The sequence below is a fragment of the Pseudomonas sp. GM30 genome (genome assembly GCF_000282275.2).
In the GTDB taxonomy this organism is placed as follows: domain Bacteria; phylum Pseudomonadota; class Gammaproteobacteria; order Pseudomonadales; family Pseudomonadaceae; genus Aquipseudomonas.
The window spans coordinates 55,728-113,398 of record NZ_AKJP02000006.1 but is presented as its reverse complement, the minus strand read 5'-3'; the positions used below and the strand labels follow the sequence as shown (position 1 = coordinate 113,398).

General features: G+C 62.0%; 49 protein-coding genes and 1 pseudogene (2 of these 50 cut by a window edge). 27 read left to right on the top strand and 23 right to left on the bottom strand.

The features are described from left to right. On the bottom strand, positions 1 to 1,560 hold the 5' portion of the coding sequence (locus tag PMI25_RS05160; protein ID WP_007968141.1) for a sigma-54-dependent Fis family transcriptional regulator. The gene continues 354 nt to the left of window position 1, outside the view; only the first 1,560 of its 1,914 coding nucleotides appear in the window; it begins with the start codon at positions 1,558 to 1,560; its stop codon lies off the left edge, out of view. Between the two features lie 441 nt (positions 1,561 to 2,001). On the opposite strand from PMI25_RS05160, the gene exaC reads away from it, so the two are divergent. The 11 genes from exaC to PMI25_RS05105 all read left to right on the top strand — a co-directional run bounded on the left by exaC (position 2,002) and on the right by PMI25_RS05105 (position 13,153). Beyond that, positions 2,002 to 3,522 carry an acetaldehyde dehydrogenase ExaC gene (gene exaC / locus PMI25_RS05155; protein ID WP_007968143.1) on the top strand — a complete coding sequence of 507 codons (1,521 nt, stop codon included), beginning with the start codon at positions 2,002 to 2,004 and terminating at the stop codon, positions 3,520 to 3,522. Between the two features lie 302 nt (positions 3,523 to 3,824). Beyond that, positions 3,825 to 5,195, top strand: a complete 1,371-nt coding sequence (gene eat, locus PMI25_RS05150; protein ID WP_007968145.1) for an ethanolamine permease — start codon at positions 3,825 to 3,827, stop codon at positions 5,193 to 5,195. Between the two features lie 206 nt (positions 5,196 to 5,401). Next, positions 5,402 to 6,796 carry an ethanolamine ammonia-lyase subunit EutB gene (locus tag PMI25_RS05145; protein ID WP_007968146.1) on the top strand — a complete coding sequence of 465 codons (1,395 nt, stop codon included), beginning with the start codon at positions 5,402 to 5,404 and terminating at the stop codon, positions 6,794 to 6,796. Between the two features lie 5 nt (positions 6,797 to 6,801). After that, on the top strand, positions 6,802 to 7,626 hold the full coding sequence (gene eutC / locus PMI25_RS05140) for an ethanolamine ammonia-lyase subunit EutC (protein ID WP_045121991.1): 825 nt from the start codon (positions 6,802 to 6,804) through the stop codon (positions 7,624 to 7,626). A 114-nt stretch (positions 7,627 to 7,740) separates the two neighbouring features. Continuing rightward, positions 7,741 to 8,202, top strand: coding sequence for a GNAT family N-acetyltransferase (locus tag PMI25_RS05135; protein ID WP_007968150.1), 462 nt, complete (start codon positions 7,741 to 7,743; stop codon positions 8,200 to 8,202). 344 nt (positions 8,203 to 8,546) lie between these two features. Further along, a complete protein-coding gene (locus PMI25_RS05130) occupies positions 8,547 to 9,197 on the top strand; it encodes a DedA family protein (RefSeq protein ID WP_007968152.1) in 651 nt (216 codons plus the stop codon). A 4-nt stretch (positions 9,198 to 9,201) separates the two neighbouring features. Then, positions 9,202 to 10,014 carry a zinc-dependent peptidase gene (locus PMI25_RS05125; RefSeq protein WP_007968154.1) on the top strand — a complete coding sequence of 271 codons (813 nt, stop codon included), beginning with the start codon at positions 9,202 to 9,204 and terminating at the stop codon, positions 10,012 to 10,014. Positions 10,015 to 10,126: 112 nt separating this feature from the next. Next, a complete protein-coding gene (gene ppa / locus PMI25_RS05120) occupies positions 10,127 to 10,654 on the top strand; it encodes an inorganic diphosphatase (RefSeq protein WP_003205933.1) in 528 nt (175 codons plus the stop codon). A 223-nt stretch (positions 10,655 to 10,877) separates the two neighbouring features. After that, entirely contained in the window at positions 10,878 to 11,624 is a 747-nt protein-coding gene (locus PMI25_RS05115; RefSeq protein WP_007968157.1) for a S24 family peptidase, read from the top strand. 518 nt (positions 11,625 to 12,142) lie between these two features. Next, positions 12,143 to 12,703 carry a hypothetical protein gene (locus PMI25_RS05110; RefSeq protein WP_007968159.1) on the top strand — a complete coding sequence of 187 codons (561 nt, stop codon included), beginning with the start codon at positions 12,143 to 12,145 and terminating at the stop codon, positions 12,701 to 12,703. Positions 12,704 to 12,718: 15 nt separating this feature from the next. Beyond that, complete coding sequence (locus PMI25_RS05105; protein WP_007968160.1) at positions 12,719 to 13,153, top strand: hypothetical protein; 435 nt, start codon at positions 12,719 to 12,721, stop codon at positions 13,151 to 13,153. 23 nt (positions 13,154 to 13,176) lie between these two features. Here PMI25_RS05105 and PMI25_RS05100 read toward each other — a convergent pair whose 3' ends face one another. Genes PMI25_RS05100 through PMI25_RS05075 form a run of 6 tightly spaced genes read right to left on the bottom strand, consistent with a single transcriptional unit; the run spans position 13,177 to position 23,362 of the window. Then, positions 13,177 to 13,989, bottom strand: coding sequence for a YfaP family protein (locus PMI25_RS05100; protein WP_007968161.1), 813 nt, complete (start codon positions 13,987 to 13,989; stop codon positions 13,177 to 13,179). Between the two features lie 3 nt (positions 13,990 to 13,992). Then, complete coding sequence (locus PMI25_RS05095; RefSeq protein WP_007968162.1) at positions 13,993 to 15,612, bottom strand: DUF2300 domain-containing protein; 1,620 nt, start codon at positions 15,610 to 15,612, stop codon at positions 13,993 to 13,995. Position 15,613: 1 nt separating this feature from the next. Beyond that, positions 15,614 to 20,188, bottom strand: coding sequence for an alpha-2-macroglobulin family protein (locus tag PMI25_RS05090; RefSeq protein ID WP_007968163.1), 4,575 nt, complete (start codon positions 20,186 to 20,188; stop codon positions 15,614 to 15,616). Continuing rightward, complete coding sequence (locus PMI25_RS05085) at positions 20,185 to 20,850, bottom strand: DUF1175 domain-containing protein (protein WP_045121987.1); 666 nt, start codon at positions 20,848 to 20,850, stop codon at positions 20,185 to 20,187. The genes PMI25_RS05090 and PMI25_RS05085 overlap by 4 nt, the downstream gene beginning before the upstream one ends. Then, positions 20,820 to 22,532, bottom strand: coding sequence for a DUF2138 domain-containing protein (locus PMI25_RS05080; RefSeq protein WP_007968165.1), 1,713 nt, complete (start codon positions 22,530 to 22,532; stop codon positions 20,820 to 20,822). Before PMI25_RS05080 ends, PMI25_RS05085 begins: the two co-directional genes overlap by 31 nt. A 38-nt stretch (positions 22,533 to 22,570) precedes the next feature. After that, entirely contained in the window at positions 22,571 to 23,362 is a 792-nt protein-coding gene (locus PMI25_RS05075) for a YfaP family protein (RefSeq protein ID WP_007968166.1), read from the bottom strand. 280 nt (positions 23,363 to 23,642) lie between these two features. On the opposite strand from PMI25_RS05075, the gene PMI25_RS05070 reads away from it, so the two are divergent. The 5 genes from PMI25_RS05070 (at position 23,643) to PMI25_RS05050 (ending at position 30,048) form a co-directional block, all read left to right on the top strand. Beyond that, positions 23,643 to 24,788 (top strand): Fic family protein, encoded by a 1,146-nt coding sequence (locus PMI25_RS05070; protein WP_007968167.1) that lies wholly within the window; start codon positions 23,643 to 23,645, stop codon positions 24,786 to 24,788. Positions 24,789 to 24,893: 105 nt separating this feature from the next. Further along, positions 24,894 to 25,136 carry an exodeoxyribonuclease VII small subunit gene (locus PMI25_RS05065; RefSeq protein ID WP_003228627.1) on the top strand — a complete coding sequence of 81 codons (243 nt, stop codon included), beginning with the start codon at positions 24,894 to 24,896 and terminating at the stop codon, positions 25,134 to 25,136. Further along, positions 25,133 to 26,020 (top strand): (2E,6E)-farnesyl diphosphate synthase, encoded by an 888-nt coding sequence (gene ispA / locus PMI25_RS05060; protein ID WP_007968168.1) that lies wholly within the window; start codon positions 25,133 to 25,135, stop codon positions 26,018 to 26,020. The genes PMI25_RS05065 and ispA overlap by 4 nt, the downstream gene beginning before the upstream one ends. A gap of 91 nt (positions 26,021 to 26,111) precedes the next feature. After that, positions 26,112 to 28,010, top strand: coding sequence for a 1-deoxy-D-xylulose-5-phosphate synthase (gene dxs / locus PMI25_RS05055; protein ID WP_007968169.1), 1,899 nt, complete (start codon positions 26,112 to 26,114; stop codon positions 28,008 to 28,010). Between the two features lie 154 nt (positions 28,011 to 28,164). Next, complete coding sequence (locus PMI25_RS05050) at positions 28,165 to 30,048, top strand: TonB-dependent receptor domain-containing protein (protein ID WP_007968170.1); 1,884 nt, start codon at positions 28,165 to 28,167, stop codon at positions 30,046 to 30,048. Positions 30,049 to 30,199: 151 nt separating this feature from the next. Here the strand turns inward: PMI25_RS05050 and PMI25_RS05045 are convergent, their stop codons facing one another. The 12 genes from PMI25_RS05045 to nrdR form a co-directional block, all read right to left on the bottom strand. Then, entirely contained in the window at positions 30,200 to 31,000 is an 801-nt protein-coding gene (locus PMI25_RS05045; protein ID WP_007968173.1) for a cobalamin-binding protein, read from the bottom strand. Next, positions 31,000 to 31,419 carry a hypothetical protein gene (locus PMI25_RS05040; protein ID WP_007968175.1) on the bottom strand — a complete coding sequence of 140 codons (420 nt, stop codon included), beginning with the start codon at positions 31,417 to 31,419 and terminating at the stop codon, positions 31,000 to 31,002. Before PMI25_RS05040 ends, PMI25_RS05045 begins: the two co-directional genes overlap by 1 nt. Beyond that, positions 31,416 to 32,033 (bottom strand): GTP cyclohydrolase II, encoded by a 618-nt coding sequence (ribA, locus tag PMI25_RS05035; RefSeq protein ID WP_007968177.1) that lies wholly within the window; start codon positions 32,031 to 32,033, stop codon positions 31,416 to 31,418. Before ribA ends, PMI25_RS05040 begins: the two co-directional genes overlap by 4 nt. A gap of 255 nt (positions 32,034 to 32,288) precedes the next feature. Beyond that, positions 32,289 to 33,026 (bottom strand): substrate-binding periplasmic protein, encoded by a 738-nt coding sequence (locus PMI25_RS05030; protein WP_024164426.1) that lies wholly within the window; start codon positions 33,024 to 33,026, stop codon positions 32,289 to 32,291. A gap of 34 nt (positions 33,027 to 33,060) precedes the next feature. Further along, a complete protein-coding gene (locus PMI25_RS05025) occupies positions 33,061 to 33,564 on the bottom strand; it encodes a phosphatidylglycerophosphatase A family protein (protein WP_007910933.1) in 504 nt (167 codons plus the stop codon). Continuing rightward, entirely contained in the window at positions 33,561 to 34,526 is a 966-nt protein-coding gene (gene thiL, locus PMI25_RS05020) for a thiamine-phosphate kinase (protein WP_007966100.1), read from the bottom strand. The genes PMI25_RS05025 and thiL overlap by 4 nt, the downstream gene beginning before the upstream one ends. A gap of 18 nt (positions 34,527 to 34,544) precedes the next feature. Then, positions 34,545 to 35,045 carry a transcription antitermination factor NusB gene (gene nusB, locus PMI25_RS05015; RefSeq protein WP_007966101.1) on the bottom strand — a complete coding sequence of 167 codons (501 nt, stop codon included), beginning with the start codon at positions 35,043 to 35,045 and terminating at the stop codon, positions 34,545 to 34,547. Continuing rightward, a complete protein-coding gene (gene ribH / locus PMI25_RS05010) occupies positions 35,042 to 35,518 on the bottom strand; it encodes a 6,7-dimethyl-8-ribityllumazine synthase (protein ID WP_003228649.1) in 477 nt (158 codons plus the stop codon). Before ribH ends, nusB begins: the two co-directional genes overlap by 4 nt. A 247-nt stretch (positions 35,519 to 35,765) precedes the next feature. Beyond that, entirely contained in the window at positions 35,766 to 36,857 is a 1,092-nt protein-coding gene (gene ribBA, locus PMI25_RS05005) for a bifunctional 3,4-dihydroxy-2-butanone-4-phosphate synthase/GTP cyclohydrolase II (protein WP_007966103.1), read from the bottom strand. Between the two features lie 16 nt (positions 36,858 to 36,873). After that, the gene (locus PMI25_RS05000; RefSeq protein ID WP_007966105.1) at positions 36,874 to 37,539 is read right to left on the bottom strand and encodes a riboflavin synthase; all 666 of its coding nucleotides are present in this window, start codon (positions 37,537 to 37,539) and stop codon (positions 36,874 to 36,876) included. Positions 37,540 to 37,586: 47 nt separating this feature from the next. Continuing rightward, positions 37,587 to 38,720 (bottom strand): bifunctional diaminohydroxyphosphoribosylaminopyrimidine deaminase/5-amino-6-(5-phosphoribosylamino)uracil reductase RibD, encoded by a 1,134-nt coding sequence (gene ribD, locus PMI25_RS04995; protein ID WP_007966106.1) that lies wholly within the window; start codon positions 38,718 to 38,720, stop codon positions 37,587 to 37,589. Beyond that, entirely contained in the window at positions 38,717 to 39,181 is a 465-nt protein-coding gene (gene nrdR, locus PMI25_RS04990) for a transcriptional regulator NrdR (RefSeq protein WP_003228656.1), read from the bottom strand. Before nrdR ends, ribD begins: the two co-directional genes overlap by 4 nt. Before the next feature lie 127 nt (positions 39,182 to 39,308). Here nrdR and PMI25_RS04985 point away from each other — a divergent pair, with 127 nt between their 5' ends. The 3 genes from PMI25_RS04985 to trxA all read left to right on the top strand — a co-directional run bounded on the left by PMI25_RS04985 (position 39,309) and on the right by trxA (position 41,478). Then, positions 39,309 to 39,773, top strand: coding sequence for a YbaY family lipoprotein (locus tag PMI25_RS04985; RefSeq protein ID WP_007966108.1), 465 nt, complete (start codon positions 39,309 to 39,311; stop codon positions 39,771 to 39,773). After that, entirely contained in the window at positions 39,770 to 40,426 is a 657-nt protein-coding gene (locus PMI25_RS04980) for a class I SAM-dependent methyltransferase (protein WP_007966110.1), read from the top strand. Before PMI25_RS04985 ends, PMI25_RS04980 begins: the two co-directional genes overlap by 4 nt. 179 nt (positions 40,427 to 40,605) lie before the next feature. Next, positions 40,606 to 41,478 (top strand): thioredoxin, encoded by an 873-nt coding sequence (trxA, locus tag PMI25_RS04975; protein ID WP_007966113.1) that lies wholly within the window; start codon positions 40,606 to 40,608, stop codon positions 41,476 to 41,478. Positions 41,479 to 41,588: 110 nt separating this feature from the next. On the opposite strand, the gene PMI25_RS04970 is transcribed toward trxA, so the two are convergent. After that, positions 41,589 to 41,948, bottom strand: coding sequence for a hypothetical protein (locus PMI25_RS04970; protein WP_007966115.1), 360 nt, complete (start codon positions 41,946 to 41,948; stop codon positions 41,589 to 41,591). 135 nt (positions 41,949 to 42,083) lie between these two features. On the opposite strand from PMI25_RS04970, the gene PMI25_RS04965 reads away from it, so the two are divergent. From PMI25_RS04965 to PMI25_RS04945, 5 genes are all read left to right on the top strand, one after another. Further along, positions 42,084 to 42,686 carry a DUF2796 domain-containing protein gene (locus PMI25_RS04965; protein WP_007966118.1) on the top strand — a complete coding sequence of 201 codons (603 nt, stop codon included), beginning with the start codon at positions 42,084 to 42,086 and terminating at the stop codon, positions 42,684 to 42,686. A gap of 138 nt (positions 42,687 to 42,824) precedes the next feature. Then, on the top strand, positions 42,825 to 43,535 hold the full coding sequence (locus PMI25_RS04960; protein ID WP_007966120.1) for an ABC transporter ATP-binding protein: 711 nt from the start codon (positions 42,825 to 42,827) through the stop codon (positions 43,533 to 43,535). A 1-nt stretch (position 43,536) separates the two neighbouring features. Further along, the gene (locus PMI25_RS04955) at positions 43,537 to 44,802 is read left to right on the top strand and encodes an ABC transporter permease (RefSeq protein WP_007966122.1); all 1,266 of its coding nucleotides are present in this window, start codon (positions 43,537 to 43,539) and stop codon (positions 44,800 to 44,802) included. Between the two features lie 11 nt (positions 44,803 to 44,813). Continuing rightward, positions 44,814 to 45,332, top strand: coding sequence for a DUF3299 domain-containing protein (locus PMI25_RS04950; protein WP_007966123.1), 519 nt, complete (start codon positions 44,814 to 44,816; stop codon positions 45,330 to 45,332). 222 nt (positions 45,333 to 45,554) lie between these two features. Then, positions 45,555 to 46,253: an OmpW/AlkL family protein gene (locus PMI25_RS04945; protein ID WP_007966125.1), complete on the top strand. Its 699-nt coding sequence runs from the start codon at positions 45,555 to 45,557 to the stop codon at positions 46,251 to 46,253. Between the two features lie 266 nt (positions 46,254 to 46,519). On the opposite strand, the gene PMI25_RS04940 is transcribed toward PMI25_RS04945, so the two are convergent. Both PMI25_RS04940 and PMI25_RS04935 read right to left on the bottom strand, forming a co-directional pair. Further along, positions 46,520 to 47,449 carry an NAD-dependent epimerase/dehydratase family protein gene (locus PMI25_RS04940; RefSeq protein WP_007966127.1) on the bottom strand — a complete coding sequence of 310 codons (930 nt, stop codon included), beginning with the start codon at positions 47,447 to 47,449 and terminating at the stop codon, positions 46,520 to 46,522. Next, entirely contained in the window at positions 47,442 to 48,326 is an 885-nt protein-coding gene (locus PMI25_RS04935) for a sugar nucleotide-binding protein (RefSeq protein WP_027612945.1), read from the bottom strand. The genes PMI25_RS04940 and PMI25_RS04935 overlap by 8 nt, the downstream gene beginning before the upstream one ends. Before the next feature lie 325 nt (positions 48,327 to 48,651). On the opposite strand from PMI25_RS04935, the pseudogene PMI25_RS04930 reads away from it, so the two are divergent. Beyond that, a pseudogene (locus PMI25_RS04930) lies at positions 48,652 to 52,952 on the top strand (DEAD/DEAH box helicase). Between the two features lie 126 nt (positions 52,953 to 53,078). Here the strand turns inward: PMI25_RS04930 and PMI25_RS04925 are convergent. Next, positions 53,079 to 55,172: a mechanosensitive ion channel family protein gene (locus tag PMI25_RS04925; protein WP_007966133.1), complete on the bottom strand. Its 2,094-nt coding sequence runs from the start codon at positions 55,170 to 55,172 to the stop codon at positions 53,079 to 53,081. A 342-nt stretch (positions 55,173 to 55,514) separates the two neighbouring features. Between PMI25_RS04925 and PMI25_RS04920 the strand changes: the two genes are divergently transcribed. Both PMI25_RS04920 and PMI25_RS04915 read left to right on the top strand, forming a co-directional pair. Continuing rightward, positions 55,515 to 56,717, top strand: coding sequence for an MFS transporter (locus PMI25_RS04920; protein WP_007966135.1), 1,203 nt, complete (start codon positions 55,515 to 55,517; stop codon positions 56,715 to 56,717). Between the two features lie 170 nt (positions 56,718 to 56,887). After that, positions 56,888 to 57,671 carry the 5' portion of a DUF72 domain-containing protein gene (locus PMI25_RS04915; protein ID WP_007966137.1) on the top strand. Its footprint extends 143 nt past the window's final position, so the window shows 784 of its 927 coding nt (coding positions 1–784); its start codon is at positions 56,888 to 56,890; its stop codon lies off the right edge, out of view.

Genomic DNA, 57,671 nt, shown 5'->3' with positions numbered 1-57,671 from the left:
CTCCTCGGCCAGCAGGAAATCCAGCAACTGCGATTTATCACTGCGTTCGCGCAACGCCGGTAGCGCAACTTCGAGGCCATTGAGCCGGTAATACAGATCTTCGCGGAAGCTGCCGTCCGCCACGCGCTCCAGCAGATTACGGTGCGTGGCGCTGATGATCCGCACGTTGACCGCTTCCGGCTCGCCGCCAATCGGCACCACCTGCCGGTCTTCCAGCACCCGCAACAACCGGGTTTGCAGCGCCAACGGCATGTCACCTATCTCATCGAGAAACAGCGTGCCGCCATCGGCCTGCTGCAGCTTGCCGCGCATGCCATCCTTGCGTGCGCCGGTGAAACTGCCGCCGCGATAACCGAACAGCTCGCTCTCGATCAGGCTTTCCGGGATCGCCGCGCAATTGAGGGCGACGAAGGCTTTGTTGGCGCGCTGGCTGGCGTGATGCACAGCCTTGGCAAAGGCTTCCTTGCCGGAGCCGGTTTCACCGTTGATCAGCAACGGCACGTCGCGCTCGAACACCCGCAGCGCCTTGCGGAAATCCGCTTGCAGCGCCGCGTCGCCGAGGCAAATGCCCGCCAGCGCTTGCGGCTTGGCCACGATCGGGGCCGGCAGGATCGGCGCCGGCTTGCGCGATTCGCCGCGCAACAAGGCAAACAGATGCCGCCCGTCGCGGGTGCGCAGCGGCCAACTGGCGCTGGCATTGGCGCTGGCCCGACCGAGCAACTCGTCCAGCGAACAATCGAAGAACGCTTCCACCGGCTTGCCGAGCAAGCCTCCGCGAATATGCCCGAGCAGGTTCAGCGCGCTCTGGTTGACCGCGCTGATCCGCCCTTCGCCGTCAAACGCCAGCAGCCCTTCGCTGAACAAACCGACGGATTCGGCCTGCAAGTGAAAACGCAGCAACCATTGGTTATCGAAGCAGCGCAGGAAATAGCAGCTCTCGATCATCTTCGCCGACAGATTGACCAGCGCCATGGTGTGGAACTGGCTCTGCCGCGAGACATCGTGGCGCGCCGAGGACACGTCGAGCACCGCCAGCAGTTCGCCGTGCGGGTCGAACACCGGGCTCGCCGAGCAGGTCAGGCCGGTGTGGCGGCCGCGAAAGTGTTCGTCCTGATGGATGGTCAGTGCCTGGCGCTCGACCAGACAGGTGCCGATGCCGTTGGTGCCTTCGCAGGCTTCGCTCCAGTCGGCGCCGAGCCAGAGACCGGCGCGTTCGAAAATCTTGCGCTCGGCCGGCGCGGTGACGCAGTTGAGGATCACCCCGCGCGCGTCGGTCAGCAGCACCGCATGACCGGCGCCGGAGAGTTGTTGATGCAGGCTGCTCATTTCATTACCGGCGATCTGCAACACCTGTTGCAGGCGTTCGCGGCTTTCAAGCACGCGCCCGTGTTCGAGCACGGTGGGCGCCATGGTCAGGGCCGGATCGAGGTGATAGTCCTCAAGACAGCGCAGCCACGAGCGGGCAATCGACGGATCGGCACCGGGCCCGTGCAGGTGCGGCTTGCCCTGACTGACGGTGAGAACCTGCTGGGCATGGCGACTCAAATGGTTGTCGTGCATTTCTTATTATTCTCCCCGAAAGGTCGACCCTTCCAGACTACCAACACTGACCTGTGGCGAGGGAGCTTGCTCCCGCTCGAGTGCGAAGCGCTCGCCAAAGTATATGAGCGGTAAACATTTCAGGGCTGCTGCGCAGCCCAGCGGGAGCAAGCTCCCTCGCCACAATAATCAACCACTGGGCGATTGGCAGTCAGCATCCTCCAGCCATCGACGCATTGCAATGCTGGCAAGACCGGTCGGTCACAGGCTGTGCCAAAAGCGGTACAAACTGTCACCCGCTCTGTACCGAAACCATCACAGGCTGCGCCCTCCGTCCGACACAAACTACGCAAGGCCTTGATTTGCCTGCCCTGCACGGCAGTGGCCCGACCTTTGCTCTACGCTTATAGCAAGCGCACTTGCGCGTTTCTCTAATAAGTACAAAGCCAAGGAGAACACATCATGCGTTACGCTCACCCCGGTACTGAAGGCGCCAAAGTCACGTTCAAGAGCAAGTACGGTAACTACATCGGCGGCGAGTTCGTCGCGCCTGTCAAAGGTCAGTACTTCACCAACACCTCGCCAGTGAATGGCCAGCCGATTGCCGAATTCCCCCGCTCCACTGCCGAAGACATCGACAAGGCACTGGACGCTGCCCACGCCGCTGCCGATGCGTGGGGCGCGACCTCGGTGCAGGCGCGCTCGCTGATCCTGCTGAAAATCGCCGACCGCATCGAACAGAACCTCGAACTGCTGGCGATCACCGAAACCTGGGACAACGGCAAAGCCATCCGCGAAACCCTCAACGCTGACATCCCGCTGGCGGCCGACCATTTCCGCTACTTCGCCGGTTGCCTGCGCGCCCAGGAAGGCAGCGCTGCCGAAATCGACGGCAACACCGTGGCCTATCACATCCATGAACCGCTGGGCGTGGTCGGCCAGATCATCCCGTGGAACTTCCCGCTGCTGATGGCCGCGTGGAAACTCGCCCCGGCGCTGGCCGCCGGCAACTGCGTGGTACTCAAGCCTGCCGAGCAGACCCCGCTGGGCATCTGCGTGCTGATGGAGCTGATCGGTGATCTGCTGCCACCGGGCGTGCTCAACGTGGTGCAAGGTTTCGGCAAAGAAGCCGGCGAAGCCCTGGCCACCAGCAAACGCATCGCCAAGATCGCCTTCACCGGCTCGACCCCGGTCGGCTCGCACATCATGAAATGCGCCGCCGAGAACATCATTCCGTCCACCGTGGAACTGGGCGGCAAGTCGCCGAACATCTTCTTCGAAGACATCATGCAGGCCGAGCCGACCTTCATCGAGAAGGCTGCCGAAGGTCTGGTGCTGGCGTTCTTCAACCAGGGCGAAGTCTGCACCTGCCCGTCCCGCGCGCTGGTACAGGAATCGATCTACGACGAATTCATGCAAGTGGTGATGAAGAAAGTCCTGCAGATCAAACGCGGCGACCCGCTGGACACCGACACCATGGTTGGCGCGCAGGCGTCCGAGCAGCAATTCGACAAGATCCTGTCGTACCTGGAAATCGCCAAGGGCGAAGGCGCCGAGCTGCTGACCGGCGGCAAGGTGGAAAAACTCGAGGGCAACTTGGCAACCGGCTATTACATCCAGCCGACCCTGCTCAAGGGCACCAACAAAATGCGCGTGTTCCAGGAGGAAATCTTCGGCCCGGTGGTAAGCATCACCACCTTCAAGGACGAAGCCGAAGCCCTGGCGATCGCCAACGACACCGAGTTCGGCCTCGGCGCCGGCCTGTGGACTCGCGACATCAACCGCGCCTACCGCATGGGCCGCGCGATCAAGGCCGGTCGAGTGTGGACCAACTGCTACCACCTGTACCCGGCGCACGCCGCGTTCGGCGGGTACAAAAAGTCCGGCGTCGGCCGTGAAACCCACAAGATGATGCTCGATCACTATCAGCAGACCAAAAACCTGCTGGTGAGCTACGACATCAATCCGTTGGGCTTCTTCTAAAACCCGGGGCAACACAGGTTTCTGTGTTGCCTGTTCAACCGCCTTCGCGAGCAAGCTCGCTCCCACAGGGATCTGTATTCGATCTCAATATTGGGTTCACCACATAAACCTGTGGGAGCGAGCTTGCTCGCGAAGGCGTCCTCAATGACACAACCCCAAGGCCTGGCCGCTCTGGCACGGCCATTGCGTACCCGTCATTCAGGTTTTGCACAAAAACTGCCGCTGCGTGAACAGCATCCATCCACCTCAACCGCTGCACCCGAAAGTCCAACAGATCGAACAATAAAAAACAGAGAGGACTTATGACTTCCACCACACAGCTCAAACCCACACTCGGCACCCTGCACCTCTGGGGCATTGCCGTCGGCCTGGTGATTTCCGGCGAATATTTTGGCTGGAGTTACGGCTGGGGCACCGCCGGCACCCTCGGATTTCTGGTCACGGCGCTGATGGTCGCGACCATGTACACCTGCTTCATCTTCAGTTTCACCGAACTGACCACCGCGATTCCCCACGCGGGCGGGCCGTTTGCCTACAGCCGCCGGGCGTTCGGCGAAAAAGGCGGATTGATCGCCGGCATCGCCACGCTGATCGAATTTGTTTTCGCCCCTCCGGCGATTGCCATGGCCATCGGCGCCTACCTCAACGTGCAGTACCCGGAGCTTGATCCGAAGGTCGCGGCGGTCGGCGCGTACTTCGTGTTCATGACCCTGAACATCCTCGGCGTCAGCATTGCCGCGACTTTTGAGCTGGTGGTCACCGTGCTGGCGGTCGCCGAACTGCTGGTGTTCATGGGCGTGGTCGCACCGGGCTTCAGCTTCAGCAATTTCGTGCTCAACGGCTGGTCGGGCGCCAACGAGTTCACGATGGGCTCGATCCCCGGAATCTTTGCCGCGATCCCGTTCGCCATCTGGTTCTTCCTCGCCATCGAAGGCGCGGCCATGGCGGCCGAAGAAGCCAAGGATCCGAAACGCACGATTCCCAAGGCCTACGTCAGCGGCATTCTGACCCTGGTGTTCCTCGCCATCGGTGTGATGGTGATGGCCGGCGGCGTCGGCGACTGGCGCCAACTGTCGAACATCAATGACCCGCTGCCACAGGCGATGAAAGCGGTGGTCGGCAATAACTCATCGTGGATGCACATGTTGGTATGGATCGGCCTGTTCGGTCTGGTGGCGAGTTTCCACGGGATCATCCTCGGTTACTCGCGACAATTCTTCGCCCTCGCCCGCGCCGGTTATCTGCCGAAAAGCCTGGCCAAGCTGTCACGCTTCCAGACCCCGCATCGGGCGATTCTGGCTGGTGGTGTGATTGGTATCGCGGCGATTTACAGCGATGGTCTGGTCAACCTGCAAGGCATGACCCTGACTGCCGCGATGATCACCATGTCGGTGTTCGGCGCGATCGTGATGTACATCATCAGCATGCTCAGCCTGTTCAAACTGCGCAAAACCGAACCGAACCTGGAGCGCACCTTCCGCGCCCCAGGCTATCCGGTGGTGCCGGCAATTGCGCTGATTCTGGCGGTGGTGTGCCTGGTGGCGATGGCGTGGTTCAACACGCTGATCGGTTGTGTGTTCCTGGGCTTCATGGCTGCTGGTTACCTGTACTTTCAGCTCACCGCCAAACAACGCGCCGACGCCCCGGCAGACGCTATGCTCGAAAGTATCTAGTTGCACCGGCACCGGGCCTGTCGCCCGGTGCCCGCTATATAGAAGTGCATGAAGATCCCCTGTGGGAGCGAGCCTGCTCGCGAAAGCGGAGTGTCAGTCGACACCTGTGTTGAATGTCAGTCCGTATTCGCGAGCAGGCTCGCTCCCACAAAGGCTCACCTCCTGCACAAAAGCAGATTGCAGTAATGATTGGAGGACACCGCCCCATGGCCGCATTTGCCCACTCCGTCGGCGCCCAGACCTACCGCTTCGACAGCCTCAAGGAGGTCATGGCCAAGGCCAGCCCGGCGCGCTCCGGCGACTTTCTGGCCGGCGTTGCCGCGCTCAATGACGGCGAACGCGTGGCCGCGCAAATGGCGCTGGCCGATATCCCGCTCACGCATTTTTTGCAGGAAGCGCTGATTCCTTACGAGACCGATGAAGTCACCCGACTGATCATCGACACCCACGACAAACTAGCCTTCGCCGTGGTCAGCCACCTCACCGTCGGCGGCTTCCGCGACTGGCTGCTCAGCGACGCCGCTGACGAAACCAGCCTGCGCGCCCTCGCCCCCGGCCTGACCCCGGAAATGGTCGCCGCCGTGTCGAAAATCATGCGCGTGCAGGACCTGGTGCTGGTGGCGCAGAAGATCCGCGTGGTCACAAAATTTCGCGGCACCCTCGGCCTGCGCGGACGCCTGTCGACCCGCCTGCAACCCAACCATCCGACCGACGAGCCCTCCGGCATCGCCGCGAGCATTCTCGACGGCCTGCTGTACGGCAACGGCGACGCGATGATCGGGATCAACCCGGCCACCGACAGCATCGCCTCGATCTGCGCGATGCTGGAGATGCTCGACGCGATCATCCAACGCTACGACATTCCGACCCAGGCCTGCGTGCTGACCCACGTCACCACCTCGATCGAGGCGATCAACCGTGGGGTGCCGCTGGACCTGGTGTTCCAGTCGATCGCCGGCACCGAAGCGGCCAACGCCAGTTTCGGCATCAACCTCAACGTATTGCAGGAAGGCTATGACGCCGGGCTGAGCCTGAAACGCGGCACTCTCGGGCAGAACCTGATGTATTTCGAGACCGGTCAGGGCAGCGCGCTGTCGGCCAACGCCCACCACGGCGTCGATCAGCAGACCTGCGAAACCCGGGCCTACGCCGTGGCGCGGCATTTCAAGCCGTTTCTGGTGAACACCGTGGTCGGTTTTATCGGCCCGGAATACCTCTATAACGGCAAACAGATCATCCGCGCCGGCCTCGAAGACCATTTCTGTGGCAAGTTGCTCGGCGTACCGATGGGCTGCGACATCTGCTACACCAACCACGCCGAAGCCGATCAGGACGACATGGACACCCTGCTGACGTTACTCGGTGTCGCCGGGATCAACTTCATCATGGGCATCCCCGGCTCCGACGACATCATGCTCAACTACCAGACCACCTCGTTCCACGACGCGCTCTACGCCCGTCAGACCCTGGGCCTGAAACCGGCGCCGGAGTTCGAGCAATGGCTGGCGAACATGGGCATTTTCACCCAGGCGGACGGCAAGGTTCGCTTTGGCAACAACCTCCCGCCGGCCTTCCGCCAGGCGCTGGCGCAATTGGGATGAGTGTGATGGACAAACCGCCTGTGGATCCGCAAAACCCCTGGCTGGAGCTGCGCCGCCTGACCCCGGCGCGCATCGCTCTGGGCCGCACCGGCACCAGCCTGCCAACCCGCGCACAACTGGATTTCCAGTTCGCCCACGCCCAGGCGCGGGACGCGGTGCATCTGCCGTTCGACCACGCCGGGCTCAGCGCGCAACTGAGCGAACGCGGGCGCGACAGTTTGTTGCTGCACAGCGCGGCGACCGATCGCAACAGCTACCTGCAACGCCCGGATCTGGGACGCAAGCTCAGCGACGCCTCGGCGCAGACCCTGCGGGATTACGCTGCGGCGCGCTCCGGCGGGGTCGATCTGGCGATCGTGGTGGCGGACGGACTGTCGGCACTGGCCGTGCATCGGCATACCTTGCCGTTTCTGACCCGCCTGGAGCAGCAGATGAGCGCCGACGGCTGGTCAGTTGCCCCCGTGGTGTTAGTGGAACAGGGTCGAGTTGCCATTGGTGACGAGATCGGACAACTGCTCGGCGCAAAAATGGTCGTGATGCTGATCGGAGAGCGTCCGGGCCTCAGCTCACCCGACAGCCTCGGTTTATATTTCACCTACAATCCAAAGATCGGGCTGACCGATGCCTACCGCAATTGCATCTCCAATGTGCGGCTTGAAGGCTTGAGTTACGGCATGGCGGCGCATCGCTTGTTGTATCTGATGCGCGAAGCCTGCCGGCGGCAGCTGTCGGGGGTCAATTTGAAGGACGAAGCACAGGTGCAGACGCTGGAGTCGGACGCCAGTGCGGATATGAAGGCAAACTTCCTGCTTGATCCGCCCACGACCTGAACCGTTTCCGCATTGCGTTTCTGCGCTGCTTTCAGGCAGGATCGACGCACGGCCGCAGGGTTTCCCATCGCCGTCAGAGCAGTTGAAGACAGCCACTTGAAGACGAGACCTATCATGCGGATTATTCAAGCGACCCTCGAACACCTGGATTTGCTGACCCCGTTGTTCGTCAAATATCGCGAGTTCTACGGTTCCCTGCCTTACCCGGATTCCTCCCGCGCGTTTCTCGAAAAACGCCTGCGCCGCAAGGAATCGGTGATTTATCTGGCCCTGGCCGATGATGACGACAAGAAACTGATGGGTTTCTGCCAGCTCTACCCAAGCTTCTCCTCGCTGTCGCTCAAGCGCGTGTGGATCCTCAACGACATTTATGTCGCCGAAGATGCCCGCCGCCAACTGGTGGCTGACAACCTGATCCGCACCGCGAAGAGAATGGCCAAGGAAACCCAGGCCGTGCGCATGCGCGTGTCCACCAGTGCCGACAACGAAGTGGCGCAGAAAACCTACGAATCCATCGGGTTCAAGGAAGACACCGAGTTCAAGAACTACGTGCTGCCGATCAGCGACGAGCTCTAGCGCTCATCAAGGGCCTGTTGTGGCGAGGGAGCTTGCTCCCGCCGGGCTGCGAAGCGGCCCCACCTCAGTCATCGCAACAGGTCAGGCAAATCAAGGCTTGGGAGTGCTCCGCCCTCCAGCGGGAGCAAGCTCCCTCGCCACCAAGCTTGCCGCCACCATCAATACCTGCCTGACATTTATTCACACCCCGACATCCCTCGCTACAAAACCAACGCGCTTTTCACCTCTCAGACCGTATAATCCCGAGCTTTCCGGCTTGTAAGAAAAACTACACCCCGCTGTAGGCTTACACCCGAATCATCCGCACAGGCCTGCCGAGTCGGGCCGTCACCACAGGTGCCCCCATGGATTTCAACCCGCTCGACCTTATCCTGCATCTCGATGTGTACCTCGATTTGCTGGTGACCAACTACGGGCCGTGGATCTACGCGATTCTGTTCGCTGTCATCTTCTGTGAAACCGGTCTGGTGGTGATGCCGTTCCTGCCGGGTGATTCGCTGTTGTTCATCGCCGGTGCCGTGGCGGCGGGCGGTGGCATGGATCCGGTGCTGTTGGGCGGTCTGTTGATGCTCGCGGCGATCCTCGGCGACAGTACCAACTATGTGATCGGACGAACGGCGGGCGAAAAACTCTTCAGCAACCCGAATTCGAAAATCTTCCGTCGCGACTACCTGCAAAAAACCCACGATTTCTACGACAAGCACGGCGGCAAAACCGTGACCCTGGCGCGTTTCCTGCCAATCATCCGCACGTTTGCACCGTTCGTCGCCGGCGTCGGCAAAATGCCCTACCCGCGCTTCTTCGCTTTCAGCGTATTCGGCACCATCCTCTGGGTCGGTGGCCTGGTGACTCTGGGTTACTTCTTCGGCAACGTGCCGTTCATCAAGAAGAACCTGTCGCTGCTGGTGGTCGGCATCATCCTGCTGTCGCTGATTCCGATGATCATCGGCGTGGTGCGCAGCCGTTTCGGCGGCGCCAAAGCCGAAACCCACTGATCCGATGTGGTCACTGAGCGCCTGGCGTCGCCGGCGCATTCTGGCCAGGCACCCGATTGCCGACGACCTGTGGCAACGGGTGCGCCATCACCTGAGCTTTCTCGACGGCATCAGCGCCGCCGAAGACCAATGGTTGCGTGAAGCCAGCGTCCTGTTCCTCGAAGAAAAACACCTGACCGCCCTGCCTGGCGTCGAACTGCATCAGGAACAACGTCTGCTGCTTGCCGCGCAGGCCCAGTTGCCGCTGCTCAATCTGGGCGATTTGAACTGGTATCAGGGCTTCCACGAAATCGTCCTCTACCCTGATGACTTCCTCAGCCCGCAACGGCATCGCGATGCCAGCGGGGTCGAGCACGAGTGGGACGGCGAGCACAGCGGCGAAGCCTGGCAACAGGGGCCGATCATCCTCGCCTGGCCGGGGGTGATGGCCAGTGGTGGCTGGGAAGGCTACAACCTGGTTATCCACGAACTCGCGCACAAACTCGACATGCTCAACGGCGACGCCAACGGCCTGCCGCCGCTGCACGCCGGCATGCGCGTCAGCGACTGGGCCGAAGTGATGCAGCACGCCTACGACGACCTCAACCGCCAGCTCGACCATAACCCCGACGCCGAAACCGCCATCGACCCGTACGCCGCCGAAAACCCGGCGGAGTTCTTCGCGGTCACCAGCGAATACTTCTTCAGCGCCCCGGATCTGCTGCACGCGGCTTATCCACAGGTCTACTTGCAACTGCAGCTTTTCTACCGGCAGGATCCGTTGGGCAGGCTGCGGCAACTTCAGGCCACAGACCCGGTCTATCAGGCGCACGAGTAAGCGCTGCACGACTTCTGGTACGTGGCGTCGGCGTAGGAATGTGCCTATAATCGCCGCCACTTTTTGGTCAATCCGGCCAAGTGTTTTTGGTCAACTACGGGGGCAACGCCCAATGAGCTACAGCAAGATTCCGGCTGGCAAAGACCTGCCGAACGACATCTACGTCGCGATCGAGATCCCGGCCAACCACGCGCCGATCAAATACGAAATCGACAAAGACAGCGATTGCCTGTTCGTTGACCGTTTCATGGCCACCCCAATGTTCTACCCGGCCAACTACGGTTACATCCCGAACACCCTGGCTGACGACGGTGATCCCCTCGACGTACTGGTTGTGACCCCTTACCCGGTTGCTCCAGGCTCGGTGATCCGCGCACGTCCGGTCGGCATCCTGAACATGACCGACGACGGCGGCGGCGATGCCAAAGTCATCGCAGTCCCACACGACAAGCTGTCCCAGCTGTACGTCGATGTGAAGGAATACACCGACCTGCCACCGCTGCTGATCCAGCAGATCGAGCACTTCTTCGCGAACTACAAGGATCTCGAAAAAGGCAAGTGGGTCAAGATCGAAGGCTGGGCTGGCGCTGACGCCGCTCGCGAAGCGATCACCAAGTCGGTTGCCGCCTACAAGGGCTAAGCACCTGTTTGCTGCATGACGCTTGAAGAAAACCCCGGTTGATCCGGGGTTTTTTGTGTCTGCAAAAAGTCGTCTTAAACAGTGTGTTTATCGCGGACTACAGAAAAGTTTCGAAGCGAGTGATTTCCCACAAGCACGTCTTACATCCAGTCGCAAAATACAGCCTTTTTTTGAACGCCCGGTTTATTCAAAGCGCTCTGGCACGGCCGTAGACTCCGTGTTTATGAGAAAGAACACTAGCGGTCCAAGATTCAAGGCACTCCTGGAAGCAGCGAACATCACCACCACGGGATTCGCAAAGTTCTGGGGCACGGAAGCCCAAAACATTCATAACTGGTACACCCGGGGCGTCCCGGCGTATCGCATGGAGGAAGTCTCACGCCTGCTCTCGGTCAACAGCGACTGGCTGAAAACCGGTGAAGGCAGCAAAGAATTACCCCGTCTGCATAGTCCTGCCAGCAACGGCGACACCTTTGACGCGCAGTCCGTCAACGGCGTCTATTCCATCATCGACCCCAACGACATCGAACTGCCGTTTTTCAAGGAAACACCGCTCAGTGCCGGCGCCGACAAAACCCACGTCATCCTTGACCCCGAACATACCGTCCGCCTGCCCCGCGCCCACCTGGCCCAACTGGAAATCCGCCCCGGCGACGCCATCTGCGCACACATGATCGGCAACAGCATGGCCGAGCGCATCGAAGACGGCTCGATCATCGGCATCGACCGCGGCCTGACCCAGGTGGTCGACGGCGAAATCTACGCCATCGAACACGACGGCATGCTGCGCATCAAATACCTGCACCGCATGCCCGGCAACGCCCTGCGCCTGCGCAGCCACAACAGCGCCGAGTACCCGGACGAAATCTTCCGCGCAGCGCAGATCGATGAGCAGCGGATACACATTCTGGGCTGGGTATTCTGGTGGTCGACCCTGGGCAAACGCCGGCCGGTGGTGCCGTTTCTCTGATCCTGCGCCACTCCCCGCCCCAGCACAGAACCCTGTGGGAGCGGGCTTGCCCGCGAAGAGGCCCTGAAAGTCAGTACAAAACCCGAATTTCTACCACCGCCGCCGCTCTATTGCGCACTTGAGACTGGGAATCCCCAACAAAAATCAGTATCCTGCGCCCCACATTTGCGCATCGCCCCGCTCCCGCGGTTCAGATGACGCCTGACGCGGCAGACCAACGTCTGACCAAGTCCCACAGCCGGACGCAGATCCGGGTGTACATTTTGAAGGCTGACGCGGTTTACCAAAAATAAACCAAGCCAGTCCCCGAGAAGCCGGCCACAAGCCGGCTTTTTAATGCCTGCCTGAAAGCACCTTTATCTTGACGAGCTCGACAGACTAACCGGGCAGCGCCCGCCATTCAGGCATCGCAATAAGCCATTAGCACATCCGCCCTAATTGCCCCGCGCCCGACCTCACCACTAAATTTCCATTCTGTTTTTGTGCATTACAAAAGCGCCAAGGAATGGAGCAACACCATGTCGTCGTTTTTCAAACTCACTCAATCCGCTGTTCTGCTGACCGCACTCCTGACCGCTACCTCTTCAGCCATGGCAGAGGAGCAGAAGCTCGTCGGTGACTGGTGGATCATTTACGGCAACGGTGTTCCCCACAAGAACATCATGTATGTCGCCGACAGCACTTCAGTCGTGCCGTCGAAACACACCAAAGGCGCCAAGTTGGTCGCCGTGACGTTGGTGTATGAGGAACCCGGCAAACCGATGATCGATGCCTACAACCTCGAAGTTCAGTGTTCGACGAACAAGGTCCGAATGCTCAATGGCCAGTCGGTTGATCGCATCGCTTACATGATGCGCAACCTCAAAGTTAACGACCAATGGCAGCAGCCGAAAGAGTTCTGGGTGCAGCGCACCAGCGAGTTCGTTTGCTCACCTGCCAAAAAGGACATGATCGCGCTGGGCAAGATGGAGTACCTGCAGATGATTCAGGGCTTGCAGCAGATGTTCTTCAAGCTGGCGCCGATTCAGGAAAAAGGCCAGATGATGGACAACCTCGATTCCATCCTGGGCAACAAGTAAGCGGCGGGCATCACGATGAACCCATGGACTAAAACGTTATTGGCGCTGTTGATAACGCCCACTGTTTTGCTGATCAATGGTTGCCACTTGATTGCCCAGTCGCGCTGGGAAGGACGCGATGTTCAGGAAGCGCTCGATCTGTTTGGCAAACCCGACTCGATGAAAAAACAGACCGGGGCCAACGGCGAGAATCTGGCTGTGCTCACCTGGTACAAATCGTCCAGCTGGACCACCACGGAAGCCGCCGGTACCTCAATGAATCACACCGGCAACGGCATGGTTTACACCGAGTACTACGAGACGGTCGGTCACAGTTCCGATTGCAAACTTGAAGCTACCGTCAACAAGGCGAAAAAGATCGTGCTGTTCAGGATCGAGGACGGAAAGATCATTCACGGCAAGTGCATCAACGTGCCGTTCGTGCCTGGTTACATTCCGCCCGGTTTCTAGTGCAACCCTGAGCAGGCTGCTGCTCAGGGATAGCTGAACGACTTCACAAGCGTCAGTTCACCCACCGCTCGCATCGGCACCACAAACGTCTCCATCTTCTCGCTTGGCGTGCCCTCCTCGGTAATCACCGTCACCTGCGCCGTGGTCAGCGGCTGCACCGCCTCTTCGCCGCCCTCGTCATCCCCGCGATAGCCACCGCCGAAGTAGTTCACATACACCAGATACTGGCCCTTGATCGGTGCCGGCATGGCGAAGATTTCCGGGCCATAGCCGGTGGTGACGTCGACGTCGAGCGCGGCGCCGTTGGGTGCGACGCGGTCGCCGTACCAGATGTGCGCGCCGTCGGGGGTGATCAGGTGCAGGTCGAGGTCGGTGCCATCGCTGTCCCACGACAGCAGCACGCGCAGTTTGGCCGAGGTGGCGCCGCCGCTGGCGTTGAGGAACTGGGTGCGGTGGCGTTGCTGGCCGTCGGGGCTGCGCACTTCGACGCTGTTGCTGCCGTTGGGGAAGGAGAACGGGCGGTCGAAGCGGCCACTGTCGTCGATTTTCAGCGGCATGCTGACGCCATTGACGATCAGTCGCCCGGGCTCTTTGCTCTTGGGGGTGGCTTTGATTTCGCCGCTGATGCGCGCCGTGTTGGCCTGGCCCACCGGAGTGTTGACCGAGGAAGCCGGGTAGTTGACGGTCTGGCGGAAATTTTCGCCTTCGCCTTCGGGCGCGCCGGTACGCCAGCCGCCGACCGGGGTGTCGAGTTTGACGCTGTCGGCGGCCATTGCCATCGGCAATGCATGGAACGCGCAGAGCAACAGCAAGACCTGTGGATAACGGAGTGTCATGGTCTATTCCAGCAAGAGGTGACGGGCGAGCCCTTCGATGTAGGTTTCATCCTGGCCATTGGGATGTGCTTCAAAGGCCAGGTGCAGATATTCGTGAGTCAGGTCGAGGCGATCCTGCAGCGTGAGCACGCCGCGCACGTAAATACGCTGGCGTTCGCGGTCGACAAACGGGCGGCCGAACGCCAGTTTGCACACCGCGAAGGTGCTGACTTCGTTGTAGCCGGTTTCGCTTTCCAGTGTCGGACGCCAGCCGCGGCGCTGCTTTTGTAGCCAGTCTTGCGCGGCGGGCAACGCTTCGCAGGAGGCGACCGGGTTGTCCCAGCGGCTGAGACTGGCGCGCGGGTAGGCGTGCAGCAGAATCGCGTCGTAGCGCTGACCGGCGTTGGCCTGCTCGACGGCTTGTTGCCAGGCGAGTTTGTCCGGGCCGGGTTGATCGGAGTGATAGGTGACGGTGCTGCCGGCCAGCACCAGATCCGCGGTCCACGCCGCGATGTTGCGCGACTCGGCGGAGGCCGGACGCGGAGCGACGCGCTGACGGTTGCTGCTGTCGTCGATGCTCAGGCAATCGCCATTGCGCGTGGCGTTTTGCAGCAGATAGGTGCGGATCGCCACAGCCAGTGCCTTGGCGGCTTCGGCAGGTTCGGGTTTGGCTTCGCGCTCAAGCACACGGGCGACGTATTCTTCGCGATCGAGCCGTGCAACCAGTTTGTCGTTGAGCAGAAACAGTTCGCCGGCGCTGTGGATATCCAGCGCGTTACCGTTAGCAAATTCGACGCGGTAGTCGCCTTGCAATGGGCCAGAAGTCACCACCCGCTCGCCAGCCAGAACCCGCATCAGCGGATAGCGCGAGAACAGTCCGACTTCGACACAACGCCCCGCCTCCGCCGGCCACGTTGCTGGCAACACCGTCGCCAGTGCCTGGCCGTAATGGCGCAAGACCATCTGACTGGTGCCACGCCCACCGGCCCAGATCGGCGAGCCGTCCGCCGTCCAACCGGCAAACCCGCCCTGCCGCGACTGCGGATCCTGATCACCGAGCCAGCTCCAGGTTTTCACCCGCAGGCGCCCGCCCAGCTCACCGACGACATTACCGTCCGCCGCGTTCAGCACCACGTCGAGCAACACACGGCGCATCTGCTCCTGCGCCGGCAGCAAAGACAACACCCTCAGCAAGTCAGCCACGGGAACCCGCGTGGCCGGTTGCACGGTTGGCAAATCCTGCAACCACGAAGGCGCCTGCCGCGCCTGCCAATACGTGCGCCAATCGGCAGCAGCAATGCCCAACCGCGCCGGCTCAAAGTACAACCCGCAGGATTTGACCAACGCCTGATCACGCTCGATCCTGCTACCCGCCGAGCAGCAATAAACCTCTTCCTTCGACTGTCCGCGACATTCATACGCCGGCTCGCGCGCACCGGTATCCACCAGCCACGCATAGACGAACAATTTCCACAGGCTGCCCAGCGGCGTATCCAACGTCGACGGCAATGGCTCGCGAGCGATCAGTTGCGTGTGATTCAACGCCAGCAACTCGCCCTTGTACGCCAGCCGCAGCGGCTCATCCTGCGCCGTCGCCAGCGCAGGCATCACACACATCAGCAGCCACAGCAGCGGCCGGTTCATGTCAGTTGACCGTGACCTGACCGAGGGCGGCTTTCGCTTCCTGGGCCTGATGCTGCGGCGCATACACCTGAGTGAAACGCACCGACGGCAGGTTGAACTGGCCCTTCTGCGAGAAGCGCACCAGATGGCGCAGACGCAATTCGCCGCTCAGCGCATCCACCGGCACTGCATAAGCCAGTTGCCCCGGCTCGAAGCGTGCCTTCTCCAGCGCGGTCGGTTCGGTGCCGTCCTTGCCCTGCAACTTGATGCCCCAGGTGGTGCGCTCGACGTCGGCGCCCGGTGGCAGCGGCACTTCGAGCATGCCGTAGCGCAGCGGTTTCGGCGCCTTGCTGGTGAGGATCACTTCGTCCAGGTAGAGGCTATCGCTGGACAGCGGCTTGTTGCCGACCGGTTCCAGCTTGAAGGTGAATGCCTCGTCGCCCGGCACCAGTCGCGACAGGCGCCGGGTGATGGTCACGGCCATTGGATCGACGGCCGGTTGCTGGGTCTGGAAGCTCAGCGCCGCGCGCAGCGGACGCTCCTGAGTACCGGACACCGACAACACGCTCGGCACCGGCGTCGCACCCTGCCAGGTCCAGAACATCTCACCGGTTGCGCCGTAGTTTTTCTTCCAGCCTTCACCCGGCAGCAGCGCGATGGTCGGCGAGGCCTGGGCGATGCTGCGTTGCAACCAACTCAGCGCCAGCGCACGTTCGAGGGTCGACTGCTGTGGCAGCAGACGTTGCAGCAACGCCGTCGCGCGAGTCTGATCGAACGGTTGCAGCGACAGGTTCAGCGCTTCGGCAAACGGCTGCGAACTGACCGCCAGACGCTGTTGCGCAGCGCCAAGCTGACGGTTGAATGCGTCCGGCAACGCAACTTTCGACTGCGTGGCCAGCGCCGCGGTCAACACCCGCGCCGCCGCCAGACCAAGCGCCGAATCCGGATCGCTCATCACCAGACTGTCTTCGCCGTCGTCCATCAGGGTTTCGGCATTGCCTTCACCAGCCTTCGCCAGATCGTCCATCAAGCCACTGAGCAAAGTGTTCACCGGCAAATGCATCTGTTTGGCGAACGACAGGATCAGCGCCCGCTGCAGCAGCGGCGTGTTCGGCGCTTGCTTGGCGTAGACCTCCAGCACTCGCTGCCAATGCTCCGGCGGCAAGGTCAGCTCCAGCACCTGACTGGCGTTCCAGTCGGCGTAGTAGGCGTAAGCGGTGAGGAACGCGTCCGGCTCGCCATCGAAGCCCCACCAGGTGAAGCTCGCCGACGGCCCGGCCATTTGCACCAGACGCAGGCGGCTGTTCTGCATGATCAGGCGCAGGCGATCGCGGATCTGCGGGCTCGACGCCAGCGACGGATAGGCGATGCTCAGCGGCAGCAAACGGCTGGCAGTCTGCTCGACGCCGCCGTACGGGTAGCTCAGCAGATCATCGAGGGCGGAACGGAACAACGCTTGCGGGCTGTCATCCAGGCGCAGGCGAATATCGGTAGCATCGGCCGGCAGACTCAACGGTGTATCGCCGCTGGCGACGTCGAGGCTCTGGGTTTGCGTGACTTGCCAACCGTCACCGGTCGCGCTCAGGCGCACGGCGAGGGCGTCAGCGGTTTTGCCGTCCTGCACCAGCTCGGCGGTCCACTCACCGGTCGCCAGCGCAAACGCGGGCAGCGGCACGTAGTTGATACCGTTATTCAGCGTCACCGGCAGACGTTGTTCGGCGCCTGCGTAATGGGTGACCAGTTCTGCCTTGACCGGTTTTTCAGCCTGACTGAAAGCGAACACGCCGAGTTGCGGCTGATCGCCCTTGCGGAATTTGCTCGGCCCGCTCCACTTCAGGTACAGCGGTTTTTCCGAACGGACGAACTGCTTCTTCTGCCCGACCTGACCGTCATCGGCGATGGCCCGCGCAGTGATGCGCCAGCGGGTCAGCGAGTCCGGCATCTTGAAGGTGAAGCGGGTTTTGCCGTCAGCACCGGTCAACAACTCTGGCTGCCACGCGGCGGTGTCGACGTCTTCGCGACGCGGACGCTCCAGCACTTTCACCCCACGCTCGCTGCGGTTGGCCTTGCCCGGCGCGCCGGGGCTACCCGGCAACGCCACGTCGTAACTGATGAACGACAGGCTGGCGCTGGTGCGCACGTTATTGCGACGCGGGTGGTAGAAGAACTGGTCGATGCTCGGCGCGACTTCCGGTTGCAGCGCGTAGACCATTTCATCGACGACACTGACGGTCAGGTGCGCCGGCACCGCTTTGCCGGCGAACTGTGTGGTCAGGTCAACGGTGACGGTATCGCCCGGTTGATACACCGCTTTGTCGGTGCTGATCGCGACGTCGATTTGCGGCGCGATCACCTTGATTCCGGCGTTCTGGAAACTGTACTGCCCGCCCTTGGTGTAGAGCACGGAGAAGGTCAGGTTCGGCGCGAAGTTGTCCTTCACCGGAATGCGCGCGCGGTATTGGGTGTCGCTGATTTTTTCCAGTTTCAGCCAGTCGCCGCCCTTGGCAAGCAGCGCGGTGGCTTCGACCTTGTCACGCTCCAGCGACAGCAGGGCATCGCTGACCGGCTCCGGGAAGGTGATCAGCGCCAGTGCTTCATCGCCAGCCTTGTACTCAGGCTTGTCTAGGACAATTTCCACGGTGCCCGGCACCGCTTTGACGCCCTCGCCGGTGACCGAATGGCCGGTGGCGCCGAGGACGCGACCGTGTTGATCTTTCAGCGTCAGGTTGTAAGTACCCGGACGTTCGAAGGCAATGCTGAAGCCCTTGTCCGTCGCCGCCAGTTTGCCGTCACCGGTGCTCTGGTCTTCCAGGCGCACCCAGCTGTAGCTGCTCGGGGTGACGGCTTTGCTCTGCTCGCTGCCGCCCTCGTTGGCGTAGCTGAACGCGACCTTATCGTTGACCGCACTGAAACGTTGCGGCGCGCTCAGACGGAAGCTTGCAGCGCCACGGTCGATGAGGATTTCCTTGGTGGTCTTGACCCGATACGCCGCGCCGTCGCTGGCAAACACGGTGAGCATGTAGCGGCTCGGTTTGTCGGCAGCCGGCAGGTCGAGGGTCGCGTTGCCCTTGCTGTCAGTGGTCAATTCGGTGCTGGTCAGCTCCACCGGGAATTGCCCGAGGTATTGCAGTTCGTTGTCGACCATCGACAGTTGCTGGGCACGCAGGCTCAGGCTCAGTTTGGCGTTGGCCACCGGTTTGCCGTCCGGGTACAGCAGCACCAGACTGCCCTTCACCGGCTCGCCGGTGCGGTAATCCTGCTTGGCCAGATTCAGCGAAATCTCGAAGTGCGGCTTGATGTATTCGGCCACACGGAAGGCGCTACTGTAGGCCTGATCCTTGTAGTTGAAACGGATCTCGTAACCACCGGCCACGGCGTTGTCCGGCAACTGGAAACGGCCCTGAGTGCCAGCCTTGGAATCGAGTTTCAGGTCGAGGCGTTGCAGCTCGGTGCCGGTGGCATCAAGCACACTGACGTTGACGTCAGCAGCGCCCGGCAATACCGAATCCCGCGCATTCTTGAACTCGCGACCGACGATTTTCAGCGATACCCAATCCCCCGGGCGATACAGCGGCCGGTCGGTGAATGCGTAGAGTTTGGTGTCGTAGATTTCGCTGTCGTAATAGAAGTTTTCCGAGACGAACACCCCGCCCTCTTCGTCCTCGCCAATCACGAACGAGCGCTCGGGGCTGACGTGCTTCAGGCGCAGCAAACCATCGGCATCGGTCACGCCGCTGCTCATCACGCCGAGGCCGTCGGTCCACAGCACATTGACCTTCGGCACCGAACTGCCTTCGTGTTTGCGTGCGGCCCAGACCAACAATTCATCGCCGGCAATCTTGCTCACCGCCACGGTGTTGGAGACGAAGACCATGGTGGTCGCGCGGTACTTGCCGATCAGCGCTTCGACCAGGTACAGGCCCGGCTTCAGGTTGCCCAACGGGATGTACACGTTACCCGGTGCAACGCTGACGAACTCGCTGGAAGACCCGGCCAGATTGACCCCGGCCGGCGGCTGGATCGGTTTGGCCTGCCACAGCGGATAACGGAACTGACTGACCACCGGCAGACCCGGAATCAGCGCGAATTGCGGCTGCGCGTCGTACAGGGTCGGCGCAGCGATGGCGTTGCCCATCTTCAGTTCCGGCACCTCTTCGGTGACCTGCTTGCGCGACTCGTAGGAGAACGCGCGCTGCATCACCCGCCGCGATTTGCGGTACCAGTTGTCCCACAGGTACGCGAGGGTGTTGGACAGGCCTTCGCCCTTGAACTGGCCGTCGCTGACCACGCGGTGCAGGTTCTTCTGACGCTTGAGGAAATCCAGCGGTTTGTCGATGCGGTACACGCGAATGTCGGCGCCGCCATAGGGTTCCATGCGGAAGCGGCGGTAGTCGCGACCGGGTGCTTCGAGACGGACCATCGCCTGCTCGTCGGCAGCGAAACTGCTGTCGGCCAGCAGGAAGAAGCTTTCTCCGGCGACCGGCGTGTAGCCACTCGGCTCCACCGAGTCTTCAGCGTTGACGGTCGCCAATGGCAGCAACAGCGCCAGCAGCAGAGGAATTCGAGCGCAGAGTCGCAGCATGCGGGCACCGGTCATTGGGAGAGAAAGTTCAGTCGATAGACGCCGATGAAGTTGGGGTTGGCTGCGTCGGGTATCCATCGGGTGTCCTTCCATGTCATGAGTTGCTGCAGGCTTGCCGAACGCATGCCGTTGTCAGTGGGGGTGGTCGTGCCGGTGTGATAGGCGATGTAGCGGCCCATCCAGATCATCAGGTGCTGGTCGTCGCCCTGATCGAAAAACATCAGGTCGCCGGGGCGTGCCTGGGACACGTCGCGGCTGACCAGATGGCTGTTGAACTGAATCAGCTTGATCGCGTTGACGTACGGCCCGACCTTGCCGCCACCCTGCTGCCATTGCTGGGCGAGCTTGCGCTGCTCGTCGCTGAGCGTCAGCTCCGGCGGCAGGTAGCGATTGGACAGGCCATTGCTGCGCAGCCACTTGTCGTCGTGGACTTTCAGCGCTTCGTTGGCGGCGAAACGCACAAGGCCTGCGCAGTCCTGCTGATACCAGCGCGGGCTCGGGCCTTGGCTCAGTTGCTCCTGAGCGATGCGCACGAACCAGGCACGGAACACCTGGGACTGCGCCGGATCCAGCGCCGGCGTTTCGACGGCTCGGGCGCCCGCGCTGAGCAGTAGCGCGAGCAGGCCGAGGCTGCGGATCAGTGTTGTCACAGCGCTTTCCACTCCAGCGGCAGCCATTGCCAGTGGCCGTCCGGCTCGCTGCCTTCCGGCAGGGTCAGCGCGTATTTGCCGTAGCCACCAAGGGTGCGCAGTTTCGGGATCAGGTAGGTTTGCGCGGCGTTGTAGAACACCGGCTCCATGTCCTGCGGCAGGCTGTCGAGGGTTTCCTGCTGCATCAGTTGCGCCATCGAATCCGGGCCGAAGTAGATCGGCATCAGCACGTCTTTGGGCAGCACGTCGGCCATCGGCGGGAAGCGCTTGTCGAGGGTCCCGAGGGCCTTGTCGACCAGTTTGTCGTCGAGGGAAAACAGCAGCGTCGAACCGTGGCGGGCGAGGCTGACTTTCATGAACGCCTTACCGCTGATGGCGTCCGGGTTTTCGGCAGTCTTGGCGGCGTACGGACCGAAATTGGAACTGACCTGACGCTGCCAGACATGGCTCTGGCCTTCCTGTTTCTCGACCACCGGGAACGCGTGTTCGTCGACATTCGTCTCGTAGGCGCCAACCATCGAACCGAACAGCGTGCCCAGGTCGCCATCGAGCTTGCTGCTGTCTTCGTCCTTCAGGCTGGCGACCAGCAACGGCGTGTACAACCGTGAATCGGCGTACCAGCACAGGCCCGCCGCGCCGGCCACGTGCTCGGTGAGCTTCTGCGCCACCGCTTCGTCGGCACCGAGTTTCACCAGCAGCGGTTTCTGCGGTTCGGCCGCCACCGGCAAGGTCACGCAGGCACTGGCGCCCAGCGGCATGGCTTGCCACACCGGTTTGAAATCGAAGTCCGGCTGATTATCAAGTTCGTCCATGGCGAGGTAGCTGTGCCAGCCCTTGTCATCCATGTCGAAACGCAGCCCGGCGAAGTTCGGGATGAAGCGCTGATAGCCCATCGCAAGGACGCTGGAATTGACCGACAGACGCTGTTTGACCTCCGGTGCCTTGGCCGGCAGACCGAAAGCCTCGGGGAACAGTTTGTCGCCGTTGAGCAGCGCTGCCAGCGCTTGCGGCGAGACGTGCCCGGACTCTTCCGATTCGCCACTGGCCGGGTCGTAATATTTGTTCGGGTTGGACAGCACCACCAGTTTGTCGCCGCGCGACGCGAACAGCAGCGATTTGCTGGCGTTGTAGCTGAGCTGGTACAGCGGCACTTCGTCACCGCCAACCTTGAGGCTGCCGAACACGCTGAGCTGCGAATCATCCAGCGCCACTTTCGCCAGCGGTTCAAGCAGCTTCGCCAAGCCGCCGCGGTCCATCACCAGCAGGAAATCCTTGAGTCGGCCGTCGGCACCGCGCCACAACGCGACGTCGGCCGGTTGATCGAAAAGCTGCTCGATCAGGCTGTCCTGCAGCTTCAGGTCGTGCTCATAGATGATCCGCCGCAGGCTGCCGATCAACCCCAGGCGGTCGGCGTGGGTTTCGTAATAGAAGACGAAATCTTCGGTGAGCGTGGCCTTGAGAAACGGCACCGTCAGCAGCTCCTTGGGCAACTGGCTCAGGGAGCGGGTTTCCAGCAGTGCATCCGGTCTGCTCAGGCCGAGTTTGTCACTGGCAAGTGCCGCCGCCGGCACCTTGGGCTTGTGCAGCAGCCAGCCGAGACCACCGGCCACCCCGGCCACCAGGACCAGGCCGATCAGCAGCGCCGGCCAGCGCCGGGAAGGTTGGCCGGCAGGTGTCGGGACGACCGGAGAAGCAGCGTTATCACTCATGTTCACAAAACCCGAAGTTCATCCGTGGAGCGGGATGCTTAATAGTTGAAAGTCTTGACCAGCAGCAGATCACCGATCGCCCGCAGGGGCACGATGAATGTTTCGCGTTTTTCGTCGACCGTGTTTTCGTTGAGCACCAGCGTGATTTGCGAGGTGATGACCTCGTTCTGATTGCTGGCCTCCTCGAAGTTATAGCCGCCGTCGCCGAAGTTGCCCCAATAGTTGACGTAAACCAGATAAGTGCCATGCAGCGGCGCGGTCATGGTGAACATTTCCGGGCCGGGGCCGTCGACACCATCCGGGTCCAGTCCACCGCCGTTGGTCAACGCCGTGTGGGCGAAAAACGCATGCTGGCCGTCCGGCGTAATGATGTGCAGGTCGAGTTCGGCCTTGGGATCGTCCCAGCCGAGCACCACGCGGATCTTCGCCGGGGTGCGCAGGTTGTTCGCCTCATAAAACTGCACGCGCTTGAGCGACTGGCCCTCGGCGCTGCGCACTTCGACACTATTGGAGCCGGCGCCGAACGCATAGGGCCGGGCGAACCGCCCGTCATCGTCGGTGTACAGATTCAATGGATTGCCGTTGACCGCTAGGGTGTGCGGTCCGCGCTGATTGCCGATGGCCTTGAGCTGGCCCTGGATCATCGTGCGATTGCGCTGAATGCCGCGGTCGATCGGCGGCGTGGGGTAAGCGACTTGCGGGTTTTCACTGCGGTCGAGCAAGCCGTTATAACGCCAGCCACCCACCGGTTCCGACAGCTCGGCACTCGGCGCCGCCCACAGCGCAGGCGCGCAGGCCAAGCCGATCAGCAGCCAAAGAAATGAACGCATGTAATGCCTCCTGCCATGCCTGAACGAAACCTTGCACCCGATCCTCGGTACTTCACAGCGGTGGAAACTGCGTTTCGTCTGAAAGACCCCGTGACTATAGGGTCGTAGAAGGCGCGAAGATTAGCGATTCGGCAGTTTTTTAACAATCGGATACATCTGGATTTGCGGTAAGAATCACGTCCTCTTGGTGGACGGTGAGCCGAATAGCCGTCATATTCGGCTCACTAAATGAGCCGAATAACCTTTCTATTCGGCTCACGCCCCCATCAGAGGCAAACAGATGACGACTCAATGGATCTGGCAACAACCGGATTGGCCCGATTTCAACTGGCAAGCAGAACGTTTGGCACCCTTGTTGCGCGAGTGCGTGCAGGCACAAGGCCAATTGATGGGAATGGCCGGTTCCGTTGGCAACTCCCTGAGCGCACAAACCGAACTCGACGCACTGCTGCAAAACATCGTGACCTCTTCGGCCATTGAGGGTGAGCAGTTGAATGTCGGCTCAGTGCGTTCGTCATTGGCTCGACGCCTGGGGCTGGAATTGTCTGATGGCGATAAAGTCAGCCAACGCAGCGAAGGCCTTGCGCAACTGATGCTCGACGCCACCCGACGCTTCGCTGAACCACTGACGCTGGAGCGATTGCTGGAATGGCATCGATGGCTGTTTCCGGAACAGGAAAGCGACTTCACTGCAAGGTCGATGCATGTCGGTGCGCTTCGCGGTGACGAGCCGATGCAGGTAGTTTCCGGTCGTCTCGACCGCCCCACTGTGCATTTCGAGGCGCCACCGCGCCAAGGTCTCGAGCGGCAGCTCGACAGGTTTCTTGACTGGTTCGAGGCCAGCCGGCACCAAACAGCGCTTGATCCGCTGCTACGGGCCGGCATCGCGCATTTCTGGTTTGTCACGCTGCATCCGTTTGATGACGGCAACGGTCGCCTGACTCGGACCATCACGGATCTGGCGCTGGCGCAAGGCGAAGCACAGGCCATCCGGTTTTACGCGATGTCGGCCAGCATCCTGGATGACCGAAGCGGCTATTACCGAGTGCTTGAGGCCAGTCAAAAAGCCACACTGGATGTCACCCAATGGCTCACGTGGTTTCTGCAGACGCTTTTACGCAGTCTGCAGCAAGCCATCGCGCGGATCGAAAGTGTGCTGGGTAAAACTCGGTTCTGGCAGGCTCACCGTGAATCCGAGCTTTCTGTGGAGCAGAGTAAAGTGCTCAATCGCTTGCTCGACGGTGGAGAGCGCGGGTTCGAGCACGGTATCAGCGCGGCGCAGTATCAGGCGGTGGCCAAGGTTTCCAAAGCCACGGCGACACGACATCTGGCGGAACTGCTGGAAAAGGGTTTTCTGCAGCGTATGCCCGGAGGTGGACGGAGCACGCGATACAAAATCAATTACCCGGAAAACTCCTCGAATTGAACCGCTGCCCCTGTGGCGAGGGCTCGCGAAAGCCCCGCTCATTTGCCCATAAACCCCCTATCTGCTAGTGTCGCGCCGGTTTAACGTCAACCGGAAATCGCCGCCATGGCCCGCAAAAAAGCTGCACTGGATTTCGAACAGTCCCTCGCCGACCTGCAAACACTGGTCGAGCGTCTGGAGAACGGTGAATTGTCGCTGGAAGACTCGCTGACCGCTTTCGAGCAGGGCATCGGTCTGACCCGTGACTGCCAGGCGGCGCTGGCCCAGGCCGAGCAGAAGGTGCAAGTGCTGCTGGAGCGCGATGGCGAACTCGCCGAGGAACCCTTCGACGCGGAACAGCCAGAATGATTGCAGCGTATTCGGCGACCAGCCAGGCGCGGGTCAATGCGGCACTGGAAATCCTCTTCAAGGCCCCACTGCCGGAGCTGTCGCGCCTGTATGAGGCAATGCACTACAGCGTGATGATCGGCGGCAAGCGCGTGCGTCCGCTGCTGGCCTACGCCGCATGCGAAGCGCTGGGCGGCAAGGCTGAGCAAGCCAACGGCGCGGCCTGCGCGGTTGAGCTGATCCACGCTTATTCTCTGGTGCACGACGATTTGCCGGCGATGGACGACGACGATCTGCGTCGCGGCCAGCCCACCACCCACAAGAAATTCGACGAAGCCTGCGCGATTCTCGCCGGTGACGGCTTGCAGAGTCTGGCCTTCAGCGCCCTGCTCGACCCGCGCCTGAGCAATCTGGACGCTGATATCCGTCTGCAGCAAGTCACGGCGCTGGCGCACGCGGCGGGCCCGGCAGGCATGGTCGGCGGTCAAGCCATCGACCTCGGCTCGGTCGGCCTGAAGCTGGACCAGCAAGCGTTGGAGCAGATGCACCGGCACAAGACCGGCGCGCTGATCGAAGTCAGCGTCAAGCTTGGCGCCCTGGCCAGCGGCCGTGCCGAGCAGGATGAACTCAAGGCCCTGCAGACTTATGCACAGGCCATCGGTCTGGCCTTTCAGGTGCAGGACGACATTCTCGACGTCGAAAGCGATACCGAAACCCTCGGTAAACGCCAGGGCGCCGACATCGCTCGCGACAAACCGACCTACCCGGCCCTGCTGGGACTGGACGCGGCCAAGGTCTACGCTCTGGAACTGCGCGATCAGGCGCTGCACGCGCTGCGACCGTTTGACGCGGCAGCCGAGCCTTTGCGCGACCTGGCCCGGTATATCGTCGAGCGGCGCAACTGAACGCCAACCTGCCAAAAAAGACCAACGCGTGGGCAGGGGGCGATGCATCAGGTAAACTGCCGCATCTTTTATACCTATAACGATTCGCCTGATGCCCACGACGTTTCATGAGATTCCCCGCAAGCGCCCGACCACGCCCCTGCTCGACCGCGCGAATACGCCGGACGGCCTGCGCCGGTTAGGCGAAGCCGAGCTGGAAACCCTGGCCGATGAGTTGCGCCTGGAATTGCTCTACACGGTCGGTCAGACCGGTGGGCATTTCGGTGCCGGCCTGGGCGTCATCGAGCTGACCATCGCGTTGCATTACGTCTTCGACACCCCGGATGACCGGCTGGTGTGGGACGTCGGTCATCAGGCGTATCCGCACAAAATCCTCACCGGTCGTCGCCAGCGCATGGAAACACTGCGCCAGAAGGACGGCATTGCCGCCTTCCCGCGTCGCGCCGAGAGCGAGTACGACACCTTTGGCGTCGGCCACTCCAGCACCTCGATCAGCGCAGCACTGGGCATGGCGATTGCCGCCCGCCTGCAAAACAGCGATCGCAAGGCGATTGCGGTGATCGGTGACGGCGCGCTGACCGCCGGTATGGCCTTCGAGGCGCTGAACCACGCGCCGGAAGTCAACGCCAACATGCTGGTGATCCTCAACGACAACGACATGTCGATCTCGCGCAACGTCGGTGGCCTGTCCAATTATCTGGCGAAGATCCTTTCCAGCCGCACTTACGCGAGCATGCGTGAAGGCAGCAAGAAAGTCCTGTCGCGCCTGCCCGGCGCCTGGGAAATCGCCCGTCGCACCGAAGAATATGCCAAAGGCATGCTGGTGCCCGGCACCCTGTTCGAAGAACTGGGCTGGAACTACATCGGCCCGATCGACGGCCACGACCTGCCGACCCTGATCGCCACCCTGCGCAACATGCGCGATCTGAAAGGCCCGCAGTTTCTGCACATCGTCACCAAGAAAGGCAAAGGCTTCGCTCCGGCGGAAGTCGACCCGATCGGTTACCACGCCATCACCAAACTCGAACCGGTCGATGCCCCGGCCGCCGCGCCGAAAAAGGCCGGCGGGCCGAAGTATTCGGCAGTGTTCGGCGAATGGCTGTGCGACATGGCGGCAGCAGACCCGCGCTTGGTAGGCATCACCCCGGCGATGAAGGAAGGCTCGGACCTGGTGGCGTTCAGCGAACGCTTCCCGCTGCGCTACTTTGACGTGGCGATTGCCGAGCAGCACGCCGTGACGTTCGCCGCCGGCATGGCCTGCGAAGGCGCCAAACCGGTGGTGGCGATCTACTCGACGTTCCTGCAACGCGGCTACGACCAGTTGGTGCATGACGTGGCGGTGCAGAACCTCGACGTGCTGTTCGCCATCGACCGCGCCGGTCTGGTGGGCGAAGACGGCCCGACTCACGCCGGCAGCTTCGACCTCTCGTACCTGCGCTGCATTCCGGGCATGGTCATCATGACCCCGAGCGATGAAAACGAATTGCGCAAAATGCTCACCACCGGCCACCTGTACAACGGCCCGGCGGCGGTGCGCTACCCGCGCGGCACCGGTCCGAACGCGACCATCGACAAGGATCTCGAGCCGATCGAGATCGGCAAGGGCATCGTTCGTCGTCAGGGCAGCAACGTCGCCCTGCTGGTGTTTGGCGTGCAACTGAGCGAAGCGTTGAAAGTCGCCGAGAAGCTGGATGCGACCGTGGTCGACATGCGCTTCGTCAAGCCGCTGGATGAAGCGCTGGTACGCGAGATCGCCGGTAGCCACGAGTTGCTGGTGACCATCGAAGAGAACGCGATCATGGGCGGCGCCGGTGGCGCGGTCAGCGAATTCCTGGCACGGGAAAACATCCTCAAGTCGATGCTGCACCTGGGCTTGCCGGACATTTACGTCGAGCACGCCAAACCGGCGCAGATGCTGGCCGAGTGCGGGCTGGATGAAGCGGGAATCGAAGCGGCGGTGTGTGAGCGCCTGACTCTGCTTAACAAGTAATCACCATCCCTGTGGGAGCGGGCTTGCCCGCGATGAGGTCGGCACAGTCAACATTGATGTTGGATGTACCGACGCCATCGCGGGCAAGCCCGCTCCCACAGTGTTTTGTGTCGCTAGAAATTTTGTGCACACCAGAAATACCAACGGAATACCGATGAACCTCTCGCGCCTCGCCCTGCCCCTCCTCCTGCTGCCAGCCGCCAGCGCCCTCGCCGACACCTTCGAACGCGACGAAGCCCTGAAACTGCCGGACACGCTGATCAGCGCCAACCGTCAGGTCGAAGCGCGCAACGACAGCAGCGCCGCCAACACTGTATTCACCCGCGAAGACATCGACCGCCTGCAACCGGGCAGCGTCACTGATCTGCTGCAACGGGTGCCGGGCGTGCAAGTGGCGCAGGCCGGTGGGCGCGGCAGTCTGCCGGGGATCTACATTCGCGGCACGCAGTCAGCGCAGAGTCTGGTGCTGGTCGATGGCCAGCGCATCGGCAGTTCGACCTCCGGCGACAGCAACCTGCAGCACCTGAACATCGACCAGATCGAACGCGTCGAAGTGCTGCGCGGGTCGCGCTCTGTGATTTACGGCAGCGACGCGATTGGCGGGGTGATTCAGATCTTCACCCGGCGCGGTAACGAGCAAGGCCTGCAACCACGCCTGCATGTCGGTTTCGGCAGTAACCAGACCTGGGAACGCAGCTTCGGCCTTTCCGGCGGCGATGACAAAACCCGCTTCAACCTCGGCGCCAGCATCGATGACACCGCCGGTATCGACCGTACCCACGAGTCGTACCCGAGCGACAGCGATCACGATGCCTATCGCAATAAATCCGTCAGTCTGAGCCTCAGCCATGCGCTGACCGATGACATCGAAGTCGGCGCCAACCTGCTGGATAACCGTGGCAAAAGCGAGTTCGATAACCCGTTCGGCCGTTTCGACCCGACCACTTTCGATTCGGTGCAGCAACAGCCTTACAGCGACTTCAACGTCAGCAGTGTCAGCAGCTACGTCGATGCCCGGGTCAACGATATCTGGAAAACCCGCGTCGAGTTCGGCCACACCGAGAACCGCGAGAAAACCTTCGACAAACTCAGCGACGAACGCACGGTGTTCAACACCTATCGTGACTCGCTGACCTGGCAGAACGATTTGACCCTGGATACGCGCAACAGCCTGATCCTCGGCGGCGACTGGTATGAAGACCGGGTCAACAGCAGCACCGCATTCAACGAAGACAGCCGCTGGAACCGCGCCGCGTTCATCCAGCATCGTTATCAGGCCGACGGTTTCTCCACGGAACTGGGTCTGCGTCACGACGACAACCAGCAGTTCGGCAGCCAGAACACCTGGAGCGGCACCTTCACCTTGCCGCTGAACCCGGACAACGATCTGTTGCTGAGCTACAGCGAAGGCTTTCGCGCGCCGACCTTCAACGACCTGTACTACCCGGATTTCAGTAACCCGGATCTGAAACCGGAAACCTCGAAAAGCTATGAGCTGCAATGGCGCAGTCAGTTGAGCGATAGCAGCCGCCTGGAAGCGTCGATTTACCGCACTGACCTGGAAGACGCGATCATCTTCGGCAGCAACTCACGCCCGGAGAACGTGGCTTCGGCACGGATCAATGGTTTTGAAGCGGCGCTGAAGCAGGACCTGTTCGGTTGGCAGAGCAACCTTGGCGTGGCAATTATCGACCCGCGTGATCGCGATACCGGGCACACGTTGGCCCGTCGTGCGCGGCGTACTGCCAGTTGGGATCTGGATCGCCAGTTCGATCGTTTGGGGCTTGGGGCCAGTTGGCAGTTGGTCAGCGGCAGTTACGACGATCTGAACAACACCCAGCCGTTGGGTGGCTACGGCACACTTGGACTGCGCAGCAGCTGGGCGCTGAACCGCGAGATCAAACTGGATCTGAAGGTCGATAACCTGCTGGACAAGGGTTACAGCCGTGCGTTGTACAGCTATGACGGCAGCCAGTATGGCTATCGCGAGGAAGGTCGTGCGTGGATGTTTGGCGTCACCTGGACCCCGGGGCTCTAAGGTAAACCTCAATCAACTGTGGCGAGGGGATTTATCCCCGATCGACTGCGAAGCAGTCGTAAATCCTTTGTGCAAGTTACATCTGAAAGATCGCGCCCGCTGATTTAGGGCAGCTTCGCAGCCCATCGGGGATAAATCCCCTCACCACAGGTTATTGGTGGGGCTGGATGAGTTGGCAGAGTTTGGCGGTGGCCTCGATCATTTGCCCGCTTGGGCGTTCCAGGCCTTTATCCGTGACCAACAGCAACTGCCCTCTCCTCACCGCATCAACCTGCGGCCAGGCTTTCCACGCATCGAGCTGGGCCTGCTCACCGGCAAGAATCACCTGCGGATCACGCTGCAACACCGCCTCGATACTCACCTGCGGCGCCGGCAGACTCAGATCGGCAAACACATTTCGTGCGCCACACACCTCAAGCGCATCGCTGATGATCTGTCCGCCACCGACGGTGTATAGCGGCTTGTCCCAGACCTGATAGAACACTGTCAGAGGCGTGTCCCGGCGATAGCGCTGGCGCAGGTCATCGAGTTTTTTGCGCAAATCCGCCGCCAGTTTCACCCCGCGCTCAGGCCGATCGAGTCGTGCGGCGATGGCTTCGATCTGTGCAGAGAGTTGTTCGAGACTGCGCGGTTCAGCAACGAATGTCGGGATGTTCAGGCGTTTGAGTTGATCGCGTTGCGCCGGGCCGACACTGCCGGGCCACAACAGCAGCAAATCGGGCTTCAAACTAAGCAGACGCTCCATGTCCAACTGACCATAGCGGCCCACTGACGGGACATCCTTGAGCGCCGCCGGACGCTCGCCAGCATCGAGCACGCCCACCAGCAGATCGGCCGAATCAAGCTCAACAACGATTTCAGACAGAGAAGGCGCGAGACTGACCACTCGCAGACTCGCCAGCACCGGGCCGGCGCAGGCCAGCAGCAGAACCGCCAGCCACAGACGGCGCATCAGCCGAGTTGACGCGGAATACGGTAGAGGTAGAACAGCACGGCCGTGGACAGCGCCAGCAGCATCAGCGGTACGGCCTCGAGGCCGACAAACACCGCCAGCGCACCGATCCACGCCGGAAGCGATGCTGCGAGGAACGCGACACGACGACGGGCCGCCAGCGCGATCCAGGCCGCCGGTTCGGCAGGCGTATCGAGGGCTTTCTGGGTGGCGATCAGGGCGTGTTTGTAGCCACCGAAAAACTTCAGGCTGACAAACATCGAGGCCACGCCGGCAATGAACATCGGCATGGTCAGTACCGGCAGAAACGCTTCATATTGGCCGAACAGTGCGTTGAGCACGAACAGCGGCAGCAGCGCCAACGCCAGATACTTCCACCAGTCGACCGCCAGACGGCGACGCACCTGACCGCGGGTCACGCGCGGTCGACCTCGCCCTGATGCTCGTTACCCATCATGTGGTCGAGCTTGCTGGCCTTGGTCGCCAGGTACAGTTTGTTGTGCGGGTTGTGGCCGGTGTGCAGCGGCACGCGCTCGGCGACGACGATGTTCATGTCGGTCAGGGCTTTGACCTTGCGCGGGTTGTTGGTCATCAGACGCAGCGACTTCACGCCCAGATGCTCGAGCATCGGCAGGCACATGGCGTAGTCACGCTGATCGGCGGCAAAGCCCAGACGCTCGTTGGCCTCAACGGTGTCGGCGCCGCCGTCCTGCAACTCGTAGGCACGGATCTTGTTCAGCAGGCCGATGCCGCGACCTTCCTGACGCAGGTACAGCAGCACACCACGGCCTTCACGGGCGATGGCCTTGAGCGCCGCTTCGAGTTGCGAACCGCAGTCGCAGCGCTGGCTGAACAGGGCGTCACCGGTCAGGCACTCGGAGTGCAACCGGCCGAGGACCGGCGCACCGTCGTCAATTTCACCGAGGCTCAGCACAACGTGCTCGCGGCCGGTGGCTTCATCGAGAAAACCGTGCATGGTGAATTGCGCAAAAGGCGTTGGCAGCTTGGAAGCGGCGACAAAAACGACAGGCACCGGTGTGCTCCTGATCTAAAAAGTCTGAAGATTCGCAGGCCGGCATTGTAACAGCAGGTTCCTGCAGACGCTTAGGCTGAATTGTCGGGCATAACGATCAAAAAGTTTGATAACACCCGGCTATTGCAGATCCCTGTGGGAGCGAGCCTGCTCGCGAAGGCGTCGGCAGATTCAATCTCTGTGTTGCCTGACCCAGCGCTTTCGCGAGCAGGCTCGCTCCCACAGGGGGGGCAGTGTCGGGCACAAGATTCGCAATCAGGGCGTATCAAACGGATACGGCTGCTGCCACTGCTCGAAAATCGGCTTCAGCTCGCCGCTCTTCACCAACTGCTCCATGCGCCGGTCGAACAGCGCCATCAGCGTGCGCGCTTGCGGCGTGTTGGCGAAGCACAGGTACAGCGGCAATTCGGCGATGTGGGTCTTGCGAAACTGCGCAGGATCCTTGGCCCGGCCGACCACGTAATCGATTTCGGTCAAAGCATCGATGTAATAGTCGGCGCGGTTGTGGGTGAGCATCGAGAGGATCCCGGTGCGCCGCACGACTTCATTGTAGTTGCGCACATTGGGCAAATAATCCTGATAGTCATAACCGCGCACCCAGGCCAGACGATAGCTGCCGAGGGTTTCCGGGGTCGGTGGCGGATTGCTCGCCAGCCCCAGGGCATAGATGTGATCGGTGTCGAAGTTCCAGCGCGGGTATAGCAGTTCGCTGGCCTCGTTTTTGTACGAGCCGACGCAGGCATCGACTTCGCCGCGCTCGGCCAGCCCCACGGAGCGCGTGTAAGGCTCGGTGCGGATGTCGAGTTTCACCCCGGCCGGCTCGAACACCTTGCGCAGCACGTCCCAGCCCAGGCCATGGCCGTCGGCGGCGGTGTAGTCTTCCCAGTCCTCGCTGGCCAGATGGATGACCGCGGGCGTCGACGTAACTTCCTGCGCACTGGCGACAGTGCCCAGCAGGGTCAGAAACACCAGCGCCAGCCAGCGTCGAGCCATCCTTAGTCTCCTCACTTAACCCTGACGATCCGGGTCAGGCGAAAATCCACACCAGCCCCTGCATCGCCAGCCAGGCGAACACACCGGCCAGCACGTCGTCGAGCATGATGCCGACGCCACCGTGGACATGCCGGTCAATCCAGCGGATCGGCCACGGTTTGAGAATGTCGAAGAAGCGGAACACCAGAAACCCCGCGAGCAACCAGTACCAGCCTTCCGGCACCAGCCACAGGGTGATCCACATCCCGACCATTTCGTCCCAGACGATGCCCTCGTGGTCGTGCACCCGCAGATCGTCGGCGACCTTGCCGCACAGCCAGAAGCCGAACAGCATGGTGATTCCGAGCATCAGCCAGTAACCCCAGTCGGGCAACATCTGCCACAACGGGATAAAGGGTAGCGCAACTAACGAACCCCACGTGCCCGGCGCTTTCGGCAAGGTGCCGGAACCGAAGCCGAATGCGAGGAAATGCCAGGGATTGCGCCAGACCGACGGCGGAACGAATTCGGCCGGAACCTGCTTGGGGTGATCTGTCACGGTGTCTCCTGAAAATGTTGATAACCCCGGCTTTGCGGGGTGATGTCGTGTCCTTCGCGATCCAGCAGCACCACACCCTGGCCCTGCGCCACACGCCCGATCACATGGATCGGCCAACCATCGGCCAGCAGCGCCGGCAACTCGACGGACGGTAGCGTGAACGCCAGCACATAATCATCGCCGCCGCTCAACGCCGCCCGCTCGGCACCGCGCTGGCCGAGAAACGCCACTAAAGCATCGGACAACGGTACACGCTCACGTTCAACTTCGAGGCGAACCTGCGAGGCCATGGCGATATGCCCGCAATCGGCCAGCAGGCCATCGGAGATGTCCAGCGCCGCAGTGGCCTTGCCACGCAGCGCCTGACCGAGGGCCAGTTGCGGCTGAGGCGACCAGTAATGATCGAGCAACGGTTGGGCGATCTGCGGATCGGCTTCACGCTGGCCAAGCACCAGCGGCAAGGCCCCGGCGGCATTGCCCAGCTCGCCGCCGACACAGAGCAGATCGCCCGGTTGCGCGCCACTGCGGGTCAGAGCCTGACCGGTCGGCACCCGACCGAACACCGTCACCGTGAGGCTCAACGGGCCGCGCGTGGTGTCGCCGCCGACCAGCGCGACGCGGCAGCCCTGCGCCATGCGGTTCAAACCGTGGGCATAGGCTTGCAGCCAATCGGCGGTCACCGTCGGCACAGTCAGGGCAAGGGTAAAGGCAACGGGCGTGGCGCCCATGGCGGCCAGGTCGCTGACCGCGACGGCCAGCGAGCGCTGACCGAGCAGAAACGGATCGCAGGGATCGGCGAAATGCACGCCGGCCACCAGCGTATCGGTGGAAATCGCCAGCTGTTCCCCGGGAGGAACCGCCAGCAAGGCGCAGTCATCGCCGATCCCCAGGGCAACGCCCTCGCCGCCCTGCGCACAAGGCGCGGCGGCGAAGAAATTGCGGATCAGCTCAAACTCGCCCATTGCGATATCAAGCGCTGATCAGCGCTTGAACGCCTTGACTTCAGCTTCACGCAGGCGCGGAGCCAGCTTGTCGAGTACGCCGTTGACGAACTTGTGGCCGTCGGTCGAACCGAAGACTTTGGCCAGTTCGATACCTTCGTTGATCACCACGCGGTACGGCACGTCGACACGCTTGAGCAGTTCCCAGGTGGACAGGCGCAGAACCGCCAGTTCAACCGGGTCCAGCTCTTCGATTTCGATGTCCAGGCAAGGCTTGAGCGCGGTGTCGATTTCAGTCTTGAACTGCGGAACCCCGTGCAGGATTTCGCGGAAGTAGGCGCCATCGACATCGGTGAAATCGTTATCAACGCGAAACTGCGCTTCGATCTCGTTCAGCGAAGCCTTGGCCATGTGCCACTGGTACAGCGCTTGAGTGGCGAGCTGACGGGCTTCGCGACGCTTGGCGCTTTTCGATGGCTTGCCGGCATCCGCAGGTTTCGGATCGCGCGGGTTGAAACGATCGCTATCGTCGCTAATCACTTGGCCTCCAACTGCGCCAGCAGGCTGACCATTTCCAGAGCGGACAGGGCAGCTTCAGCACCTTTGTTGCCGGCCTTGGTGCCGGAACGTTCGATGGCTTGCTCGATGGAGTCAACGGTCAGGACGCCGAACGCGACCGGTACGCCGAATTCCATGGAGACCTGGGCCAGGCCCTTGGTGCACTCGCCAGCCACGTATTCGAAGTGCGGAGTGCCACCACGAATGACCGCGCCGAGGGCGATGATGGCTGCGAACTCGCCTTTCTGGGCGACTTTCTGCGCAACCAGCGGGATTTCGAAGGCGCCAGGTGCGCGGATGATGGTGATGTCGCTTTCGCTCACGCCGTGGCGAACCAGGGCATCAACTGCACCGCTGACCAGGCTTTCAACCACGAAGCTGTTGAAACGGCCTACTACCAGAGCGTAGCGGCCTTTAGGGGCGATGAAGGTACCTTCGATGGTCTTCAGGGTCATTCGTCAGATCTCTTAAAGAGCCGGGACGCGTTTCGTACGCATCCCTCAGTGATATTTGAACCGCGAATACAGCGTCGGAAATCGCACTCGGTGTTCACTTGCACATCTTTGTGGCGAGGGAGCTTGCTCCCGCTTGGGTGCGCAGCGCCCACAAGAGGGGCCGCTGCGCAGCCCAGCGGGAGCAAGCTCCCTCGCCACAATAAATCAAATATGCCTTGAGCGAACAACGAGGCCAAAACCCGGCGTCTTATTCGGAGGGCACGTATTCTACAACTTCCAGATCGAAACCGGATATCGCATTAAATTTCATTGGCGCAGACATCAGGCGCATTTTGCGCACGCCGAGGTCACGCAGGATCTGCGAGCCGGCACCGACGATGCTGTAGGTGGTCGGTTTTTTCACCGCCGCCTGATCAGCGGTTTCGCGGATGTGCGCCAGCAACACGTCGCCATCGAGCGGGTGACCGAGCAACAGCACGACACCGCTGCCGGCCTCGGCCACCGCAGCCATCGCGGCGCGCAGGCTCCAGCGGCCCGGTTGCTTGACCATCAGCAGGTCGCGCAGCGGGTCCATGTTGTGCACGCGAACCAGGGTCGGCTCTTCGGCGCAAACGGTGCCCAAAGTGAGGGCCATGTGCACGTCGCCTTCCACCGAATCACGATAGGTCACCAGGTTGAATTGGCCCAGTTCGCTGTCCAGCGGCTGTTCGGCAATCCGCTGAACGGTACGTTCGTGGATCATCCGGTAGTGAATCAGGTCGGCGATGGTGCCGATCTTGATGTTGTGTTCGGCGGCGAACGCTTCCAGCTCGGCGCGACGGGACATGGTGCCGTCGTCGTTCATTACTTCGCAGATCACGCCGCTTGGTTCGAAACCGGCCATACGCGCCAAGTCGCAGGCCGCTTCAGTATGACCAGCGCGCGCCAGGGTGCCGCCGGCCTGGGCCATCAGCGGGAAGATATGGCCCGGGCTGACGATGTCTTCAGCCTTGGCGTCTTTGGCTGCAGCCGCTTGCACGGTGCGCGCACGGTCAGCAGCGGAGATGCCGGTGGTGACGCCTTCGGCGGCTTCGATCGACACGGTGAACTTGGTGCCGAAACCGGAACCGTTGCGCGGCGCCATCAGTGGCAGTTTCAACAGCTCGCAGCGCTCACGGCTCATCGGCATGCAGATCAGGCCACGGGCGTGCTTGGCCATGAAGTTGATGTGCTCGGCCTTGCAGCATTCGGCGGCCATGATCAGGTCGCCTTCGTTCTCGCGGTCTTCGTCATCCATGAGGATGACCATCTTGCCTTGGCGGATGTCTTCAACCAGTTCTTCGATGCTATTGAGCGCCACAAGGCACCCCCTTCAGTCAGGATTTGAGGTAGCCGTTGGCGGCCAGAAAGCTTTCAGTGATCGTGCCGCCAGCGCTCGGCTCTGCGGCCTTGTCGCCGAGGAGCAGACGCTCCAGATAACGCGCCAGCAGGTCGACTTCCAGGTTCACCCGGCGACCTGGCTTGTAGGAGGCCATGATGGTTTCGCTCAGGGTGTGCGGAATGATCGTCAGCATGAATTCGGCGCCATCGACCGCGTTCACGGTCAGGCTGGTGCCGTCGACAGTGATCGAGCCTTTATGGGCGATGTACTTGGCCAGTTCTTTCGGCGCGCGGATGCGAAATTCGACGGCGCGGGCATTGTCGCTGCGCGAGACGATTTCGCCGACACCGTCGACGTGACCGCTGACCAGATGCCCGCCGAGACGGGTGGTCGGGGTCAGGGCTTTTTCCAGATTGACCGGGCTGCCGCTTTTCAGGTCGTTCATGGCGGTGCAGTCGAGGGTTTCGCGGCTGACGTCGGCAGCAAAGCCGTCGCCCGGCAGCTCAACCGCCGTCAGGCACACGCCGTTGACCGCGATGCTGTCGCCGAGTTTGACGTCGCTCAGGTCGAGCTTGCCGGTTTCGACGTGCACCCGCACATCACCGCCCTTGGGGGTCAGTGCACGGATACTGCCGATGGATTCGATGATGCCGGTAAACATGGGGTTCTCCTTGAGAACGAAGCCAGCGCTAAGGCGATGGCCGGGAATTATACGCTCGCCGAAAGGACCGGCGTCGCAGTGACTCGCCAGTCATCGCCAACCGCGCGGATTTCAGTGATTTTCAGCTCGGGAGCGTCCTTCATATAGGCCAGCGGCCAGTCCAGCAGCGGCCGCGCCGTGGAGCCGAGAAACTTGCCGGCGATGAAGATCACGAACTCGTCGACCAGACCGAGCCGGGCAAACGCGCCGGCCAGACGCGGGCCGGCCTCGACCAGCACTTCGTTGACGCCACGGTTGGCCAGCTCGATCAGCAGTTGATGCAGATCGACCTGACCGTCATCGCCCGGCACGATCAGACACTCCGGGCCATTGGCGTATTGCTCTTCGACCGCCATGCAGGTGGCGACCAGCGCCGGGCCGGCCTTGAAGAACGGCGCATCCAGCGGCACTCGCAAGCGCCCGTCGATCAGCACCCGCAGCGGCGGACGGCTCATGACCAGTGCGGTTTGTTCAGCATCCAGACCCAGTTCGTCGGCGCGCACGGTCAGGCGCGCGCCGTCGGCCAGTACGGTGTCGGCGCCGGTCAGCACCGCGGCCGCCTGCGCGCGCAAACGCTGCACGGCGGAACGCGCGGCCGGGCCGGTGATCCACTGGCTCTCGCCACTTTCCATCGCCGTGCGCCCGTCGAGACTCATCGCCAACTTGACCCGCACGAACGGCAAGCCGTGCTCCATGCGTTTCAGGAAACCTTGATTGAGCTGGCGCGCCTCGGCTTCCAGCACGCCGCTTTCGGTGGCGATGCCGGCATCAGCCAGACGCTGCAAGCCACGCCCGGCGACCTGCGGATTCGGATCGCGCATCGCGGCGACCACCCGAGCAACCCCGGCATTCACCAGCGCATCGGCGCACGGCGGCGTGCGGCCATGGTGGCTGCACGGTTCAAGGGTCACGTAGGCCGTGGCGCCCCGAGCCAGTTCACCGGCAGCGCGCAGGGCGTGCACTTCGGCGTGGGGTTCGCCGGCGCGCTCGTGAAAGCCTTCGCCGACAATCTGCCCGTCACGCACGATCACGCAGCCAACCCGTGGATTGGGATGGGTGGTGTAGTGGCCTTTGCGCGCCAGTTCCAGCGCGCGTGCCATGAAGTGGGCGTCGAGGATCGCCTGCTCGGCGGTGCTGGTCATTCTTTCACCGGTTCGCGGGCGAGGCGGTCGATCTCTTCACGGAACTCGTTGAGGTCCTGGAAGCGCCGGTACACCGAAGCGAAACGGATGTAGGCCACCTCATCGAGCTTTTGCAGCTCGGCCATCACCAGCTCACCGACCACGAGGGATTTGACCTCGCGCTCGCCGGTGGCGCGCAGCTTGTGCTTGATGTGGACCAGAGAGGATTCGAGGCGCTCGACGCTCACCGGACGCTTCTCCAGGGCGCGTTGCATACCGGCGCGGAGTTTTTCTTCGTCGAACGGTTGGCGGCTGCCGTCGGTTTTGATCAGGCGCGGCAACACCAGTTCGGCCGTCTCGAATGTCGTGAAACGTTCGCCGCAGGCCAGGCATTCACGCCGGCGGCGCACCTGTTCGCCCTCGGCGACCAGACGCGAGTCGATGACCTTGGTGTCGTTGGCACCGCAGAAGGGACAGTGCATGGTGGCTGGCAACAAAAAAAGGGAGGGCCATGGTAGCGCATCCCGGTGGCAAGACAAGCCATAGGGTTTGCGGTATACAGACTGGCATGATCGTTTGATCCACGGATTTCATTTTCTGGAGCTGCCAATGTCGCTACGACCGCTCGTTTTGCTCAGTCTTTTCGCCCTGCTGGTAGCCTGCGGCAGCGACAAGCCCAAGCCGCAACCGCCGACACCGGGACCTGCACCACAACAGGCGCAGAAAAAAGCCAAAGAAGCAGCCGACCTCGGCCCGCTGCCCGCCTATCAACGCGAACTGAGCGGCACCCTGCAAGGCGTGCCGGCCGGGGCCGAAGTCGAACTGGCGCTGTTGGTGATCGATGACAAGTCGCGCCCGCAACAACTGCTCGCCAGTTCCAGCCTGATCGGCAACAACCAGATCCTGCCGTTTCGCCTGCGCTTCAATCCGGAAGCCTTTCCGGCCGGCGCGCGGGTCGAGCTGCGCGGACGCGCCACGCAGTCGGGCCAGTTGATCCTGCATCTGCCGTCGCAAACCATCACCCAGCCGAACACTCAGGCGCTGGGCCAGCTGCAATTTGTCAAAGCACCATGACGGCACCGCTCGACCTGCAACTGGCGTTAGGTGAATTGCTTGGTGATGCGCGGCTCAAGGCCTGCGCATTGCCGGGCACCGATTTGCAGCTGTGGCTGATCGACGGCGACAACATGGATCGTGAGTTCAGCCCGGATGAAACCCGGCGCATCCTCCACGAACCGCCCTATTGGAGTTTCTGCTGGGCCAGCGGTTTGGCGGTGGCGCGCTATCTGGCGCAGTTCCCCGAGTGGGTTCGTAGCAAGCGGGTGCTGGATTTCGGCGCCGGCTCCGGCATCGCCGCAATTGCTGCGGTCAAGGCCGGGGCGCTGGAGGTGGTGGCCTGTGATCTGGATCCGCTGGCGATTGCCGCGTGCCGGGCGAACGCCGAACTCAACAATGTGCAGATGAGTTACTCGACGGACTTCTTTGCCGAGGCTGATCGGTTCGATCTGATTCTGGTCGCCGACGTGTTGTACGACCGCGAAAACCTGCCGCTGCTGGATGCGTTTCTCAGCCGTGGCCGCGAGGCTCTGGTGGCGGATTCGCGAGTGCGGGATTTTCGTCATCCGTTGTATGAGCGGATCGAAATGTTTGAGGCGATGACCTTGCCGGATCTGGCGGAGCCGGAAGAGTTCAGACATGTCAGTCTTTACCATGCGCGGCGTGACTAAAAGCTTCGCGAGCAAACTCGTTCCCACACGGGTTTTGTGAATGTCATAAATTCAATGTGGGAGCGAGCTTGCTCGCGAAGGCGTCCTATAAGGCAACACCTCTCTAAACCTGCCCCCGCTTCCGGCCACCCCCCGCCAAGCCGTATAGTTGCCCCATCCACGCTTTGACGAGATCCCCCATGAGTCAGCAAACGCCGTACATCTTCGACGCCACGACTGCCGATTTCGACCAGTCGGTGATCGAAGCTTCCTTCAACAAACCGGTGCTGGTGGACTTCTGGGCCGAATGGTGTGCGCCGTGCAAGGCGCTGATGCCGATGCTGCAAGGCATTGCCGAGAGCTATCAGGGCGAACTGCTGCTGGCCAAGGTCAACTGCGACATCGAGCAGGACATTGTGGCCCGCTTCGGTATCCGCAGCCTGCCGACCGTGGTGCTGTTCAAGGACGGTCAACCGGTGGACGGCTTTGCCGGTGCGCAACCGGAGTCCGCGGTGCGCGCCCTGCTTGAGCCGCATGTGCAGATGCCGGCGCCAGCCGCCGCCGATCCGTTCGAACAGGCGCAGGCACTGTTCGATGAAGGACGCTTCGCCGATGCCGAAGCGGCGCTGGTGGTGATGCTCACCGAAGACAACAGTAACGCCAAGGCACTGATTCTGTATGCCCGCTGCCTGACCGAGCGCGGTGAACTGGACGAAGCGCAAACCGTGCTCGACGCGGTCAAGAGTGATGAGCACAAAGCCGCACTGGCCGGCGCCAAGGCACAGATCAAGTTCCTCGGTCTGGCCCGCGACCTGCCGGATGCCGCCGACCTCAAGGCGCGTCTTGCGCAGAATCCGCAGGACGACGAAGCGGTGTATCAACTGGCGATCCAGCAACTGGCCCGTCAGCAATACGAAGCGGCGCTGGAGGCCTTGCTCAAGCTGTTCATCCGTAATCGCAGCTACGGCGAAGGGTTGCCGCACAAGACCTTGCTGCAGGTGTTCGAGTTGCTGGGCAATGATCATCCCCTGGTGACGGCATACCGCCGTAAGGTGTTTGCTGCGCTTTATTAAGATCAAAAGATCGTCCGATCGCGGCCCGAACCTGCGGCAGCTCCTACAGGTTCACCCATGTTTTGCGGATGAACCTGTAGGAGCTATCGCAGGCTGCGATCTTTTTCGTTTTACTCGATCCAGCTGTAAAGCGGCGTATCCCCGCCACTCACCACTTTTACATCCGGACTGTGGCGCAGGCGCACCAGCAGGCGTTTGCCCGCCGCCGCGCTACCGGTCAGCCCTTCCAGCTGTTCAAGCAAATCCGGCCCGCTGAGCTGCCCGGCCTTGCGCAACAGATCTTTCGCCACCTGCCACAACGCCTCGTCCTGATTCAGCGGTTTGGCTGCCGGCATGCTCACTGCCATTTCAGGCTGATCGCCCTGCGGCTGCGCGCCAAGGGCTGCGCCGAGCTTCACCCAATCGCTGTCATCCAGCTCCACCGTCAAATCCACCGGCATCGCGCCAACGGTTCCGCGTATCCGCAACATCTGCTTCGCTCCTGCACATTTCTGACCTGCATGCTCCCACGGGACTTGTGCAACGCCAAGCGCACGGGCAAACTCTGCGGACTTTCGTTATAAGATTACATAACAAACTCTTCACTTTACTTTCCGGAGACCGCCATGCGTCGTCTGCTGCTCGCTTTGCCGTTTGCCCTGTTGCCGCTGGCCATCGCCCACGCTGCCGATGAGCACGATCATGACCATGAGCACGGCAGCCTCGGCGCCCATGAACACGGCGTCGGTCGTTTGAACGCCGCGCTCGACGGCCAGACCCTGGAACTGGAACTGGACAGCCCGGCAATGAACCTGGTGGGCTTCGAACACGCCGCCACCAGCGACACCGACAAAGCCAAAGTCGTGGCCGCGCGCACCAAACTCGAAAACCCGCTGGCGCTGTTCAGCCTGCCAGCCGCCGCCGGTTGCAAAGTGGCCAGCCAGGAACTGCAAAGCCCGCTGTTCGGCGACAAGCCGGATGCCGACGACCATGACGATGATGACCACGACGAAGATGCCAAGGGCGGTGAAGCGCATCACCACGATCACAGCGAAATCCACGCCCACTACCAATTCACTTGCGCCACCCCGGGCGCCTTGAAGACCCTGGATCTGGCGAACATCTTCAATACCTTCCCGGCCACTCAGAAAATTCAGGTACAACTGATCGGCCCGAGCGGCCAGCAGGGTACGGAAGTGACCGCCAAGGCGGCGTCCCTGAATTTCTGATCACACCGAAAATCCCCTGTGGGAGCGAGCTTGCTCGCGAATGCGGTGGATCAGCCAAATCTATGTTGACTGACACACCGCATTCGCGAGCAAGCTCGCTCCCACAGGGTTATGTGTTCACTCCATGAAACTGGTGCCATGACCCAAGCACTCATCGAACTGTCCGACCTGGGCTTCAACTGGCCCGGTCACCCGCCGCTGCTGGACATCCCGGCGTTTCGCCTGGAGCCGGGCGAAACCCTGTTCCTCAAAGGCCCGAGCGGCAGTGGCAAGACCACCCTGCTTGGCCTGCTCGGTGGCGTGCAGAAACCCGGGCGCGGCAGCATTCGCCTGCTCGGCCAGGAACTGACCGAACTGGGTGCCGGCGCCCGCGACCGCTTTCGCGTCGATCACACCGGCTACATCTTCCAGCAATTCAACCTGCTGCCGTTTCTTTCGGTACGCGAGAACGTCGAGTTGCCCTGCCACTTTTCAAAGCTGCGTGCAGAGCGGGCGAAACAGCGGCACGGCAGCGTCGACCAAGCCGCCGCCACCCTGCTCGCCCACCTGGGCCTGAAGGACGAAAGCATCCTCGGTCGTCGCGCCGATTCGCTGTCGATCGGTCAGCAGCAACGGGTCGCCGCCGCGCGCGCCTTGATCGGCCAACCGGAACTGGTGATCGCCGACGAACCGACCTCGGCGCTGGATTACGATGCCCGGGAAAACTTCATTCGCCTGCTGTTCGCCGAATGCCGTGAAGCCGGATCGAGCCTGTTGTTCGTCAGCCACGACCAGAGCCTGGCGCCGCTGTTCGACCGTCACCTGTCCCTGGCCGAGCTCAATCGCGCCGCCACGTCTGCCGAGGTCTGAGATGTATCTGTTTCGTCTGGCCATGGCCAGCCTGGCCAACCGCCGCTTTACCGCCCTGCTCACCGCGTTCGCGATCGCCCTGTCGGTGTGCCTGTTGCTTGCCGTCGAGCGCGTGCGCACCGAGGCCAAAGCCAGTTTCGCCAGCACCATCAGCGGCACCGACCTGATCGTCGGCGCCCGCTCCGGCTCGGTGAACCTGCTGCTGTACTCGGTGTTCCGCATCGGCAACGCGACCAACAACATCCGTTGGGACAGCTTCGAACATTTCGCCAGCAACCCGAAAGTGAAATGGGCGATTCCGATGTCCCTCGGCGACTCCCATCGCGGCTACCGGGTGATGGGCACCACCGAAGCCTATTTCGAGCATTACCAGTACGGCCGCCAACAGCATCTGCAACTGGCCGACGGCCGCGCCTTCGCCACCGATCCGTTCGAAGTGGTGCTCGGCGCCGAAGTGGCCGAGGCGCTGCATTACAAGCTCGGCGACCAACTGGTGCTGGCCCACGGCGTGGCGGCGATCAGTCTGGTCAAGCACGACGACAAACCGTTCACCGTGGTCGGCATTCTCAAGCGTACCGGCACCCCGGTGGATCGCACGCTGCACATCAGCCTCGGCGGTATGGAGGCGATTCACATCGACTGGCATAACGGTGTGCCGGCGCGCGGCAACGGGCGGATCACCGCGGATCAGGCACGCAACATGGACCTGACGCCACAGGCGATCACCGCGTTCATGCTTGGCCTCAACAGCAAGATTTCCACCTTCGCCCTGCAGCGCGAAATCAACGAATTCCGTGGCGAGCCAATGCTGGCGATCCTGCCGGGCGTGGCGTTGCAGGAGTTGTGGAGCCTGATGAGCACCGCTGAAAAGGCGCTGTTCGTGGTCTCGCTGTTCGTGGTGCTGACCGGGCTGATCGGCATGCTCACGGCGATTCTCACCAGCCTCAACGAGCGCCGTCGCGAGATGGCGATTCTGCGTTCGGTCGGTGCGCGGCCGTGGCACATCGCAAGCCTGCTGGTGCTGGAAGCTTTCGCGCTGGCGCTGACCGGGGTGATCGCAGGACTGGCCTTGCTGTACATCGGCATCGCCGCCGCGCAGGGTTATGTGCAGGCCAATTACGGTTTGTATCTGCCGCTGGCGTGGCCGAGCGAGTATGAATGGACGCTGCTCGGTGGCATTCTGGCGGCCGCGCTGCTGATGGGCAGCGTGCCGGCCTGGCGCGCGTATCGCCAATCATTGGCCGATGGCCTGTCGATCCGTTTATGAGGATGTTCACCATGCCCCGCGCCGTACTCGCGCTGCTGTTGCTGGTTGCCCTGCCCGTGTGGGCAGCGGCGCCGAAAGACTTGACCTGGTCGGAGATGATCCCGCCGGACGCCGCGCCGGAAGTGCCGAACATGACGCCGTTGCACGACATGTCGAAGATGGGCGATGCGCTCTCGGCCGAATCGGCGCCCGCCGCGAAACAGGACATGCCCAACGCGCCGGTGGTGCAGAGCCTGGACGGCCAGAACATCCGCCTGCCCGGTTACATTGTGCCGCTGGAGGTCAACGAAGAAGGACGCACCACCGACTTCCTGCTGGTGCCGTACTTCGGCGCCTGCATCCACGTGCCGCCACCGCCGTCGAATCAGATCGTGCATGTAAAAAGCGAGCTGGGGGTGAAGCTCGACGAGCTGTATCAACCGTACTGGGTCGAGGGACCGTTGCAGGTCAAGGCGTCCACCAGCGAACTGGCGGATGCCGGGTATCAGATGGCGGCGGACAAGATTTATGTGTATGAGCTGCCGGAGTAAGTCCGGTCGTTCTGCACTGTTCGGCCCATTGTCTTCGCGAGCAAGCTCGCTCCCACAGTTGACCGAGCTCTAATGTGAGAGCGAGCTTGCTCGCGAAGGGGTCGGCCAAGGTTCCACAAAAAACCGCCCCTTCACTGTTTCATTGAGCTGAGTCAAAAGACCGTATCAGACGGATTCGTACCATAGGACATCAAACATTTTTAACGTCCTTTGGGAGCCCCCATGAACAAGTCCTTGCTCAGCGCCTCGCTGTTTGCATTCGCGCTCGCAGCCCCGCTCGCCCACGCCCACGAAGCCGGCGACATCATCGTTCGCGCCGGTGCGATCACCGTCAACCCGAAGGCCGACAGCTCCAGCGTCAAGGTCGATCAGGGTCCGTTGAGCGGCACCAACCTGGGCGGCAAGGCGACCATGAGCAGCGACACCCAACTGGGTCTGAACTTCGCTTACATGCTGACCAACAACATCGGTATCGAGTTGCTGGCCGCCTCGCCGTTTGAGCATGACGTGAAGATCAAAGGCACCGCGCTGCCAGCCGCCAACGGCAAACTCGGCACCCTGAAACACCTGCCGCCCACCCTCAGCGTCGTGTACTACCCGCTGGATGCGAAATCGCCATTCCAGCCTTACATCGGCGGCGGCATCAACTACACCTGGATCTACGACGAGCACGTCGGCAGCGAAGCGCAGTCCAACGGCTTCGGCAACTTCAAGGCGAAAAACTCCTGGGGCCTGGCCTGGCAGGTCGGCGCCGACTACATGCTGACCGACAACATCATGCTCAACGCCCAGGTGCGCTACATCGACATCGACACCCGCGCGACTGTCGAGAACAACGCGGTGGCGCCGGGCACCCGTGCCAAGGTGAATGTCGACGTCGATCCGTTTGTGTACATGGTGGGTCTGGGCTACAAGTTCTAAGCAACAGTCGAACATTCGCGTGGTGGTGAATGCGGGCTAATGTGGCGAGGGAGCTTGCTCCCGCTGGGCTGCGAAGCAGCCCTGAACAAGGCAAAAGCGGTGCTTCAGAAAAACCGCGTTGACTGAATTTGCGACTGCTGCGCAGTCGAGCGGGACGGTGCGACGATTCGACGAGCTCCCTCGCCACAGGGATTGCACCGAGCGTCAAAGCGATACCCCGCCCACAAAAAAGGCGCCTGCAAAGGCGCCTTTTTTGTTTTTTCGATTTAGCGTCCCAGCAACCGCGCCAGCCCCACACGCATCGGCGTCGGCTCCGGCAGCTTGAAGCGTTGCAGCAAACGCGCGTTGTTCGCCCGCGAATGGCGGATGTCACCGGAACGTGCCGGGCCGTAGCTGATCGGAGGCAGCTCGCCAACCACGTCTTGCAGCGCCTGCAGCATCTGCTTGAGGTTCATCGCCTGATTCCAGCCGACGTTCATCGCACCCACTTCCACCTCAGGCTTGTCGATCGCCTGCACCAGCACGTCGACCAGATCCTCGACATAGAGGAAATCACGCGTCTGCTCGCCATCGCCGAACACGGTGATCGGCAGGCCTTTCTGTGCCCGCTCGCTGAAAATACTGATGACTCCGGAGTACGGCGAGGACGGATCCTGGCGCGGGCCGAAGATGTTGAAGAAGCGGAAGATCACCGGTTCCAGGCCATGCTGGCGACGGTAGAAATCGAAGTAGTGTTCGCCGGCCAGTTTGTCCGAGGCGTACGGGGTCAGCGGGGCTTTTGGCGTGTCCTCGTCGATCGACTCGCCTTCGCCGTTGTTGCCGTAAACCGCCGCGCTCGATGCGTAGAGCACGCGCTTGACCCCGGCCTGGCGCATGGCTTCGCAGACATTCAGGGTGCCGATGAAATTGCTCTGGTGCGTCTTCACCGGATCGTCCACCGACGCCTGCACCGAGGCCACCGCCGCCAGATGCGCGACAGCGCTGCAACCCTGCATCGCCTGCGCAACCAGCGTGGCATCGGCGACATCACCGACGATCAGTTCAACCTGCGGGTTGTCCAGCGGCAGGTTGCTGCGTTTGCCGGTCGACAGGTCATCGAGAATCCGCACCGAATGGCCGGTGGCAAGCAACGCATCCGTCAGGTGCGAGCCGATGAAACCGGCGCCGCCGGTGATTAAAACAGGGCCTTCAGCCATGACGATAAAACCTATCCAGTAAAGCCGGGAGTGCGGCGCGCCAGGCGCGGGGCTTGATCCCGAAAGTGTGCAGAATTTTCTTGCAGGCGAGCACCGCGTGTTGCGGTTCCTCGGCGGCGTCCGGCCGCGCGGCGTGGGCCTGAGCGGTCGGCGCTTCGATTGCCAACTGATGCAGGCTGCGCGCCTCGGTCAGAATCGCCTGACCGAGCGCCAGCGGCGTGGTCGCTTCGTGGCCGGCGTAATGGTAAGTGCCCCACAGCGGCGCCGCGCAATCGAGTTGCTTGAGCACCGAAATGATCACCCGTGCGGCGTCATCGACCGGGGTCGGATTGCCGCGGCGATCATCGGCCATGAGCAATTCGTCCGGCTGTTCGGCGCGGGCGAGGAAACGTCCGAGGGTACCTTCAGGGCTGTCATCGAGCAGCCAGCCGAAGCGCAGCAGCACGTGTTGCGGGCACGTGGCGCGAACGCTTTGCTCGATGCGCCACAGCGCCTGGCCGCGCAGGCCCAGCGGCACCGGCTCGTCTTTTTCGCTGTAGGCGGTCGCCCGCGAACCGTCGAACACCCGATAACTGGAGGGCTGTACGAGGATGATGTTGTGGTGCTGGCACAGCTCGGCCAGCCGCTCGATGGCGCGTTCCTGGCCGGCCAGACGGCTTTCGCTGACAGTCTCGGCCTGGAACCAGTCGAAATAGTAGGCGAGATTGATCAACGCATCCGGACGGGTGTCGTCGAGCAGTTGCGTCAGGCTCGCGGCATCCCAGCCGTCTTCGGGCGGGCGGGGGGCGAGGAAACCGATGTCTTCCTCTGCACCGAGGCGAATCAGCGCCTGCCCAAGGGCATTTCCGCCGCCCAGTAACATAAGGCGCATTCGCATAGAGTCAGCAGGCCCAGTCTGATTGGAACGATGGCTTTAGCGACGGTGCTTGTGACACCCGTCGTCGATAATTGCCGGAATCGTTGCATTTTGCGGGTTTAGTACGCAACCGTCACCCGTAAAGTGCAGATCGCCGGGAATTGTGCTGAATCAACTGGCCCCATCGCTGGCAAGCCAGCTCCCACAGGGTTCAGAATTGATTGCCAGACTTGTGGACAACAAAAATCACTGTGGGAGCTGGCTTGCCAGCGATGAGGCCCCGACTGTCTGTCTAGATCCCCAGCGGTACTTGCATCTTGCCGCCCTCACCCGCATAACTTGAGCCATGAATCTGCCCATTCCCAAGGACGCCGCCCTGGCAGGCTTTCACCCCGCCGTCAGCGCCTGGTTCAGCAGCACCTTCGCGACGGTCACCGCCGCCCAGGCCCGCGCATGGCCGTTGATCCGCCAGCGCCGCTCGACACTGATCGCCGCGCCCACCGGCTCCGGTAAAACCCTCACCGCGTTTCTCGCGGTGCTCGACGACCTCGTTCACCGGGGGCTGGAAAACCCCGACGGCCTGCCCGACGAAACTCTGGTGGTCTACGTTTCACCGCTCAAGGCGTTGTCCAACGACATCCGCATCAACTTGCAAAATCCGCTGGCCGGAATCACCGAACAGCTGCGCCAGATGGGCCTGCCGGAATTGCAGATCACCACGGCGGTGCGCACCGGCGACACCCCGCAAAAAGACCGCGCCGCCATGCGCAAAAGTGCGCCGCACATTCTGGTGACCACTCCGGAATCGCTGTACGTGCTGCTCGGCTCCGAGTCCGGACGCAAAATGCTCGGCAGCACGCGCACAGTAATCATCGACGAGATTCACGCCATCGCCGCCGGTAAACGCGGTAGTCACTTGGCGCTGAGCCTCGAACGCCTGCAGGCGCTGTGTGCCGAACCCTTGACCCGCATCGGCTTGTCCGCCACGCAAAAGCCGATCGATGCCGTGGCGCGGTTTCTGGTCGGCACTGATCGCCCGTGCGAAATCATCGACATCGGCCACGCCCGGCCACGGGATCTGGGCATCGAAGTGCCGCCGGTGCCGTTGTCGGCAGTGATGGCCAACGACGTCTGGGAACTGGTTTATGACCGGCTCGCCGAACTGGCCCGCGACCACCGCACCACGCTGATTTTCGTCAACACCCGACGCTTGGCCGAACGCCTTAGCCGACACCTCAGCGAACGTCTGGGCAAACACGCGGTGGCCGCGCATCACGGCAGCCTGGCCAAAGAATTCCGCCTCGACGCCGAACAGCGGCTCAAGCGCGGTGAGCTGCAAGTGCTGATCGCCACTGCGTCGCTGGAGTTGGGCATTGATATCGGCGAAGTCGATCTGGTCTGCCAAATATCCTCGCCGCGCTCGATTGCCGGGTTTCTGCAAAGAGTCGGTCGCTCCGGGCACCAGGTCGGCGGCACGCCCAAGGGCCGCTTGTTCGCCACCACCCGCGACGACCTGATCGAATGCGCCGCCCTGCTCGACTGCGTGCGCCGTGGCGAACTCGACACCCTGCACATCCCCGAGGCGCCGCTGGATGTACTGGCGCAGCAGATCATTGCCGAGGTCAGTTGCCGGGAATGGGCGGAAGACGCGCTGCTGGCGCTGTTCCGCCAAGCCTCGCCGTATCGCGATCTCGACGAAAAACACTATCAGGCGCTGCTGACGATGCTCGCCGAAGGCTACAACGGTCGTCAGGGCATCCGCAGCGCTTACCTGCACCGCGACGCCGTCAGCCGCACCCTGCGTGGCCGCCGTGGCGCGCAACTGACCGCCGTGACCAGCGGCGGCACCATTCCCGACAACGCCGACTACAGCGTGCTGCTCGAACCGCAAGGCCTGAACATCGGCAGCGTCAACGAAGACTTTGCCGTGGAAAGTATCGCGGGCGACATTTTCCAGCTCGGCAACACCTCCTACCGCATCCTGCGGGTGGAAACCGGCAAGGTCCGGGTCGAGGACGCCCGGGGTCAGCCGCCGACCATTCCGTTCTGGCTCGGCGAAGCCCCGGGGCGCAGCGATGAATTGTCTTTGGCGGTGGCGCGCCTGCAGGCGACCCTCGACGAACTGCTCGGCGCCAGCCCCGGCGATCTGCAACCGGCGCTCGACTGGCTGACCGCAACCCTCGGCCTGAACCGCGCCAGCGCCGAACAACTGGTGGACTATCTCGCCCGCGCTCGCCTGACCCTCGGCGCCCTGCCCTCGCAGGACACGCTCTTGATGGAGCGGTTTTTCGATGAATCCGGCGGCACCCAGTTGATCATCCATTCACCGTTCGGCAGCCGCATCAACCGCGCCTGGGGCCTCGCGCTGCGCAAGCGTTTCTGCCGCACCTTCAATTTCGAATTGCAGGCTGCTGCCAGTGAGGACGCGATCGTCCTGTCGCTGTCCACCAGCCATAGTTTCGAACTGGATGACGTCTGGCGCTACCTGCACAGCAACAGCGCCGAACACATCCTGATTCAGGCCGTTGTGGATGCGCCGTTGTTCGGCGTGCGCTGGCGCTGGAATGCCGGGGTCGCGCTGGCGTTGCCGCGTTTTACCGGCGGGCGCAAAGTCGCACCGCAGTTGCAGCGGATGAAAAGCGAAGACCTGATCGCCAGTGTGTTTCCCGACCAGATCGCCTGCCTGGAAAACCTCGCCGGTGAGCGGGAAATTCCCGAGCATCCGTTGGTTGAACAGACTCTCGACGATTGCCTGCACGAGGCCATGGACAGCGACGGCTGGCTCAATCTGCTGCGGCGCATGGAGCGTGGCGAGGTGCGTTTGCTCAGCCGCGATCTGCCGGCGCCGTCACCGCTGGCCGCAGAAATTCTCAGTGCGCGGCCGTACAGCTTTCTCGATGACGCACCACTGGAAGAACGCCGCACCCAAGCGGTGATCAACCGCCGCTGGAGCGATCCGCAATCCACCGATGACCTTGGGGCACTGGACGCCGACGCTATCAACGCGGTGCGCGAGGAAGCATGGCCGACGCCGGCCAACGCCGATGAAATGCACGAGGCGCTGATGAGTCTGGCGTGCATCGACGAGGCTGAAGTTCAGGCCAACGGGAATTGGCGTGAATGGCTGGATACGTTGACCGAAAGTGGTCGAGCCTGTCGCCTGATGATCAATCCTCAACATTCGTTGTGGTTGGCACGTGAACGCCTGACCTGCCTGTTGGCGCTTTATCCACAGGCCACGCTGCAACCGCAGCAGCAGGCCTTGCCTGGTTTCAACGAACCTTGGACGTTCGAGGAAGCACTGGTCGAGGTGGTCCGCGCGCGGCTCGGCGCATTCGGCCCGCTGCCGCTCCCGGCTATTGCCGAACCGCTGGCGCTGCCCGCTGCACAAGTCGCACAAACCCTCGCGCAACTGGAGCGTGAAGGCTATGTGCTGCGCGGTCAGTTCACCCCGGGTGTGGCCGTTGAGGAATGGTGCGAACGGCATCTGCTCGCGCGCATTCATCGCTACACGGTCAAGCGTCTGCGCCGGGAAATCGAGCCGGTGGCGTTGCAGGATTTCATGCGTTTCCTGTTCGACTGGCAGCACTTGTCCAGCGCCACGCGCGGTCAGGGCAGCGCGATATTGCCGGCGATTGTCGGCCAGTTCGAAGGCTACCCGGCAGCGGCTTCGGCGTGGGACAGCGACATTCTCCCGGCACGCCTGAAAGACTATTCGCCGAGCTGGCTGGATGACCTGTGCCGCAACGGCAAACTGGTGTGGACGCGCCTCAGCGCCCGGCAGAAAGTCAGCGGCACGGCGCTGCGCAGTACACCGATTGTGCTGCTGCCGCGCAGTCAGGTCGGGTTGTGGAGTGCGCTGGCCGAGCAGACGCCGGTCAGCGAACTGTCGCCGAAAACGCAAAAGGTTTATGAGGCGCTGAGTCAGCATGGCGCGTTGTTTTTCGATGAGTTGATCCACGAAGCGCACCTGCTGCGCACCGAGCTGGAGATCGCCTTGCAGGAACTGGTCGGCGCCGGCCTGGTGAACGCCGACAGCTTCGCTGGTTTGCGCGCCCTGATCACTCCGGCGAGCAAGCGCCAGCAACGCAGCAGTCGACGCGGGCGCGGCGCGTTTGTCGGCGGCATGGACGATGCCGGGCGCTGGGCGTTGTTGCGGCGCGGGCCGCCGTTGGAAAGCGGTCAGATGGCGTCACCCGAAACTCTCGAACATGTCGCCATGACGTTGCTGCGCCGCTATGGCGTAGTGTTCTGGCGCCTGCTGGAGCGCGAGGCGGATTGGCTGCCGAGCTGGCGCGAATTGCTGCGCACGTTTCATCGGCTGGAGGCCCGTGGCGAGATTCGCGGCGGGCGCTTTGTCAGTGGTCTGGCGGGGGAACAGTTTGCCTTGCCGGAGGCGATTCCGTTGTTGCGGGAGGTACGGCGGCGGGCGCATGACGGCAGCTTGATCGCAGTGTGCGGGGTTGATCCGTTGAATCTGGCGGGGACGTTGTTGCCGGGGCGAAGGTGCCGGCGTTGGTGAGTAATCGGCTGGTGTATCGGGATGGTTTGCCGGTGGCTGCCGAGATTGCCGGCAAGCAGGTTTTCTGGACTGAGCTGGATCAGGTGGCCATGGAGCAGGTGCGTAGCAAGCTGATCCGGCATTGATGTCGACAGGTCTGGCCCTTTCGCGAGCAAGCTCGCTCCCACAGGGGATCTGCGTCGTTCACAAATCCAATGTGGGAGCGGGCTTGCCCGCGAAGAGGCCGGCAATCCCAGCACAAAATCCGGCAATCAAGTACTCGACTTCTGCGGCACCTCGCTCGCCACCAACTCCCCCTCAACCTGCCGCTTGGGCAACAAAACCTGCTGTGGATAAGTCTGCGCGAAATGCACGTCAGGACTGTTATCCACAAGCTTTTTCAAACGCTGATTGAACGCCCGGCTCACTGCATATTGCCCGCCCGACACGGTACGGAACTGCGCGGTCAGCACCACCCCGTTCAGGTCCATCCGGTCCACCCCGAACACATCCAGCGGCCCTTGCAGGTTGTACTTGAGGAACGGGTCTTCACGGATCGAATCGCCGGTCTCGCGGATCAGCTCGATGGCCTTGTCGACATCGGTGTCGTAAGTGAACTGCACCGAGAAAAACGCATAGGCAAACTGCCGTGATTGATTGGTCACAGCCTTGATCTGACCGAACGGCACCGAGTGCACAAACCCCTTGCCGTCACGCAGGCGCAGGGTGCGGATGGTCAGGCCCTCAACGGTGCCGGCATGTCCGGAATCGAGCACCACCCAGTCGCCGATCGACAGGGTGTCTTCGATGATGATGAACAGCCCGGTGATCACGTCCTGCACCAGTTGCTGCGAACCGAAACCGATCGCCAGACCGACCACCCCGGCACCGGCCAACAGCGGCGCAACGTTGATGCCGAGGTTGGCCATGGTGGTGATCGCGCAGATCACCACCAGGATGATTTTGATCGCATTGCGCAGCAGCGGCAGGATGGTTTTCACCCGGGTGCTGGGCTGGCGCGACGAGCGTTTGCTCACCGGTGGTTTCAACGCTTCCTGAATCGCCGTGTCGAGCACCACCCACAACAGCCAGGTGACGAGGAAGATCAGGCCGATGCTGCTCAACGCGTTGCTGATCGCCCGGCCGATCGTGCTGCTCTGAGCGAAATCAAGCAGTGAAACGCCCCAGATCCGCCCGAGAATATCGATGAAGGCAATCGCAATGACGATCCGCAGCAACGCGTGCAACAGGCTGAGAAAGCGTTCCTTGTAGGCACTGCTGCGCTGGATCGCTTCGGCCTTTCGCGACTTGAACAGGTGCTGGAGGATGGTGCTGAGGAACACCGTGCCGATCAGCAGCACGGTGGTGAACAACGCACAGCGCAGGGCCTTTTGATTGTCTTCACCGATGCCGATCAGATTGACCGCCGAAACCAGCACCATCAACACAATCGGCCAGTACCAGAGCCCGGAAAAAATCCGCAGCGACTCCTGCAACGACGGTTGCTTCAGGCGCTGCGCCAGTGGCCGGTTACGGATCAGATGCGCCACTGGCCGACGCAGGCGAATCACCAGCAGACCAAAGATGATCGAGGCGATCAGCCCGGTGAACACCGCAACGCTGCTGGTAATGTTGCCACCCAACTGACGGGCGATCTGTGGGCTGGTCAACGCATCACTGAGGGCGGCGAGAAAGCCGATCAGGAACAGCGGTTTCGGGCAGTAGTTGCGGATGATCCGCGCGGCCGGCCGTTTGTGCCCGACATTGAACATCACCACCACACACAACAGCATCGAGGTGGAGAAAATCCCGCTGCTGGTGGCGTAGGCAAAACACAGCGCCAGCGCCCGGCCGACCGAGGCTTGCAGAAAGTGGCTGACGTACAGCGTCAGCGGCAGGCAGATCAGCGCCGGCACGGTGTACGGCAGCAGGTAACCCGCCAGATCCTGACTGCGCTGGCGGGTGCGCAGCCAACGGCCCTGACTCAGCCGCCTGGCCAGCAGGCTGCCGAGCACCGTGAGCAGCGCAAAAGTGCCGAGCCAGACGCCGGACAGCATCAGGAAATCCCCGGCGACGCTCCAGCCGGAGCGGTTCGACGGCTGATTGACCAGTTTGTCGACTTCATCCGCCGCGCGATCGGCACGCAAGCGCCAGGCGTCGACCAGATGTTCGTTGAGATCGAGTTTGTCCTGCACGTCGTCGATGCTCGAACTGATCGCGCCGAGCAGACCGCCCTGGACGATGGGCTCGGGTTTGGCCGGCTCTTCAGCAGCGGCTGGAACGCCCGGCAGCGTGGCGGCTTCGAGTTGGTTGGCGCCGAGCAACAGCAGTGCTCCCAGCAGAATGGCGATCCTGAACTTGATCAAAACTCCGGTCTCCGTTGGCTGAACCTGTAAGGAACTGATCGGTGAATGGCGGACAAGTTCGGTTTTTGCCTCAATACCCCCAGTGCCCACTGCATTCCCCTGTGGTGAGGGGATTTATCCCCGATCGGCTGCGCAGCAGACGTAAACATCTGCTTTCACACCCTCTGGAAACGGTTGGGGTTGCTCCGCAACCCATCGGGGATGAATCCCCTCACCACAGGGTTCACAGCAGTCCGTGGATATTTGCGTCAGCAGCAAATATCAAATGCCCAACCCCGTATTTTTCCGCACAAGCCAAACCCCGACACTGCGCTCCATTCAAACCTCTACCGGAGTGCCCTCATGCCCATTGCCTTGCTCGCGCTGACCCTCAGCGCATTCGCCATCGGGACGACCGAGTTCGTCATCGTTGGCCTGTTGCCCACCATCGGCGCCGATCTTGGCGTCAGCCTGCCGTCCGCCGGGCTGCTGGTCAGTCTGTATGCGCTGGGTGTCGCCATTGGCGCGCCGGTGCTGACCGCCCTCACCGGCAAGGTCCCGCGCAAACTGTTGCTGCTGTCGCTGATGGTGCTGTTCACCCTCGGCAACCTGCTGGCGTGGCTGGCGCCGGGTTATGAATCGCTGGTGCTGGCGCGGATCGTCACCGGTCTGGCGCACGGGGTGTTCTTCTCCATCGGCTCGACCATCGCCACCAGCCTGGTGCCCAAGGAAAAGGCCGCCAGCGCGATTGCGATCATGTTCACCGGCCTCACGGTGGCGTTGGTCACCGGCGTGCCGCTGGGCACGTTCATCGGTCAGCATTTCGGCTGGCGGGAAACCTTCCTCGCCGTCTCGGCGCTGGGTGTGATCGCGTTCATCGGCAGCTTGCTGTATGTGCCGAACAACATTGCCCACAGCAAACCGGCGTCTCTGCTGCAACAACTGCAAGTGCTGAAACAACCGCGTCTGCTGCTGGTGTACGCCATGACCGCGATCGGTTACGGCGGCTCGTTCGTCGCCTTCACGTTCCTTGCGCCGATCCTGCAGGACATCTCCGGTTTCAGCGCCGGCACTGTCAGCCTGGTATTGCTGGTGTATGGCGTGTCGGTGGCGGTCGGCAACCTCTGGGGCGGCAAACTGGCGGACAAACGCGGGCCGATCAGTGCCTTGAAAATCATCTTTGCCCTGCTCGCCGCCGTGCTGTTCGTGCTGACCTTCACCGCCGCCAATCCATGGCTGGCGCTGGCCACGGTGCTGGTGTGGGGCGCGGTAGCGTTCGGCAACGTGCCGGGACTGCAGGTGTATGTGGTGCGTCAGGCTGAACATCACACACCGCACGCGGTAGACGTGGCGTCGGGGCTGAACATTGCCGCGTTCAACCTCGGGATTGCCGGTGGTGCGTGGGGCGGCGGACTGATCGTCGAACATCTGGGCCTGATTCACACGGCGTGGATCGGCGGGCTGGTGGTGTTGCTGGCGCTGGCACTCACAGCGTGGAGTGGGCGACTGGATCGCCTCGGTCCGACCTATGCCGAAAGCACTTCGCGAGTCGTCACCGGCCACTGATCCCACGATCCCCCTGTAGGAGCTGCCGAAGGCTGCGATCTAAGATCAAAAGATCGCAGCCTGCGGCAGCTCCTACAGACTACCGTCCGTAACGCCACCGAAACTTTCCCGAACCGCGCACAGTCATCAACAGACACAGGCTGTACGAGGACTGACAACGGGAGGGCGGCATGGCGACGATTCACATCGGTATTTCCGGCTGGCGCTACGTTCCGTGGCGCGGGGATTTCTACCCGAAAGGACTGACGCAGAAGCACGAATTGCAGTTCGCTTCGCGGGCGGTCAACAGCATCGAAATCAATGGATCGTTCTACGCCCTGCAACGGCCCGAACGTTATGCGCAGTGGTACAGCGAAACGCCGGATGACTTCGTGTTCAGTGTCAAGGCGCCGCGTTTCATCACCCACGTCCGGCGCTTGCGCGAGATCGAAAAACCGCTGGCGAATTTCTTCGCCTCCGGGGTGCTGGAACTCAAGGAAAAGCTCGGGCCGATCCTCTGGCAGTTTCCGCCGAACTTCAAATTCGACCCTGAGCGCTTCGAACACTTCCTCTCATTGTTGCCCCGCGATACCGAAGCCGCTGCCGCCCTCGCCCGCCAGCACGACTCGCATCTGCACGGCCACGCCAGCCTCAAAGCCTGGCGCAAAAAACCGTTGCGTCATGCCGTGGAAGTGCGCAACGACAGCTTCATCGACCCCGACTTCGTGCGCTTGTTGAAACGCTACAACACCGCCCTGGTGATCGCCGACACCGCCGGCAAATGGCCGTACCGCGAAGACCTCACCAGCGACTTCGTTTACCTGCGCCTGCACGGCGCCGAAGAGCTGTACGCCAGCGGCTACACCGAGTCGGCGCTCAAAAACTGGGCCGAACGCATCGACGCCTGGCATCACGGCCGACAGCCTGGCGATGCGCACCTGATCGCGCCGCGCCTCAAGCCGCGGGCGCGTAAAT

Bases quoted from the DNA above. Each gene is read 5' to 3' on its own strand.
- PMI25_RS05080 (WP_007968165.1), bottom strand. From the start codon at position 22,532: ATGAGTGATAACGCTGCTTCTCCGGTCGTCCCGACACCTGCCGGCCAA.
- PMI25_RS05130 (WP_007968152.1), top strand. From the start codon at position 8,547: ATGGATTTCAACCCGCTCGACCTTATCCTGCATCTCGATGTGTACCTC.
- PMI25_RS05075 (WP_007968166.1), bottom strand. From the start codon at position 23,362: ATGCGTTCATTTCTTTGGCTGCTGATCGGCTTGGCCTGCGCGCCTGCG.
- PMI25_RS04980 (WP_007966110.1), top strand. From the start codon at position 39,770: ATGACGGCACCGCTCGACCTGCAACTGGCGTTAGGTGAATTGCTTGGT.
- PMI25_RS04920 (WP_007966135.1), top strand. From the start codon at position 55,515: ATGCCCATTGCCTTGCTCGCGCTGACCCTCAGCGCATTCGCCATCGGG.
- dxs (WP_007968169.1), top strand. From the start codon at position 26,112: ATGCCCACGACGTTTCATGAGATTCCCCGCAAGCGCCCGACCACGCCC.
- PMI25_RS04940 (WP_007966127.1), bottom strand. From the start codon at position 47,449: ATGGCTGAAGGCCCTGTTTTAATCACCGGCGGCGCCGGTTTCATCGGC.
- PMI25_RS05095 (WP_007968162.1), bottom strand. From the start codon at position 15,612: ATGAACCGGCCGCTGCTGTGGCTGCTGATGTGTGTGATGCCTGCGCTG.
- ribH (WP_003228649.1), bottom strand. From the start codon at position 35,518: ATGACCCTGAAGACCATCGAAGGTACCTTCATCGCCCCTAAAGGCCGC.
- trxA (WP_007966113.1), top strand. From the start codon at position 40,606: ATGAGTCAGCAAACGCCGTACATCTTCGACGCCACGACTGCCGATTTC.
- PMI25_RS04945 (WP_007966125.1), top strand. From the start codon at position 45,555: ATGAACAAGTCCTTGCTCAGCGCCTCGCTGTTTGCATTCGCGCTCGCA.
- PMI25_RS05085 (WP_045121987.1), bottom strand. From the start codon at position 20,850: ATGGCTGCCGCTGGAGTGGAAAGCGCTGTGACAACACTGATCCGCAGC.
- PMI25_RS05070 (WP_007968167.1), top strand. From the start codon at position 23,643: ATGACGACTCAATGGATCTGGCAACAACCGGATTGGCCCGATTTCAAC.
- PMI25_RS05145 (WP_007968146.1), top strand. From the start codon at position 5,402: ATGGCCGCATTTGCCCACTCCGTCGGCGCCCAGACCTACCGCTTCGAC.
- exaC (WP_007968143.1), top strand. From the start codon at position 2,002: ATGCGTTACGCTCACCCCGGTACTGAAGGCGCCAAAGTCACGTTCAAG.
- ppa (WP_003205933.1), top strand. From the start codon at position 10,127: ATGAGCTACAGCAAGATTCCGGCTGGCAAAGACCTGCCGAACGACATC.
- PMI25_RS05115 (WP_007968157.1), top strand. From the start codon at position 10,878: ATGAGAAAGAACACTAGCGGTCCAAGATTCAAGGCACTCCTGGAAGCA.
- PMI25_RS05050 (WP_007968170.1), top strand. From the start codon at position 28,165: ATGAACCTCTCGCGCCTCGCCCTGCCCCTCCTCCTGCTGCCAGCCGCC.
- PMI25_RS04985 (WP_007966108.1), top strand. From the start codon at position 39,309: ATGTCGCTACGACCGCTCGTTTTGCTCAGTCTTTTCGCCCTGCTGGTA.
- PMI25_RS04950 (WP_007966123.1), top strand. From the start codon at position 44,814: ATGCCCCGCGCCGTACTCGCGCTGCTGTTGCTGGTTGCCCTGCCCGTG.
- PMI25_RS04935 (WP_027612945.1), bottom strand. From the start codon at position 48,326: ATGCGAATGCGCCTTATGTTACTGGGCGGCGGAAATGCCCTTGGGCAG.
- PMI25_RS04960 (WP_007966120.1), top strand. From the start codon at position 42,825: ATGACCCAAGCACTCATCGAACTGTCCGACCTGGGCTTCAACTGGCCC.
- thiL (WP_007966100.1), bottom strand. From the start codon at position 34,526: ATGGGCGAGTTTGAGCTGATCCGCAATTTCTTCGCCGCCGCGCCTTGT.
- PMI25_RS05065 (WP_003228627.1), top strand. From the start codon at position 24,894: ATGGCCCGCAAAAAAGCTGCACTGGATTTCGAACAGTCCCTCGCCGAC.
- PMI25_RS05110 (WP_007968159.1), top strand. From the start codon at position 12,143: ATGTCGTCGTTTTTCAAACTCACTCAATCCGCTGTTCTGCTGACCGCA.
- eat (WP_007968145.1), top strand. From the start codon at position 3,825: ATGACTTCCACCACACAGCTCAAACCCACACTCGGCACCCTGCACCTC.
- PMI25_RS05135 (WP_007968150.1), top strand. From the start codon at position 7,741: ATGCGGATTATTCAAGCGACCCTCGAACACCTGGATTTGCTGACCCCG.
- PMI25_RS05030 (WP_024164426.1), bottom strand. From the start codon at position 33,026: ATGGCTCGACGCTGGCTGGCGCTGGTGTTTCTGACCCTGCTGGGCACT.
- ribD (WP_007966106.1), bottom strand. From the start codon at position 38,720: ATGACCAGCACCGCCGAGCAGGCGATCCTCGACGCCCACTTCATGGCA.
- PMI25_RS04965 (WP_007966118.1), top strand. From the start codon at position 42,084: ATGCGTCGTCTGCTGCTCGCTTTGCCGTTTGCCCTGTTGCCGCTGGCC.
- PMI25_RS05105 (WP_007968160.1), top strand. From the start codon at position 12,719: ATGAACCCATGGACTAAAACGTTATTGGCGCTGTTGATAACGCCCACT.
- PMI25_RS05045 (WP_007968173.1), bottom strand. From the start codon at position 31,000: ATGCGCCGTCTGTGGCTGGCGGTTCTGCTGCTGGCCTGCGCCGGCCCG.
- PMI25_RS05100 (WP_007968161.1), bottom strand. From the start codon at position 13,989: ATGACACTCCGTTATCCACAGGTCTTGCTGTTGCTCTGCGCGTTCCAT.
- PMI25_RS04955 (WP_007966122.1), top strand. From the start codon at position 43,537: ATGTATCTGTTTCGTCTGGCCATGGCCAGCCTGGCCAACCGCCGCTTT.
- ispA (WP_007968168.1), top strand. From the start codon at position 25,133: ATGATTGCAGCGTATTCGGCGACCAGCCAGGCGCGGGTCAATGCGGCA.
- eutC (WP_045121991.1), top strand. From the start codon at position 6,802: ATGGACAAACCGCCTGTGGATCCGCAAAACCCCTGGCTGGAGCTGCGC.
- PMI25_RS04970 (WP_007966115.1), bottom strand. From the start codon at position 41,948: ATGTTGCGGATACGCGGAACCGTTGGCGCGATGCCGGTGGATTTGACG.
- PMI25_RS05000 (WP_007966105.1), bottom strand. From the start codon at position 37,539: ATGTTTACCGGCATCATCGAATCCATCGGCAGTATCCGTGCACTGACC.
- PMI25_RS05090 (WP_007968163.1), bottom strand. From the start codon at position 20,188: ATGACCGGTGCCCGCATGCTGCGACTCTGCGCTCGAATTCCTCTGCTG.
- PMI25_RS05125 (WP_007968154.1), top strand. From the start codon at position 9,202: ATGTGGTCACTGAGCGCCTGGCGTCGCCGGCGCATTCTGGCCAGGCAC.
- nrdR (WP_003228656.1), bottom strand. From the start codon at position 39,181: ATGCACTGTCCCTTCTGCGGTGCCAACGACACCAAGGTCATCGACTCG.